50 protein-coding genes and 1 pseudogene (2 of these 51 cut by a window edge) are annotated in these 57,671 nt (G+C 57.9%); 24 read left to right on the forward strand and 27 right to left on the reverse strand.

Annotation, left to right across the window (positions count from 1 at the left end; all coding sequences use genetic code 11):
• Window positions 1-809, reverse strand: the 5' portion of a protein-coding gene (locus tag ACR0B7_RS01385; RefSeq protein ID WP_170481382.1) for a TRAP transporter substrate-binding protein. The gene continues 274 nt to the left of window position 1, outside the view; the window shows 809 of its 1,083 coding nt (coding positions 1-809); the start codon lies at window positions 807-809; the stop codon falls past the left edge of the window.
• Between the two features lie 248 nt (window positions 810-1,057).
• Here ACR0B7_RS01385 and ACR0B7_RS01390 point away from each other — a divergent pair, with 248 nt between their 5' ends.
• Both ACR0B7_RS01390 and ACR0B7_RS01395 read left to right on the forward strand, forming a co-directional pair.
• Entirely contained in the window at window positions 1,058-2,491 is a 1,434-nt protein-coding gene (locus tag ACR0B7_RS01390) for a cache domain-containing protein (protein ID WP_170564907.1), read from the forward strand.
• Entirely contained in the window at window positions 2,488-3,135 is a 648-nt protein-coding gene (locus ACR0B7_RS01395; RefSeq protein ID WP_170481377.1) for a response regulator transcription factor, read from the forward strand. Before ACR0B7_RS01390 ends, ACR0B7_RS01395 begins: the two co-directional genes overlap by 4 nt.
• A 93-nt stretch (window positions 3,136-3,228) precedes the next feature.
• Here ACR0B7_RS01395 and ACR0B7_RS01400 read toward each other — a convergent pair whose 3' ends face one another.
• The gene (locus tag ACR0B7_RS01400) at window positions 3,229-4,074 is read right to left on the reverse strand and encodes a HalD/BesD family halogenase (RefSeq protein WP_170481375.1); all 846 of its coding nucleotides are present in this window, start codon (window positions 4,072-4,074) and stop codon (window positions 3,229-3,231) included.
• Between the two features lie 424 nt (window positions 4,075-4,498).
• Here ACR0B7_RS01400 and ACR0B7_RS01405 point away from each other — a divergent pair, with 424 nt between their 5' ends.
• The 3 genes from ACR0B7_RS01405 to ACR0B7_RS01415 all read left to right on the forward strand — a co-directional run bounded on the left by ACR0B7_RS01405 (window position 4,499) and on the right by ACR0B7_RS01415 (window position 7,914).
• On the forward strand, window positions 4,499-6,250 hold the full coding sequence (locus ACR0B7_RS01405) for an acetolactate synthase 3 large subunit (protein ID WP_170413748.1): 1,752 nt from the start codon (window positions 4,499-4,501) through the stop codon (window positions 6,248-6,250).
• A gap of 67 nt (window positions 6,251-6,317) precedes the next feature.
• Window positions 6,318-6,878: an acetolactate synthase small subunit gene (gene ilvN, locus ACR0B7_RS01410; protein ID WP_170382781.1), complete on the forward strand. Its 561-nt coding sequence runs from the start codon at window positions 6,318-6,320 to the stop codon at window positions 6,876-6,878.
• Window positions 6,879-7,161: 283 nt separating this feature from the next.
• On the forward strand, window positions 7,162-7,914 hold the full coding sequence (locus tag ACR0B7_RS01415) for a helix-turn-helix domain-containing protein (protein WP_170569640.1): 753 nt from the start codon (window positions 7,162-7,164) through the stop codon (window positions 7,912-7,914).
• A 9-nt stretch (window positions 7,915-7,923) separates the two neighbouring features.
• Here ACR0B7_RS01415 and ACR0B7_RS01420 read toward each other — a convergent pair whose 3' ends face one another.
• From ACR0B7_RS01420 to ACR0B7_RS01445, 6 genes are all read right to left on the reverse strand, one after another.
• Window positions 7,924-8,706, reverse strand: coding sequence for a DUF2189 domain-containing protein (locus ACR0B7_RS01420; protein WP_170481371.1), 783 nt, complete (start codon window positions 8,704-8,706; stop codon window positions 7,924-7,926).
• Window positions 8,707-8,732: 26 nt separating this feature from the next.
• Window positions 8,733-10,133 carry an amidase gene (locus ACR0B7_RS01425; RefSeq protein ID WP_170576624.1) on the reverse strand — a complete coding sequence of 467 codons (1,401 nt, stop codon included), beginning with the start codon at window positions 10,131-10,133 and terminating at the stop codon, window positions 8,733-8,735.
• A gap of 186 nt (window positions 10,134-10,319) precedes the next feature.
• Window positions 10,320-11,444: a peptide chain release factor 2 gene (prfB, locus tag ACR0B7_RS01430; protein WP_170413759.1), complete on the reverse strand. Its 1,125-nt coding sequence runs from the start codon at window positions 11,442-11,444 to the stop codon at window positions 10,320-10,322.
• 90 nt (window positions 11,445-11,534) lie between these two features.
• On the reverse strand, window positions 11,535-14,024 hold the full coding sequence (locus ACR0B7_RS01435) for a PBP1A family penicillin-binding protein (protein WP_170382771.1): 2,490 nt from the start codon (window positions 14,022-14,024) through the stop codon (window positions 11,535-11,537).
• Between the two features lie 95 nt (window positions 14,025-14,119).
• On the reverse strand, window positions 14,120-15,340 hold the full coding sequence (locus tag ACR0B7_RS01440) for an N-acetylmuramoyl-L-alanine amidase (protein ID WP_170481365.1): 1,221 nt from the start codon (window positions 15,338-15,340) through the stop codon (window positions 14,120-14,122).
• Between the two features lie 72 nt (window positions 15,341-15,412).
• Window positions 15,413-16,570, reverse strand: a complete 1,158-nt coding sequence (locus ACR0B7_RS01445) for an aminotransferase class I/II-fold pyridoxal phosphate-dependent enzyme (protein ID WP_170576625.1) — start codon at window positions 16,568-16,570, stop codon at window positions 15,413-15,415.
• Here ACR0B7_RS01445 and ACR0B7_RS01450 point away from each other — a divergent pair.
• Complete coding sequence (locus tag ACR0B7_RS01450) at window positions 16,569-17,951, forward strand: M48 family metalloprotease (RefSeq protein WP_170481354.1); 1,383 nt, start codon at window positions 16,569-16,571, stop codon at window positions 17,949-17,951. The genes ACR0B7_RS01445 and ACR0B7_RS01450 overlap by 2 nt on opposite strands.
• Entirely contained in the window at window positions 17,948-18,706 is a 759-nt protein-coding gene (locus ACR0B7_RS01455; protein WP_170576626.1) for a DsbA family protein, read from the forward strand. Before ACR0B7_RS01450 ends, ACR0B7_RS01455 begins: the two co-directional genes overlap by 4 nt.
• Window positions 18,707-18,758: 52 nt before the next feature.
• On the opposite strand, the gene ACR0B7_RS01460 is transcribed toward ACR0B7_RS01455, so the two are convergent.
• The 4 genes from ACR0B7_RS01460 to hemA form a co-directional block, all read right to left on the reverse strand.
• Window positions 18,759-19,325, reverse strand: coding sequence for a hypothetical protein (locus ACR0B7_RS01460; RefSeq protein WP_170481347.1), 567 nt, complete (start codon window positions 19,323-19,325; stop codon window positions 18,759-18,761).
• Window positions 19,326-19,464: 139 nt separating this feature from the next.
• Window positions 19,465-20,586 (reverse strand): flavodoxin-dependent (E)-4-hydroxy-3-methylbut-2-enyl-diphosphate synthase, encoded by a 1,122-nt coding sequence (gene ispG, locus ACR0B7_RS01465; RefSeq protein WP_170481342.1) that lies wholly within the window; start codon window positions 20,584-20,586, stop codon window positions 19,465-19,467.
• Window positions 20,587-20,657: 71 nt separating this feature from the next.
• Window positions 20,658-21,872, reverse strand: a complete 1,215-nt coding sequence (locus tag ACR0B7_RS01470) for a helix-turn-helix domain-containing protein (RefSeq protein WP_170481339.1) — start codon at window positions 21,870-21,872, stop codon at window positions 20,658-20,660.
• Between the two features lie 128 nt (window positions 21,873-22,000).
• Window positions 22,001-23,224, reverse strand: a complete 1,224-nt coding sequence (gene hemA, locus ACR0B7_RS01475) for a 5-aminolevulinate synthase (RefSeq protein ID WP_170481336.1) — start codon at window positions 23,222-23,224, stop codon at window positions 22,001-22,003.
• 333 nt (window positions 23,225-23,557) lie between these two features.
• Here hemA and ACR0B7_RS01480 point away from each other — a divergent pair, with 333 nt between their 5' ends.
• Window positions 23,558-24,943, forward strand: a complete 1,386-nt coding sequence (locus ACR0B7_RS01480; RefSeq protein ID WP_170481332.1) for a M20/M25/M40 family metallo-hydrolase — start codon at window positions 23,558-23,560, stop codon at window positions 24,941-24,943.
• A 141-nt stretch (window positions 24,944-25,084) separates the two neighbouring features.
• On the opposite strand, the gene lpdA is transcribed toward ACR0B7_RS01480, so the two are convergent.
• Window positions 25,085-26,479: a dihydrolipoyl dehydrogenase gene (lpdA, locus tag ACR0B7_RS01485; RefSeq protein WP_170481329.1), complete on the reverse strand. Its 1,395-nt coding sequence runs from the start codon at window positions 26,477-26,479 to the stop codon at window positions 25,085-25,087.
• A 216-nt stretch (window positions 26,480-26,695) separates the two neighbouring features.
• Here lpdA and ACR0B7_RS01490 point away from each other — a divergent pair, with 216 nt between their 5' ends.
• Window positions 26,696-27,130, forward strand: coding sequence for a hypothetical protein (locus ACR0B7_RS01490; RefSeq protein WP_170382746.1), 435 nt, complete (start codon window positions 26,696-26,698; stop codon window positions 27,128-27,130).
• Here ACR0B7_RS01490 and ACR0B7_RS01495 read toward each other — a convergent pair.
• The 4 genes from ACR0B7_RS01495 to ACR0B7_RS01510 all read right to left on the reverse strand — a co-directional run bounded on the left by ACR0B7_RS01495 (window position 27,127) and on the right by ACR0B7_RS01510 (window position 33,674).
• The gene (locus ACR0B7_RS01495) at window positions 27,127-27,702 is read right to left on the reverse strand and encodes a DUF924 family protein (protein WP_170481327.1); all 576 of its coding nucleotides are present in this window, start codon (window positions 27,700-27,702) and stop codon (window positions 27,127-27,129) included. The genes ACR0B7_RS01490 and ACR0B7_RS01495 overlap by 4 nt on opposite strands.
• 110 nt (window positions 27,703-27,812) lie before the next feature.
• Window positions 27,813-29,084 (reverse strand): MFS transporter, encoded by a 1,272-nt coding sequence (locus tag ACR0B7_RS01500; protein WP_170382742.1) that lies wholly within the window; start codon window positions 29,082-29,084, stop codon window positions 27,813-27,815.
• A gap of 112 nt (window positions 29,085-29,196) precedes the next feature.
• Window positions 29,197-30,243 (reverse strand): tRNA preQ1(34) S-adenosylmethionine ribosyltransferase-isomerase QueA, encoded by a 1,047-nt coding sequence (queA, locus tag ACR0B7_RS01505; protein WP_170569647.1) that lies wholly within the window; start codon window positions 30,241-30,243, stop codon window positions 29,197-29,199.
• A 44-nt stretch (window positions 30,244-30,287) separates the two neighbouring features.
• Window positions 30,288-33,674, reverse strand: a complete 3,387-nt coding sequence (locus ACR0B7_RS01510) for a YhdP family protein (RefSeq protein ID WP_480680781.1) — start codon at window positions 33,672-33,674, stop codon at window positions 30,288-30,290.
• A 68-nt stretch (window positions 33,675-33,742) separates the two neighbouring features.
• Between ACR0B7_RS01510 and ACR0B7_RS01515 the strand changes: the two genes are divergently transcribed.
• The 6 genes from ACR0B7_RS01515 (at window position 33,743) to aqpZ (ending at window position 38,806) form a co-directional block, all read left to right on the forward strand.
• Window positions 33,743-34,204, forward strand: coding sequence for a peroxiredoxin (locus tag ACR0B7_RS01515; protein WP_170413802.1), 462 nt, complete (start codon window positions 33,743-33,745; stop codon window positions 34,202-34,204).
• An 84-nt stretch (window positions 34,205-34,288) separates the two neighbouring features.
• Window positions 34,289-35,104 (forward strand): ferritin-like domain-containing protein, encoded by an 816-nt coding sequence (locus ACR0B7_RS01520; protein ID WP_170482046.1) that lies wholly within the window; start codon window positions 34,289-34,291, stop codon window positions 35,102-35,104.
• Window positions 35,105-35,284: 180 nt separating this feature from the next.
• Complete coding sequence (locus ACR0B7_RS01525) at window positions 35,285-36,610, forward strand: DUF5930 domain-containing protein (RefSeq protein WP_170382733.1); 1,326 nt, start codon at window positions 35,285-35,287, stop codon at window positions 36,608-36,610.
• A complete protein-coding gene (locus ACR0B7_RS01530) occupies window positions 36,600-37,100 on the forward strand; it encodes a polymer-forming cytoskeletal protein (RefSeq protein WP_170382731.1) in 501 nt (166 codons plus the stop codon). The genes ACR0B7_RS01525 and ACR0B7_RS01530 overlap by 11 nt, the downstream gene beginning before the upstream one ends.
• Window positions 37,101-37,219: 119 nt before the next feature.
• Window positions 37,220-38,035 (forward strand): M90 family metallopeptidase, encoded by an 816-nt coding sequence (locus tag ACR0B7_RS01535; protein WP_170569653.1) that lies wholly within the window; start codon window positions 37,220-37,222, stop codon window positions 38,033-38,035.
• Between the two features lie 84 nt (window positions 38,036-38,119).
• Window positions 38,120-38,806: an aquaporin Z gene (gene aqpZ, locus ACR0B7_RS01540; RefSeq protein WP_170382727.1), complete on the forward strand. Its 687-nt coding sequence runs from the start codon at window positions 38,120-38,122 to the stop codon at window positions 38,804-38,806.
• A 49-nt stretch (window positions 38,807-38,855) separates the two neighbouring features.
• Here the strand turns inward: aqpZ and ACR0B7_RS01545 are convergent, their stop codons facing one another.
• Together ACR0B7_RS01545 and ACR0B7_RS01550 are read right to left on the reverse strand one after the other, a co-directional pair.
• Window positions 38,856-39,404, reverse strand: a complete 549-nt coding sequence (locus tag ACR0B7_RS01545) for a peptidylprolyl isomerase (protein WP_170481313.1) — start codon at window positions 39,402-39,404, stop codon at window positions 38,856-38,858.
• Window positions 39,397-39,903 carry a peptidylprolyl isomerase gene (locus tag ACR0B7_RS01550; RefSeq protein WP_170481310.1) on the reverse strand — a complete coding sequence of 169 codons (507 nt, stop codon included), beginning with the start codon at window positions 39,901-39,903 and terminating at the stop codon, window positions 39,397-39,399. Before ACR0B7_RS01550 ends, ACR0B7_RS01545 begins: the two co-directional genes overlap by 8 nt.
• 132 nt (window positions 39,904-40,035) lie before the next feature.
• Between ACR0B7_RS01550 and ACR0B7_RS01555 the strand changes: the two genes are divergently transcribed.
• From ACR0B7_RS01555 to ACR0B7_RS01580, 6 genes are all read left to right on the forward strand, one after another.
• Window positions 40,036-41,226: a phosphoglycerate kinase gene (locus ACR0B7_RS01555; protein ID WP_170481307.1), complete on the forward strand. Its 1,191-nt coding sequence runs from the start codon at window positions 40,036-40,038 to the stop codon at window positions 41,224-41,226.
• A 125-nt stretch (window positions 41,227-41,351) separates the two neighbouring features.
• The gene (locus tag ACR0B7_RS01560; RefSeq protein WP_170382720.1) at window positions 41,352-41,651 is read left to right on the forward strand and encodes a septum formation initiator family protein; all 300 of its coding nucleotides are present in this window, start codon (window positions 41,352-41,354) and stop codon (window positions 41,649-41,651) included.
• Window positions 41,652-41,803: 152 nt separating this feature from the next.
• Window positions 41,804-42,799, forward strand: a complete 996-nt coding sequence (pdhA, locus tag ACR0B7_RS01565) for a pyruvate dehydrogenase (acetyl-transferring) E1 component subunit alpha (RefSeq protein WP_170382718.1) — start codon at window positions 41,804-41,806, stop codon at window positions 42,797-42,799.
• Between the two features lie 3 nt (window positions 42,800-42,802).
• Window positions 42,803-43,192: a VOC family protein gene (locus ACR0B7_RS01570; RefSeq protein ID WP_170481304.1), complete on the forward strand. Its 390-nt coding sequence runs from the start codon at window positions 42,803-42,805 to the stop codon at window positions 43,190-43,192.
• Window positions 43,193-43,195: 3 nt separating this feature from the next.
• Window positions 43,196-44,566, forward strand: a complete 1,371-nt coding sequence (locus tag ACR0B7_RS01575; RefSeq protein WP_170481301.1) for a pyruvate dehydrogenase complex E1 component subunit beta — start codon at window positions 43,196-43,198, stop codon at window positions 44,564-44,566.
• Window positions 44,567-44,578: 12 nt separating this feature from the next.
• Entirely contained in the window at window positions 44,579-45,874 is a 1,296-nt protein-coding gene (locus ACR0B7_RS01580; RefSeq protein ID WP_170481298.1) for a pyruvate dehydrogenase complex dihydrolipoamide acetyltransferase, read from the forward strand.
• Between the two features lie 153 nt (window positions 45,875-46,027).
• Here the strand turns inward: ACR0B7_RS01580 and cysE are convergent, their stop codons facing one another.
• Entirely contained in the window at window positions 46,028-46,837 is an 810-nt protein-coding gene (cysE, locus tag ACR0B7_RS01585) for a serine O-acetyltransferase (RefSeq protein WP_170382710.1), read from the reverse strand.
• Window positions 46,838-46,921: 84 nt separating this feature from the next.
• Here cysE and ACR0B7_RS01590 point away from each other — a divergent pair, with 84 nt between their 5' ends.
• Entirely contained in the window at window positions 46,922-47,260 is a 339-nt protein-coding gene (locus tag ACR0B7_RS01590) for a TraR/DksA C4-type zinc finger protein (RefSeq protein ID WP_170481295.1), read from the forward strand.
• Here ACR0B7_RS01590 and ACR0B7_RS01595 read toward each other — a convergent pair.
• Both ACR0B7_RS01595 and ACR0B7_RS01600 read right to left on the reverse strand, forming a co-directional pair.
• Window positions 47,241-47,537: a DUF7742 family protein gene (locus tag ACR0B7_RS01595; protein ID WP_480680787.1), complete on the reverse strand. Its 297-nt coding sequence runs from the start codon at window positions 47,535-47,537 to the stop codon at window positions 47,241-47,243. The two genes, ACR0B7_RS01590 and ACR0B7_RS01595, sit on opposite strands and share 20 nt — an antisense overlap.
• An 8-nt stretch (window positions 47,538-47,545) precedes the next feature.
• Window positions 47,546-49,816 (reverse strand): annotated as a pseudogene (locus ACR0B7_RS01600) (baseplate multidomain protein megatron); the annotation flags it as partial.
• Window positions 49,817-50,616: 800 nt separating this feature from the next.
• On the opposite strand from ACR0B7_RS01600, the gene ACR0B7_RS01605 reads away from it, so the two are divergent.
• A complete protein-coding gene (locus ACR0B7_RS01605; RefSeq protein ID WP_170481292.1) occupies window positions 50,617-50,862 on the forward strand; it encodes a hypothetical protein in 246 nt (81 codons plus the stop codon).
• Window positions 50,863-51,478: 616 nt separating this feature from the next.
• On the opposite strand, the gene ACR0B7_RS01610 is transcribed toward ACR0B7_RS01605, so the two are convergent.
• On the reverse strand, window positions 51,479-51,823 hold the full coding sequence (locus ACR0B7_RS01610) for a hypothetical protein (protein ID WP_170569659.1): 345 nt from the start codon (window positions 51,821-51,823) through the stop codon (window positions 51,479-51,481).
• 534 nt (window positions 51,824-52,357) lie between these two features.
• Between ACR0B7_RS01610 and ACR0B7_RS01615 the strand changes: the two genes are divergently transcribed.
• Window positions 52,358-53,620 (forward strand): DEAD/DEAH box helicase, encoded by a 1,263-nt coding sequence (locus tag ACR0B7_RS01615; protein WP_170481286.1) that lies wholly within the window; start codon window positions 52,358-52,360, stop codon window positions 53,618-53,620.
• Window positions 53,621-53,654: 34 nt separating this feature from the next.
• Here ACR0B7_RS01615 and mltG read toward each other — a convergent pair whose 3' ends face one another.
• From mltG to ACR0B7_RS01635, 4 genes are all read right to left on the reverse strand, one after another.
• Window positions 53,655-54,815, reverse strand: a complete 1,161-nt coding sequence (mltG, locus tag ACR0B7_RS01620) for an endolytic transglycosylase MltG (protein WP_170481283.1) — start codon at window positions 54,813-54,815, stop codon at window positions 53,655-53,657.
• Complete coding sequence (gene fabF, locus ACR0B7_RS01625) at window positions 54,816-56,081, reverse strand: beta-ketoacyl-ACP synthase II (protein WP_170481280.1); 1,266 nt, start codon at window positions 56,079-56,081, stop codon at window positions 54,816-54,818. It abuts the gene before it with no gap.
• A gap of 200 nt (window positions 56,082-56,281) precedes the next feature.
• Window positions 56,282-57,025 carry a 1-(5-phosphoribosyl)-5-[(5-phosphoribosylamino)methylideneamino] imidazole-4-carboxamide isomerase gene (locus tag ACR0B7_RS01630; protein ID WP_170576629.1) on the reverse strand — a complete coding sequence of 248 codons (744 nt, stop codon included), beginning with the start codon at window positions 57,023-57,025 and terminating at the stop codon, window positions 56,282-56,284.
• Window positions 57,026-57,143: 118 nt separating this feature from the next.
• Window positions 57,144-57,671, reverse strand: partial view of a GNAT family N-acetyltransferase gene (locus tag ACR0B7_RS01635; RefSeq protein WP_170382698.1) — the 3' portion only. Its footprint extends 12 nt past the window's final position; the window shows 528 of its 540 coding nt (coding positions 13-540); its start codon lies off the right edge, out of view — the gene reads right to left on this strand; the stop codon is at window positions 57,144-57,146.

Raw genomic sequence — 57,671 nt, forward strand, 5'->3', positions numbered from 1 at the left:
GCGGCAGCGATCTCGATGATCTTCTGCTGTGCCGGTGTCAGTTCCTCGAACACGTCGCGGTTGGTCGCCAGCGACAGACCTGCGCCCGGCTCGTGGAAGCCCGCGGTGTAGTAGGTCTTGGTGATCTCCTGGAAACCGGCCTTTTCGTCGGCCCACGGTCCGATCCACTCGGTCCCGTCGATCGCGCCGGACGACAGTGCTTGATACACTTCCGAACCCGGAATGTTCTGTACGGACGCGCCCAGTTTACCCAGAGCTTTACCGCCCAGACCGGGCATGCGGAACTTCAGGCCATTGAAGTCTTCGGGGCTGTTGATCTCTTTCGAGAACCAGCCGCCCGCCTGCGCACCGGTGTTACCGGCCAGGAACGACTTCAGGCCAAAGATTTGGCCCAGCTCGTCATGCAGCTCCATGCCGCCATCATGGTAATACCAGTTCACCAGTTCCTGCGCGGTCATGCCGAACGGAACAGCGGTGAAGAAGGCATAGCCCGGGTGCTGACCCACAAAGTAGTAGTCCGCCGCGTGGTACATGTCGGCCTGACCCGACGAAACCGCGTCGAAAACCTCGAACGCGCCAACCAGTTCACCGGCAGCCTTGATCTCAACGTTCAGGCTGCCGTCAGACATTGCGGTGATGCTGTCTGCGCAACGCTGCGCGCTGTCGAAAACACCAGCCAGACCACGACCCCACGAGGTCACCATGGTCAGGGTACGCTGACCCTGCGCGTAAGCCGGAGCTGCCAGCGTGGTGGCCGCAGCCGCCGAGCCGCCCAGAGCAGATGTTTTCAGAAATGAACGACGATCCATATGAGTATTCCTCCCCTACATATCCAATACCCCAGCCGATGCCGGGGGCAGTCGTTATCAGTGCGCGTCAGCCTAAAGACCCCGAATTGAATGTGAATACCTACTACTACGTAGGCGGATCGGTTTTTGCCGGGTTCGCGGACGAAAATGCCGAAAAACTCCACAATTTTTGCCGGTGATCACTGCGATTTGCGACCGGCAGCCCAAAAATTTTGCATTTTCCCGCAGGCTTGCGTATCGATTCGACCATGAGGGGATTACGGAACCTGATTTCGCTGACCTATGGCCAGAAGTTGTCGCTTGTCGCGGCGATTCCCTTGGTGGTGGCCGTGGCTGCGATTGCTCTGCTCGTGGCCTACGAGTCCCGCGCAACGGCCGAGCGCGAGATTCAGGCATTGGAACGCAGCCTGGTCGAGGCCAAGAAAGAAGAACTGCGAAACTACGTGACCCAGGCTCGCAACGGGTTCGCATATATCTACGGTCGCGCATCGACTGACGACAAGATCGCGCAGAACCTTGTGACGCAAATCCTGTCGGCGATGATTTACGGCAAGGACGGTTTCTTTTTCGTCTACGACTATGACGGCAACAATCTTGTCAGCCCACGCCAGACCGAGTTCATCAACCGCAACTGGGAAGGTCTGACCGACAGCGACGGCACACCCATCGTGGACGAATTCATCAGTCTCGCCCGTCAGGGGGCTGGCTGGCACAGCTTCATGTGGCAAAAGCCCTCTACCGGAGAAGAAGCCCAAATGATCGCCTATGTCGTCGGCCTGCAGGACTGGCGCTGGGCCGTAGGGACCGGGGTTTTCATCGACGACATCGTTGCCACCGTTGCCAATGCCCGCGCCGAGGTCGAGGCACGCGTTCAGCGCACCTTTATGTATATCGGCGGCATCGTGCTGGCCGCGGTGCTGATCGTCTTTGCCTCGGGCATGTTGCTGAATTTCCGCGAACGCAGACTGGCGGATGCCAAACTGAAAGAACTGACCCAACGCGTGTTTGACGCGCAAGAGGAAGAACGCGGTCGGGTGGCCCGTGAACTGCATGACGGGATCAGCCAGATACTGGTCGGGGTGCGCTATGCCTTGGACAATGCCCGTCGTCGCCTGTCGCGGGGCGATGACGCAGGCGCGCGTGATCCGTTGGAAAAGGGGATCGACCACCTTGGTACTGCCATCACCGAGGTCCGCCGCATCAGCCGTGATCTGCGCCCGGGCGTTTTGGACGATCTGGGGCTTGGCCCGGCGCTCAAGGCGCTAACCGACGACTTCCGCGAACGCACCGGGATCGAGACCGAGTTTTCGACCGTCGTCTTCCGCAACCGTCTGGATCAGGACAGCAAGATCGCGCTGTATCGCATCGCCCAAGAAGCCCTCACCAATATCGAGCGTCACTCTGGGGCAACGCGCGTCACAATTGATTTGCGCGGCCATAAGAAAGGCGCGACAATGCGCATTACCGACAACGGGCGCGGCCTGCGCAGCGACCCCGGACAGGCAAGCGCCGGGATCGGATTGCGGAACATGCAAGAACGCATCGAACAGCTTGACGGCTCCTTGCGTATTCTGTCATCACGCGGCCCACGCAGCGGTACGGTGATCGAGGTCAGCCTGCCCCTGAGCCACCTGTTGCCACCGCAAGAAGACGCAACCCCGAACCGAAAGGCCGGTACATGAGCGACCAAACGATCCGGGTCCTTATTGTAGACGATCACCCGATGGTCGCCGAAGGGATTCAGTCGATCCTCGAAAGCTATGACGAAATTCACGTCGTCGGTACGCTCGGCAGTGGGCAGGAGGCGGTCGAAAAGGCGACGGACCTGGCCCCCGACGTCATCCTGATGGACCTGAACATGCCGGGGCTAGGCGGGTTAAGCGCAACCGAGATCATTCTCGAACGTCTGCCCCAAACTCGCATCCTGATCCTGTCGATGCATGACAGCCCGGAATATATCTCGACCGCGCTGAGCCACGGCGCCAAGGGATATGTCCTCAAGGATGTTCAGACCGAAGAGATCAAACAGGCCATCGACGCCGTGATGCGGGGCGAGCAATACCTGTGCACAGGTGCCAGCGGTTCCTTGCAGCCCAAGGGCGAAAGCACCCGAGAGGCGTTGACAGGGCGCGAACAGACAATCCTGCTGGAGCTCGCGCAAGGTAAGTCGAACAAAGAGGTCGCCCAGACGCTGGATATCTCTGTTCGCACCGTCGAGACGCACCGAAAGAACATCAAACGCAAACTGGGCATTTCATCAACGGCGGGTCTGACGCGCTATGCGCTGGAACACGGCGTCCTGCAAGGCACCAGCCCCGGCTTTTGATCCCGCAGCGCGCAGCGCTGCCACGCCCAACCAGCGGAGGCGCGCCAAAGGCGCGTCGACAATGGGCGGGAGGGTCTTTTTCGGACAAGGACATCAATCCAGCAAGGTGTCCTTTCTCATCCCTTCCCGCGCCAGGTGATGGGGCAGAACACGACCATATAGCTGACGGGTCCGCTCTACCCCGCCGCACATGCCCTCAGCCTCGACAAATGAAAATATGCCTACATAGCGGCTGCGCGCACCCTGCACGGGTGCAACCCTATGCAGCGCATAACGCCCTTTGAAAATCTGAAGATCGCCGGGCTGCAACTCAAGCTGGCGCACCCGCGCTCTGTTTCCGTCCAGAATGGACGCCACAGTCTCAAAATTCTCGTCGTTTGAACTGCGCAGGTTTGGCACGTATTCAAAAGCGCCACCTGCCTCACCGTTTTGGATGGCCAGTGTCACGGTGTAGTTGTTGGTGTCAAAATGCCAGGGAAAACCCTGCCCCTCCTCGACGACGTTGATAATGACATCGGCAAGAGGGTCATCATAGCGAAAGAACCGGTCAGGTGGCTCATCCAACGCTGCGCGGATGAAGGGTAGGAAACCTTCATATTCGTACAGCCGACGCAGCGGACCCGACTTTTCAAAATTATCGGCCGGTACAAAGGCGTTGGACCGGTCATAGAACCGCCGGACAGGATGTTCCGCCGCCAACTGCGGATTGTCCTGCGTAAAGTAGGCATTGGTGCGATTGAAAGAACGATGCGCCTTGGAGGCCGTGGCCTCGGCCTCACTCACCAAAAGCTGCACCCCTTCGGCATGAACAAAGCCCGGCAGAACCGCGCACCCATCCTGATCCAGCTCACGCCTCAGGTCGTTGATCAATTGATCATACGCCCGCGAGCCCGGACAATCGATCGGATACCGTCCCAGATCCACAAGATCATGCAGCATGTCCCGTCTCCTTTGCCTGCAAAGACAAGCTCAGCGTGACTCAGCCCAACTGCCTGATCATGCTTGTTTGGGACATTGCCATGACGCTTTCCGACACTCTTGATTTCGAGATCAACACGCCGACAACAGTGAATTTTCCCGAATCTTCCGATCATGCGTCAATCTGCGCAATAAAATGTCGCAAAATTCACCACTCAAGATACAAAATTGGTACGATTGCCTGTTGACGCCCCCTTTCACCGCCCATAATGTCCCTGCACGCAAAAAAGGAGCCTCTGGCGATGAAATCGCTAGTCGTAATCGTAGGAAACACGCGCATGGGCCGGTAACGGTAAACCATAATTGAACCCATGCGCCTCCGAAAATCTCGGGGGCTTTTTTTTTGGCAAAACGCAAGACACATGTCGCGAACGGAGCAAAGCAGATGACACGTGAGATGACCGGCGCAAAGATGGTGGTTCAGGCCCTCAAGGATCAGGGCGTGGACACGGTATTCGGATACCCCGGCGGCGCCGTGCTACCGATCTATGATGAGATTTTTCTGCAAAACGACATTCGCCACATTCTGGTGCGTCACGAACAGGGTGCCGTGCACGCCGCCGAAGGTTATGCGCGTTCGACCGGCAAGCCCGGCGTTGCGCTGGTGACTTCCGGCCCCGGTGCCACCAACGCGGTAACCGGCCTGACCGACGCATTGCTGGATTCAATCCCGATCGTGGTTCTGACCGGTCAGGTACCAACCTTCATGATCGGCTCGGACGCCTTTCAGGAGGCTGATACCGTCGGCATCACCCGCCCCTGCACCAAACATAACTGGCTGGTGAAAGACACGGATTCGCTGGCTGAGACCATGCATGAGGCGTTCCACGTTGCCACCTCGGGCCGTCCCGGTCCGGTGCTGATCGACATCCCGAAGGACGTGCAGTTTGCATCGGGTGAATATACCAGCCCGAAGCCGTCCACTTCGCACTATCAGCCAACGCTGAAAGGCGATCTGGAAGAAATCACAGAACTGGTCGCCGCGATAGAGACGGCCAAAAAGCCCGTATTCTATACTGGCGGCGGCGTGATCAACTCTGGCACTGCGGCCAGCCAGTTGCTGCGTGAACTGGTGGACGCGACCGGATTTCCGATCACTTCGACCCTGATGGGGCTGGGCGCTTATCCGGCTTCGGGTGAGAACTGGTTGGGGATGCTGGGGATGCATGGTCTTTATGAGGCCAACCTCGCGATGCATGATTGCGACCTGATGATCAATATCGGCGCGCGGTTCGATGACCGGATCACAGGGCGGATTGATGCCTTCTCGCCGAACTCGAAAAAGGCGCATATCGACATTGATCCTTCGTCGATCAACAAGGTGATCCGCGTGGATATCCCGATTGTGGGCGACGTGGCCCATGTGCTTGAGGATATCCTCAAGGTCTGGAAAGCGCGCGGTCGCAAGACCGATGCTGCGGCCGTGTCGCAATGGCAGGCGCAGATCAGTGACTGGCGCAAGGTCAACTGTCTGGCCTACACCAACAGTGAAAAGACAATCAAACCGCAATACGCGCTGCAACGCCTTGAAGAACTGACCAAAAACCACGACCGCTATATCACGACCGAGGTTGGCCAGCATCAGATGTGGGCCGCGCAATACCTTGGATTTGAGGACCCGAACCGCTGGATGACCTCGGGCGGGTTGGGCACGATGGGCTACGGCACCCCGGCTTCGATCGGTGTGCAGATGGCCCACCCCGAGGCGCTGGTAATCAATGTCGCGGGTGAGGCTTCGTGGCTGATGAACATGCAGGAGATGGGCACCGCCGTTCAATACCGCCTGCCCGTCAAACAGTTCATCCTGAACAACGAACGTCTGGGCATGGTGCGTCAGTGGCAAGAGCTGCTGCATGGCGAGCGGTATTCGCATAGCTGGTCCGAAGCCCTGCCCGATTTCGTCAAACTCGCCGAGGCATTCGGGGCCAAGGGCATCCTGTGTTCCGACCCCGCCGATCTGGACGATGCGATCATGGAGATGATCAACTATGACGGCCCGGTGATCTTTGACTGTCTGGTTGAAAAACACGAGAACTGCTTCCCCATGATCCCGTCGGGCAAGGCCCATAACGAGATGCTGCTGGGCGAGGCCGAGACGCAGGGCGTGATCGACTCCAAAGGTTCGGTTCTGGTTTAACAAAATTCGACGAATAATGTCGGGTGCTGTGGTGCCCGGCTATCGCAGGATGATGAAAGGGACGTAAATGTCTGCCCTACATATCAAAAAAGGCTCTACCCGCCATTCGGCCTATAACCTACGGCCCACCTTCTCGGACGTGCAAGAGCGTCACACGATTGCCGTTCTGGTCGAGAACGAGCCCGGCGTTCTAGCCCGTGTGATTGGACTGTTCTCGGGTCGCGGCTACAACATCGAAAGCCTGACCGTGGCCGAGGTGGATCACACCGGCCATCTCAGCCGCATTACCATCGTCACAACCGGCACGCCGCAGGTGATCGAACAGATCAAGGCCCAGTTGGGTCGGATCGTGACTGTGCACGACGTTCATGACCTTACGGTCGAGGGGCCGTCGGTCGAACGGGAATTGGCCATCATCAAGGTCGTCGGCGAAGGCGACAAGCGGGTCGAAGCGCTGCGGTTGGCTGATATTTTCCGTGCAAATGTGGTCGATAGCACGCTGAATTCCTTCATTTTTGAGATCACCGGCGCGCCGGATAAGATTGATGCCTTCGCGGACTTGATGCGTCCGCTGGGCCTGGTCGAAATTGCCAGAACAGGCGTCGCTGCCCTGCTGCGCGGTGACTGACGTGCCAAGCCTCGCCCGCAGTCTGGATCTGTGGGCGAGGCTCTGAGGGTGTTGCCCCTCAATCCAAGTGTTTCAATGGATTTCAGGTTTCTACCTCACATCGGAAACCAACAAAACACCATACAAAATGGCATAAAGCCTATTGCGTTTGCGCTAGGCCACGCTAGCCTTGAAGGGCTCTGAGACGCATTCTTCGGAGGCGTCGGTACAGCTTGGCGCGTGCTTTCGACCGTTGGTCAAATGCTACGCGCTTCAAAAAACACTTGGGGAACATGGGACAGCAATGACCAATGAAACCCGCAGCCCGGCGGAACTGCGCAAGGTGTTCGGCGCAAACCTGCGACGGTTGGCGCAGCAGTACCCTTCTGTTTCGGAACTCTGCCGTCAACTCGGCATAAACCGCACGCAATTCAACAGATATCTCGGCGGCGAGAGCTTTCCCCGGCCAGACATTCTTGATCGCATCTGCAATTTTTTCGATGTCGATGCCCGCATTTTATTGCGCCCTATCGACAAGATTGACTTGCCGCCGCCCCACCCGGCGGCAACTGCGCTGGTGGATTTTCTGGGATCAGGCCCAAACACACTGACCGAAAGCCTGTTTCCTGCGGGGTTCTACTATGTCTCGGAAACCGGACTTGAGGACCCGCACCCATCCAGACACAGATTGCTACACGCGCGCCGGTTGCCTCAATGCACCTTGGTTCGCAGCTATGAACCGCCCGTTGGAACAGAGCCCCTGCCCCCGGCCCAACGTGAAGTCCAGGGAATTGCAGCCTGTGCCGGCCACCAGATTTACATCCTGATGTCTGGCCGAGCGGCCCAGAACAGCCGGATTTACCTTATGACCCGCGGCAGCGAAGACAACGCAGATCGGTGGCGTGGTGTAGCAATTTGCCTTTCCAAAACCACGGCGAGCGCGACAACAATGCGCCGGCTTTCCCTACGGCATTTGGGAACAAACCCAACATCGGCATTTGCCGCCGCCCGGGCCGCCCGTCGCGCGGAACAAATCACGGCCAGAGCGACAGCATGAACGTATGAGCTATGCTTCAGCCGTTGCTTCTGACTGCGTGATCAACCGATACAGATGCCAGCTTGCGTGACCGAGCAAAGGCAGAACGACAAGAAGCCCAAGAAACCAGGGGATCATCGCGACAAAGGTCAGAACCGCAACAAAAACGCCCCAGCCCAGCATGACCGGCATGTTCGCACTGACATAGCTGTAGCTGGCGATCATTGCGGTCACGAAGTCCAGCTCTCGATCAAGGAGCATTGGGATCGAAAGCACTGTAATCATGTAAAGAACTGTCGCGAAAACTGCGCCGACGGCTGTCCCCACGGCCAACATGGTCAGACCGTTCGGCGTCAAGTACACTTCGAGAGAAGTGGACACGTTGGTCATGGTCGAAAGCCCCATGAATAGCGCAAAAATCATGTGGCCCAAAAAGAACCAAAACAAAAACATCACCACGATGATCGCGCAAATGGACGGCAACTGCCGCCGACCCTGTTGAGCGACGACACCGAATATGGCTTTGACGTCCAAAGGCTCGCCCTGCTCAATCCGGTGCGAAACCTCATACAGACCCACAGCCGCGAAAGGACCAAGCAACGGAAATCCGATAGCGGCAAGCACAAGCCAAAAGGATGTCTGCGTCTGGATTGTCACCCAAGCCATGGCCCACCCAGCCACGACGTAGAAACTGGCAAACAGCAAGCCGAACATTGGGGCGCGACGATAGTCCGCCCAAGCAAGACGCATCGCCTCGCGCAGCATTTGCGGGTTCACTGGCCCCATCTTTGGAACGCCAAAAGGCTTCTCCATCGTTTCTCTCTCCTCCCCCTGCACCTTCACAACTTAGGCGGCTTGTTTTGCGGCCACTGTGTCGCGTCGTGATACGCAGCCCCGATCGACAAGATGCGCTCATCTGCCCCCCGAGGCCCAAAGACCTGCAACCCCAACGGCAACCCCTCGGCTCCGAAACCGGCAGGAACCGACAGACAAGGCAACCCGATCAAACTCACAGGCACGACAACCTGCATCCAACGATGATACGTATCCATCTTTTTTCCTGCTATTTCCGTCGGATACGGCACATCAACGTCAAAGGGCCAAACCTGTGCTGCTGGCAACACAAGAGCGTCAAAACGCTCAAACACCTCTGCAGCGCGACGATACCAGTCTGAACGCGCGACACTGGCCCGATGCACCTGCATCGCAGTCAACCCGAGCCCGCGGTCCAGATCCCACAAAGCCGTATCTTTTAACTTCGCGCGATGCTCGGTCAAAGGCGCGAGGCTTGCGGCCACGCTCCACGACCGCAAAGTTGCCCAGCTCTCCCACATCTTCTCAGCCTCAAATGGGGCGGGCACGTGCTCGACACTCGCACCAAGCTGCGTGAAAATCTCCAACGCCGACTGGCAGAGGTCAACGATCCCTTCCTCGTACGGAAATGCGCCACCCCAATCACCCAGCCAACCGATACGCATCCCTGTCATGTCCATTGCGCGTATAGGAGAAACCGCCCGGCTCGGCCCGCTCAAAGGCTGTCGCGCGTCTGGTCCGGAAATGACATCCAGCAATAGCCCAATATCTTCGGGAATTCGCGCCATTGGGCCTAACGTGGATAGCTGATGCAGAAAACCATCTCCGACCGGCTCGGCCGGCACGCGCCCCCAGGTGGGACGAAACCCGTACACATTGTTCCACGCGGCCGGATTGCGCAAACTGCCCATCATGTCCGTCCCATCCGCCAGCGTGACCATACCAGTGGCCAACGCAACAGCGGCCCCACCAGATGAACCACCGCAGGATCGCTCTGTGTCATATGGATTCCGCGTGGCCCCGTAGACCGGGTTAAACGTATGCGACCCCAATCCAAATTCCGGCGTGTTGGTCTTGCCTATCAGGATCGCCCCCGCAGCGCGCATCCTCGCTGCAATCAGATCATCATTTGCCGGTACATGGTCTTTAAACAACGGCGAGCCCTGCGACGACGGTATCCCGGCGACGTTCACAAGATCCTTTACGGCTATTGGCAATCCATGCAGTGCGCCTTTGACCGGCCCCTCGTCCAGTGCACGCGCCTCGGCCAACAGCTCACCTTCGTCGCGCATGGCAACTATAGCGTTCACAGACCCATTGACCGCCGCTATACGGTCCAATGTCGCGCGCATCACATCAACAGCGGAAAGACGCCCCGCAGACATCTCAGCTACCAAAGCTGTCGCGGTTCCCTCTCTCAAGTCCATCCGGGTCTCTTCGGCTTTGCATTACTCTTATGCAATCAGCCTAACGGGGGCGACTTCTCATTTAAACCCATTGTTTAAATGTATCTTTTCTCCGCCACACAGCCGTGCCCGGATCCACTTCATCTGGCCCAAAATATCCCGGGGGAGACGCGCAACGCGCGGCGGGGGCAGAGCCCCCTTCCCAGCTTAGTCGCCTTGCGCCTCGGACCGACTTTTGCCCGCTACATTCAGCGCCAGCGTCGCTGCCATGAACTCATCCAGATCACCATCCAACACACCCTTGGTATCCGAGGTTTCGTGGTTGGTCCGCAGGTCCTTGACCATCTGATAGGGTTGCAGCACGTAAGACCGGATCTGGTTGCCCCAGCCCGCGTCGCCCTTGGCCTCATGCGCCGCGTTGATGTCGGCGTTCCGGCGATCCAGCTCTTGCTGGTACAACCGCGACTTCAACGCCTTCATCGCAATATCGCGGTTCTGATGCTGCGATTTCTCGGAGCTGGTCACCACGATGCCAGTCGGAATGTGCGTGATCCGCACAGCCGAATCCGTCGTGTTCACGTGCTGACCGCCAGCGCCAGAGGACCGATAGGTATCAATACGGATATCCGCCGGATTCACCTCGATTTCGATATTGTCGTCCACCACCGGATAAACCCAGACCGAGCTGAACGAGGTATGCCGCTTGGCCGCCGAGTCATAGGGCGAAATCCGCACCAACCGATGCACGCCGCTTTCCGACTTTAGCCAGCCATAAGCGTTGTGACCGGAAATCTTGTAAGCGGCGGATTTGATCCCCGCTTCTTCTCCGGCCGTCTCGGACTGCAACTCGACCGTGTAACCCTTTTTCTCGGCCCAACGCACATACATCCGCGCCAGCATCGACGCCCAGTCGCAGCTTTCGGTACCACCCGCACCCGAGTTGATCTCGAGGAAGGTATCGTTGCTGTCCGCCTCACCATCCAACAAGGCTTCCAGCTCTTTCTTGGCGGCCTTGGCCTGCAGCGCCTTGATCGCGGACTCGGCGTCTTGGACAACCTCGTTATCCTCTTCCATCTCGCCCAGTTCGATTAGTTCGATATTGTCGCTCAAATCCGTTTTGATCGACTCATAGGTCTCGATCGCATCGACCAGCATCTGACGCTCGCGCATCAGTTTCTGCGCGTTTTCGGGGCTGTCCCACAGGTTGGGGTCCTCAACCCGCGCGTTGAATTCCTCTAACCGGTGCGGCGCAGTTTCATAGTCCATGCGCTGCGCCAGCAGCTCCAGAGACTTTTCGATTTCCGCCACGATATTCTGGGTTTCGGCGCGCATGATTACGTCCCAACTTGCTCAATCAGGTTTGCGTGATATCAACAGGTCCGCGCCACCACAAGACGGCGCGGACCCGAATACTGCGCGTCGTCAATAAAGCCCGCCGCCCTGCAACTCGCCCTGGCTGGCATTTGGGCCAACTGTGACCGTGTTGCCCGTCGAAGTGGTCACCTGACGGCCCGAGCTATGAACCTCCTCAAACAGAGGCAGATCAGAGCCCATCGCAAAGCCGCCATCATAAACGCGGTCGATAAAGCCATCTACGCCATCGCGGAAATACTCGGCCACAACGTATTCGCCGGTTGCATCAGCAGGCAGGCGCGCGCCGCTAAAGCGGTCGATCTTAATGAAATGCCCACCCGGAGGCACTTCAAACGGGCCGCCACCATATTTTGCAACGGCTTTTTCCATGAAGCTCTGGAAGACAGGACCGCACATCGTGCCGCCATATGCCCCCCGCCCCATCGGGCGCGGGCGGTCATATCCAATGTAGCAACCAGCGACGATATTTGATGTGAAGCCAATGAACCATGCGTCCTTGGATTCATTTGTTGTGCCGGTCTTACCAGCCGTCGGCACCGGAAGGTTGACATGGCGCGACGCAGTTCCGCGATCGACAACGCCCTTCATCATCGAGGTCAACTGATACGCTGTAATCGCGTCCATGACCTGACTACGGTTGGTTTCGATGGTGGGGGACTCGTCCGGTTCCAGCCAGCTTGAATTGCAATCCAGACACTGTCGATCATCATGGCGGTAGATCGTCTTGCCGAACCGATCCTGAATCCGGTCAACCAGCGTCGGCTCAACCCGCTCACCGCCATTGGCGAACATCGCGTAGGCCGCGACCATTTTGTAGAGCGTGGTTTCCTCGGACCCCAACGAGTTGGCAAGGAAGGCACCCATCCGATCATAGACGCCAAAGCGCTCGGCATAGCCTGCGACGACAGGCATCGTGACCTCTTGCGCCAGACGAATGGTCATCAGGTTCCGCGACTGTTCAATACCCGTGCGCAGCGGCGTCGGGCCGTAGAACTTGTTTGACGAGTTCTTGGGCCGCCACAAACCTTGCGGCGTGTTCACCTCAATCGGGGCGTCCACAACGATCGTTGCCGGGCTGTATCCACTGTCGAGCGCAGCCGCATAGACGAACGGTTTGAAACTCGACCCCGGCTGGCGTTGAGCTTGCGTCGCGCGGTTGAAGACCGAGTCCTGATACGAGAACCCGCCCTGCATCGCCAGAACACGGCCCGAGTTTACGTCCATCGCGACGAAACCGCCCTGCACTTCGGGCACCTGACGGGCGGACCATTGCCCCTCCTCTCCGGCCATGACCAAAATGACATCGCCGCGCTTGAAATTGTCCTGAAAATTACCCTGCATCCACTGAATGTCCGAGCGAGGGACGGTGCCATCCGCTGGGCCATTTTCAACGCCGACAGTCAGCGACTGGTCTGAGACGTTCAGCACGACGGCAGGATACCATTGCGTTGGCAGAACCACGTCGCGCGGGATTTCCATGATGGCCAGCGCTTCGCGCCACCGCACCTCATCCGTCAGGTTTTCTTCGGGGATCACCTCACCCGTTCCGCGCCATTTGCCGCGTGAGCGGTCGTATTTCTGCAACGCTTCGCGCAGCGCACGCGCCGCTTCAACCTGCATTTCCTCATCGACCGAGGCACGGACGGTAAAGCCACCGGTAAAGAATTCCCCCTCGCCGAAGTCCTCACTCAACTGTCGGCGGATTTCGTCGGTGAAATAGTCACGCGGCGGCAAAGCGGTGCGGAAACTCTCAAAGTCACCATTCTGAACCGAGCGCAAGGGCATGTTGACCTCTGCGTCATAGGTAGCCTGATCGATATACCCGTTCTGGTTCATCTCGCGCAGCACATAGTTGCGACGCGCCATCAGCCGGTCCTTTTCACGCACTGGATGATAATCAGACGGTGCCTTTGGCATGGCAGCCAGTGTTGCGGCCTCATGCGGGGCGAGTTCCTGCAGTGTCTTGTTGAAATAGGTCTGGGCCGCAGCAGTCACGCCGTAAGAGTTCTGCCCCAGAAAAATCTCGTTCATATACAGCTCAAGGATCTGTTCTTTATCCAGCGTATCCTCAAGCCGTGTGGCGAGGATAATCTCCTTGATCTTTCGCTCGGCCCGGCGGTCGCCGGACAGCAAAAAGTTCTTCATTACCTGCTGGGTAATGGTGGACGCGCCGCGGACGTTCTCGCCCTTGGACTTAACCGCCTCGACACCCGCCGCAATGATACCGCGCGGGTCATAGCCCTGATGAGTGTAAAAGTTCTTGTCTTCGGCCGAGATAAACGCCTGTTTCACCAGATCAGGGATTTCCTCGGACGGGGTAAACAGGCGGCGCTCCTGCGCGAATTCGTCGATCAACTGACCCTCACCGGAATAAATCCGGCTGATCGTTGGTGGCTTGTATTGCGCCAGCGATTCATGGCTGGGCAGATCGCGCCCATACATCCAGAAGATCGCGCCAATGACTAGCGCGGTCATGAAAATGCCCAAGGTCACGAGGCTGAAGATCGCCCCGAAAATTGATAGAATGAAACGGATCACGTTACTGCCTTTTGCTCGCGGTGCAGCCTATATAGTGATGCCCCTGCCCGGGGTCAAAACACGATGGCTAATATTAGCCGTTTTGCGCCGCAGGGTCACTGCCCAATAAGCGATCGCCTGACCAGATCGTCCTGATGCCAGCGCCCCAATCCATCCCGAATACCGCGCGCCATATCCAAGCGCCATTCGGGGTTTCGTATGTTTTCCAAATCTCTGGGGCTGGACAGAAAACCCAATTCGATCAAAACAGACGGAATATCAGCCGCCTTTAGAACGGAAAACGAGGCCGTTCGGATCGGGCGGTTGTTCATCGGCCCGCCCTGCTGTGTTAGCCCTTCGGCAAGAGCACGCGCAAGCGCGTCGGTGCGCGGCCTGGTTTCCCTGCGCGCCATGTCCAGCAACACATCCGCCACCTGATCGTCAGAACCGCTCAGATCAATTCCCGATATCAGATCGCCACGATCATGACGTTCCGCCAGTTTGAGGCTGGCCACATCCGAGGCGTCCTCGGACAGTGTATAGACGGCGGCCCCATGCGCCCGCCCCTCGGACAGAATATCGGCATGCAACGAGATAAACACATCAGCACCCGCACGATGAGCCAGCGCTATGCGGCGTTCCAGCGATACGAACTGATCGTCCGAACGGGTCATGACCACATCATATCCGCCTGCACGCAAAAGCAATTCACGCAACTCGCGGGCAAAGGTCAGCATAAGGGTCTTTTCGTCCAGGCCATCAACTTCGGCTCCGGGGTCGATCCCTCCATGCCCCGGATCCAGCATCACGCGCAGCAGGCGGTTTCCGTCCGGGTCGCGCGCTGGCGGAGTGACTGATGGCTCAGGCAAATCCCACCCCGGCTGTCGAGGCGCACCTGCACTGGCTGAAAACGATTCAATATCAGTACCTTGCAGACTTAACGACAATTGCGCGCTGCCCGTTACCGGATCGACGCGCAAATCCGCCGTCTCGATAGCCAGGGGCGCGCCAAGTTCCAACACCATCCGCGACCATCCCGGCACATAGGCACCGTACAGGACACCACTGACACGATCGGTCTGCAAAAAGCTGTCGCGGTCCAAGCCGGTCCAGTCCACCTCTTGAAAGTCCAGAACCATGCGGTAGGGATCGCTCAGCGTGAAAACCCGGTATGGTACGCCCTGACTGAGACCAAGCTGCACCCGAACTCCGGCGCGGCCGTCATCTGTGACGTGGCTGTCATCGGGCAGCACACGTGCAAGCGCACTGAACTCATGCGCGACGGCAGCACCGTTCAGCGCCCAGATCAGCGCAATGGCGAATAGAATCCTGCTCATGGCCTCAAGTTTTCCCGAGATCGTTTGACGCACAGCATAGCCGAACTGCGCCCGCTTGTGAACGCCCTGCGCTTACTCGGCCGACCCTAAGCGTTCCGACATAAAGCGCGTCAGGCGCAGCAATCCTTCTTCTATGTCCGGCGTCGATCTGGCGTAGGAAAACCGCAACGTTGTATGGCCCCGCACAGGATCGAAGTCGAGACCCGGAGTGACCGCGACGCCTGCTTTTTCAAGGATTTCCGCCGCAAAGCTGCGACTGTCGTCCGTCAGGTCAGACACGTCTGCATAGACGTAAAAGGCGCCGTCTGGCGGCGCGATGTTGGTGAACCCTGCCTTGGGCAAACCCTCCAGCATCAACGAACGGTTGGCCCGGTAGACATCGAGATTTGCCTGCAATTCATCTTCGCACTCCATCGCGGCCAAAGCCGCAACCTGACTGGCGTGCGGCGCGCAGATGAACATGTTCTGGGCAATCCTCTCGACAACGCGCACCTGATCTTCGGGCACAACCATCCAACCCACGCGCCAGCCCGTCATCGAAAAATATTTCGAGAACGAATTGATCACATAACACTCATCCGTCAGCTCAAGCGCGGTGACGGCTTTGGCCTCATATTCCAGCCCGTGATAAATTTCGTCACTGATGAACGAAGCGCCTTGCTCGTGCGCGGCCCCAATCAACGCCTGCATCGCCGCGTGATCCAGCATTGTCCCCGTTGGATTGGCCGGAGACGCAACCATAAGCCCCTGCAGATCAAGCCCCGAGAAATCAGACGGCACAGGTTGAAGCCGGTTTTCCGGTGCGGTCGGCAGATCGACTGGCACCAACCCAAGCGCCTTTAGTATCTGCCGATACGACGGATAACCGGGCGCGCCGATGCCGACGCGATCTCCGCTGTCGAAAAGCGCCGTGAACGCCAGCAAGAAACCGCCAGACGACCCCGGAGTAATCACCACACGCTCGGGGTTCAGGTCGACATCGTACCACTCACCATACATCCGTGCGATCCGCTGCCGCAAAGCCGGAAGGCCCAGTGCAACCGTATACCCCAATGGCCCTTCTTTCATGGCTTGCGCCAAGGCATCGGTCGCCCCTTGCGGCGCACCGGTTCCCGGCTGGCCAACCTCCATGTGAATGATGGTGCGCCCGGCCTCTTCAGCGCGGCGCGCGGCCTCCATAACGTCCATCACGATAAAGGGATCGACCCCGGACCGGGTTGAGTTTCTCATGCCCATCTCCCATGTTGCAGCCATGGCTTTTGAACGCGTATCCAGGCTGGCGTCAATCCCGGCCCTGTTGCTGATTGCAGTAACATGGTTCGCAAGCGCCATTCAGTCCGCAGCGCAAAGCCTGATCCGTGACCCGGATATCGAATACGGGCTGCGCGAACTGGCATTCCCCGTCCTGCGCGCCGCTGGGCTGAACACAAATCGCGTCCAGATTCTGGTGGTGAATGACAGCACATTCAACGCCTTCGTCATCGACTATAACGCGATCTACCTGAACTACGGGCTGATCCTGACGGTCGAAAGCCCGGAAATGTTGCAGGCCGTGATCGCGCACGAAGCTGCACATATCGCTAATGGTCATCTGGCGCGGCGAGTGGAGAACCTGAAAGCCGCGCAAAGGAACGCTCAGTTGGGGACCGCTCTTGCTTTGGTCGTGGCCGCTGCTGGCGGTGGCGAGGCTGCTGCAGGCATCGCAGCGGGCACATCCAGTTCAGCGCTACGCAGCTTTCTTGCCCACACTCGCGCCGAAGAATCCTCGGCTGATCGCAGTGCGGCCAGCTATCTCAGATGGGCGGGCATCTCGCCCAGCGGCATGGTCGCGCTGCACCAGAAGTTTGCGGGACAGGAACTGTTAAGCGTCGTGAATCAAGACCCCTACATGCGCTCACACCCCACCAGCCGGGAACGCCTGCGCGCGGCTGAGGCGTTTCTGGACGAATTTGGGGACAAGGCATCGCCCAACCAGAGCGCGGACTACTGGTTCGCACGAGCAAAAGGCAAGCTATCGGCTTTTCTGCGGTCCCCGACCTGGACCATGCGACGATCAAAGGAAGAAAGCGCACAGGACATCCGCCTAATGCGCGAGGCCGCCGCATACCACCAAAACCGCGACCTGCCCAACGCCCGCCGCGCCATAGACCAGGCTTTGAGTATTCGCCCCGACGACCCTTTTTACTATGAGCTCAAAGGGCAGATATTGCTGGAAAACCGTCGTGTGCAAGAAGCAGTTGCAGCATACGGCAAGGCGGTAGAGCTGGCCCCGAACAACCCGCTAATCCTTGCCGGGTACGGCCGTGCGCTATTGGCACAAGGACAGACTAAGAACGCCCTGCAAGTCCTTGAAAAAGCACGCGCAAGGGACTATCGCAATGCACGATTGATGCAAGATTTAGGGGTCGCCTACGCCAAGGTTGGCAATAACGGGATGGCCTCGGCCGTGACCGCCGAAAGATTTGCCTTGCAAGGCCGGCTGGCTGATGCAGGTATTCACGCAAGACGGGCTGTCGGGCAGTTGCCCGAGGGCTCTCCGGGTTGGCAACGTGCACAGGATGTGTTGATTGCCTCTGAACAAGCTAAGAAAAAGAAAAGGAAACGGAAATGATCCTCAGACACGCTGCGCCGGCCCTGCTGGGGCTTTCCTTGATCACCGGCCCTGCTCAGGCATTGGACCTGAACGCAATGAGCGACGCGGAAAAGGAACAGTTCGGCCAACAGGTACGGGAATATCTTCTGGAAAACCCCGAAGTGATTATCGAGGCCATCAACATCCTTGAACAACGCAACGCTCTGGCCGAAGCGCAGGCCGATCAGGAATTGGTCGCAGCCAATGCTGACGAGCTGTTCAACGATGGATATAGCTGGGTCGGAGGCAACCCCGACGGAGACTTAACTCTGGTCGAGTTCATGGATTATCGCTGTGGATATTGCCGCCGGGCCGTCCCCCAGGTGGCAGAGCTGCTGTCAGAAGACGGAAATATCCGCTTGATAATCAAAGAACTTCCCATACTCGGCGACGCCTCGATCATGTCGTCGCGCTTTGCTATCGCAACCAAGCACGTAGCTGGTGACGACGCGTACAAACAGGTTCACGACGCCCTTTTGGAATTCGGAGGTGAACCCACCGAAGTGACCTTGCGCCGTATCTCGGACGGTCTGGGTCTGGACAGCGACGCAATCATTGAAGCGATGAACAGCGAACAGGTCACTAACGAGATCAACCAGACGCGCGAGTTGGCACGCCGCATGAATATTTCCGGCACGCCCTCATTCGTTCTGGGAACAGAGATGCTGCGCGGATTCCTGACGGCTGACCAGATGATCGAGATTGCCAACGTCGTGCGCGCCGAACAGGGCTAATCTGACAGGAGGCGGACAAACCGCCTCCGACCCTTCTTATTGCGTCACGCGCTTAGTACGGAAAGGGCGCGTCGCATTTCAGCCAAACAACCCACCTGTTTGTGCCATCCGACCGAAATTGGGCGGCAGGCACAGACGTGCCTTTGATACCTGCGGGAATGACATCACGCCCCTGCTTTTGGCTTTCTGCGAGGACGGCGCTGATATCCTGCGGGTTCGAGATACGGCGAACGCCGTTGTCGGGTGTAATGGGACCAGAACGGCAATACGTCGACCGCGCGACCTGCTGCGCGAGGCTCATCGCCGCCCGAGAGTCACTTCCGTCCCACAGGGACGCCGCAACCCTTGAGGCCAGCGACGGGTCCGCCAACACCTGCGGCGTGTCCTTGGGCGGCTTTGACTGTCCGCCAGGCCCGAGGGTCACAATGATGCTCGTGACTGTACCACGTTGATTGTACGGCGCGAGATCAGCCGAAAGATAGCGCAACTTGGTGTTTGCGGCGTTTTCCGGGACCGGAACATTCACGTCCCGGGGGTATTTGTCATACTCGCCTGACCCACTGTTGCATGCTGCCAGAATAGCGCAGGAAACTGCGGCCACACTTGAAAGAAACCTCATTTGAAGATGCCTTGAACTGCTCAACCTGAACGATGTTTTTCAGGGTAAGTTTGGCAAAAGAATGACGTTTCCTGCTGGTGGACAGGCTTTTCCCGAGTAAGAAAAGAACGCCCGTCGCGTCCAAAAAACCGAGGAGGCGCTATTCCGCCGCCTCTGCTGCTGCATCCAGTTCTGCGGCCTTCTTCTCGACCTCTTCCACGATGTGGTCGATCATCTGATCGTTGGACATTTTGTGGCTGGCCTTACCCGCAAGATAAACCATGCCGGACCCCGCCCCGCCGCCGGTAAAGCCGACGTCAGTCATCAACGCCTCGCCCGGCCCGTTCACGACGCAGCCGATAATGGACAGGCTCATGGGCGTCTTGATGTGTTCCAACCGCTGCTCCAACGCCTCAACCGTCTTGATCACGTCGAACCCCTGCCGGGCGCAGGACGGGCATGAGATGATGTTCACCCCGCGATGGCGCAGGCCCAGAGATTTCAGGATCTCATAGCCCACCTTCACCTCTTCGACCGGGTCGGCGGACAGGCTGACACGGATTGTATCGCCAATCCCCATCCACAGCAGGTTCCCCAAGCCGATAGCAGACTTGATGGTGCCGCTGACCAGCCCTCCGGCCTCGGTGATGCCCAGATGGATCGGCGCGTCGGTGGCCTCGGCTATGCCCTGATAAGCGGCGGCGGACAGGAACACGTCACTGGCCTTCACGCTGATCTTGAAGTTGTGGAAATCGTTGTCTTCCAAAATGCGGATATGTTCGAGCCCGCTTTCGACCATCGCCTCGGGACACGGCTCACCATATTTCTCAAGCAGGTGCTTTTCCAGAGACCCGGCGTTGACCCCAATGCGGATCGAGCAGTTGTGATCGCGGGCGGCCTTGATGACCTCCTGCACGCGTTTTTCGTCACCGATATTGCCCGGATTGATCCGCAGGCAGGCGGCCCCCGCTTCGGCGGCCTCAATCCCGCGGCGATAGTGGAAATGGATATCGGCAACGATCGGAACCGGGCTTTCGCGCACAATCTCTTTCAGCGCCAGCGACGATGCCTCGTCAGGCACAGAGACACGCACGATATCCGCCCCCGCCTCGGCCGCCGCCTGAACCTGCGCCACGGTCGCCGCAACATCCGTCGTCAGGGTGTTCGTCATCGTTTGCACGGCAATGGGCGCGTCGCCCCCGACCGGAACATTGCCAACCATGATCTGACGGGACTTGCGGCGATAGATGTTTCGCCACGGGCGAACGTGATTGAGGGACATGGGATCGGGTCCAAGGCAGCCTGAGTTGCGTCTTTAAATAGTCCGCCTATCAGGGCACCGCAATGGCAAGATCACTCAGCCGGTTCTTGCGACTCTTGCGCCTGTAATTCAGCAACGAGCTGTTTGAGCGCGCTGTTCTGTTCGGCCTCAAGATCGGCGACGTCGTAACGATCGGCCACGGCATCCTTGGACAGAACTACGCCCTTTGCGACCGTTCCGGGATTACCAACCGGGCCGAAATGTTCACCATTCATCGAAAAATAGACCGAACCGGATGCCCCCGCCCGCAGCAGCGGCGGTTCCTCGGTCAGCGGCACCTCGAAAGTACTGCCCTGCTCGACCGTACCTAGCGTGCCTTCAAAAATGATGCTGCCATCCGCAGCCGTGACGCGCATCCAAGCCGGGTCGACGGCTACGATCTTGAGCGTTGTGTCCAATTCCTCGACCACTTGCGGCAAAGTAGGACGTTCGACAGTGTGCACCTCGGCGACTTCAAACTGAGGCGGCTCTGGTGGCAGGAAAGTCCCGACGGAACGCGGGTCCAGCGTAGAGATCGGTGCATCCCGAGCAACCAGCACAGGGACATCCAGCGCCTGAGGCCGGTACAAACGATCCAGAGCCTCGGCGCTGGGGGTCTGAACAGTAGCAACCTCATCGGACGATCCGTCAGAGCGGGCAACATCCAGCGGATCCAGATCGGACAACACGACCGGGGCTTGCTCGACCGGGCTGACCTGTACTTGCTGAATCTTGTTCAGAACGGCCCATCCGCCGTAACCGATACCGCAGATCAGTGACAACAAAACCAAGGAAGATCCGATCGCCCGAGGCTCAATCTGACTGACCAGAGATTCCCGACCGGGGATATAAGGCGTGTTGGGCGACATGAACGGATCACGGCCCATTGGACCGCGCGCCGGCAAGCCACCTGCAGGTTTACGCACAACCGAAGCCTCAGCGGACATGCCGTGCGCGACCTCGAACCCACTTTCCTTGCAGAACGCCGCGAATGTCTCATCAGGGTTCATGCCAAGGTAGCGAGCGTAAGAACGCACATACCCGGCGATAAAGCCGGGTGTGTCGAATGCCTCTGGGTCTGAGTCTTCTATGGCGGCGATATAGTTGGCCTTGATCCGCAATTCGCGCTGAACATCCAGAAGCGACTTGCCCATAGTCGCACGCTCGCCGCGCATCATGTCGCCAAGCCTGACCTCGTAGTCGTCATACCCTTTCGGTCGGACTTCGATGTCATTTTTGGATTCGCGCTGAGATCTGCGCCCAATCATCCCTGCTGCCCCATTCTGCCTACGCGTGTTTTACGCTAGCAACGAATCATGGCCTAAATGATTCGCCTGCCCGTTTTGTTAGAATAATCTTAACACGCGATAATCACGTTGCACACTTCGGCGTGAGGTTAACCTGCGAGTTCGGCGCGATTTAGCGCACAATGTGACCAAAGTTCGTCCATCGCGTGCACCAAACGGTTCATTTCGTCGGGTCCGTGGACCGGAGACGGCGTAAACCGCAAACGCTCGGTCCCGCGCGGAACCGTCGGGAAATTGATCGGCTGTACATAGATTCCGTGGTCATCCAGCAACCGATCACTCAAAATTTTGGTGTGAACCGGATTGCCGACGATCACGGGCACGATGTGGCTGCCGTGGTCAATCAAAGGCAGTCCCATTCCCTTGAGCCGCAGCTTGAGGATCTTGGCCTGCGTCTGATGCTGTTCGCGCAGTTCTGGCGTGCGCTTCAGATACGAGACCGACGCCGCAGCGCCCGCTGCGATGGCAGGCGGCAGAGAAGTCGTGAAGATGAAGCCCGGCGCATAAGAGCGCACGGCGTCGCACATCTTTTCGCTCGCAGCAATATAGCCGCCCATGACGCCATAGGCCTTGGCCAACGTGCCGTTGATAATGTCGATACGATGCGCCAAACGATCACGCTCGGTCACTCCACCCCCGCGCGGGCCATACATGCCGACAGCGTGAACCTCATCAATGTAGGTCAGCGCCCCGAATTCATCGGCCAAGTCACAGATTTCTTCGATCGGACCAAAATCACCGTCCATCGAGTACACGGATTCAAATGCGATCAGCTTGGGGGCCTTGGGATCGTCCGCTTCAAGCAACTCACGCAGATGGGCGACGTCATTGTGGCGAAAGATGCGCTTGGCACCCCCGTTGCGACGCACACCTTCGATCATCGAGGCGTGGTTCAATGCGTCAGAATAAATAATCAGCCCGGGAAACAGTTTGGGCAGCGTGCTCAGCGTAGCGTCATTGGCAATGTAGGCACTGGTGAACAACAGCGCCGCTTCTTTTCCGTGCAGATCGGCCAGCTCAGCCTCAAGCTGCTTGTGGTAAACAGTTGTCCCCGAGATATTGCGCGTACCGCCCGAGCCTGCTCCGGCGGCATCAACAGCCTCATGCATCGCGTTTAGAACAACCGGATTCTGGCCCATGCCCAAATAGTCGTTGCCACACCATACGGTGATATCCTGCTGCGACCCGTCAGGGCGCGTCCGAACAGCGTGAGGGAAGTGCCCGTTGCGCCGCTCAATATCGATAAATGTCCGGTAGCGTCCTTCGTCATGTAGCCGAGCGATCGCTGAATCGAGCTGAGCAGTATAGTCCACCGGTTTCTCCTTACTTGCCCGACCTCATCATGTTGGCCGAACGTCCTTTCTGGCACCGCATTCGGACGAATCCGAAATTGCACCGATGCACTCATTTTAGCCCAAAACATATATCGAACTAAGAGAATGCTTATTTGATTTGCATCAAATATCTTTTTGGACCCTTCTCGACAAGTAAAGTTACGGCAAACAGACGCGAGGAAACGACGCAGGCTGCGCAGAAAAAGCACTCCTATTCCTTTGGCATTTATCAAGTGATCCTGGAAAAGCGTACTGGACGGCGCCGATGGCGCTGATAGGGTTCCGCCAAATTCATCATGGCAGGAGACCCCCATGTCGCTGGACGCTGTTCTGACCCGTATCGACGCCGATCTTCAAACCTCAATCGACCGCCTGATGGAACTGCTTCGCATTCCTTCGATTTCAACAGACCCTGCCTATGACGCCCAAGTCGGCCAGGCCGCCGACTGGCTGGTCTCGGACCTGCAGTCCATCGGGATTTCAGCGGAAAAGCGGGAAACCACCGGGCACCCCATGGTCGTTGGTCATATCGGTGAGGACAACGACGCACCGCATGTTCTGTTCTACGGTCACTATGACGTGCAGCCCGTCGACCCGCTGAACCTGTGGAATCGCGACCCGTTCGATCCAGCGATTGAAGAGACCGAGACTGGCCCCGTCATCCGGGGGCGTGGCTCATCGGATGACAAAGGCCAATTGATGACCTTTGTCGAAGCCTGCCGCGCCTGGAAAGCCGTTCACGGCACCCTGCCCTGTCGCATCACTTTCTTCTTTGAAGGCGAAGAAGAATCCGGCTCGCCCTCGCTGGTCCCGTTCCTGCGCGAAAACGCAGCCGATCTAAAAGCGGATCTGGCCCTGGTCTGCGACACATCTATGGTGTCGCGCGGCGTCCCCTCAATCGCATCTCAACTGCGCGGGATGCTCAAAGACGAATTCACAATCACCGGACCCCGGATCGACCTGCATTCGGGTCACTATGGCGGTCCCGGCCTGAACCCCCTTCGCGAGCTGTCAAAAATTGTCGCGTCCTTTTACGATGATGAAACCGGTCGCGTGGCCGTTGACGGGTTTTACGAAGGCGTCCACGACGTTCCAGCAAAGCAGCTTCGCCAATGGGAAGGCTGTGGGTTTGATGAGGCCGAATACCTCAACTCGGTGGGATATACGCAGCCGCATGGCGAAAAAGGATATTCTGCGCTGGAACAGCAATGGGCCCGCCCAACACTCGAGGTGAACGGGCTTTGGGGTGGCTACAACGGGGCCGGGTCAAAAACGGTTATCCCGTCGCAGGCGCACTGCAAGATCACCTGCCGTCTGGTCGGTGACATGGATCCGGATGACCTAAGGGACAAAATCCGAAAACATGTTGAGCAACGCCTGTTGACAGATGCAAAGATCGAATGGGATAACGACCTGGAAGGCTCGCCCGCTTCTGTCATGAACCTCGACCGCCCCGAATTCGAAGCCGCCCGGGGCGCCCTGTCCGATGAATGGGGCCGCGAGGCCGTCTTCACAGGGATGGGAGGCTCTATCCCGGTCGTTGGCTATTTCAACACCGAACTCGGGCTGGACTCCATGCTGGTTGGCTTCGCCAACGACGACGACGCAATCCATTCTCCCAATGAGAAATACGACGTCAAAAGTTTCCATAAGGGCATCCGCTCGTGGGCGCGCATTCTGGACGCTCTGACCAAATAAACATTTTTGCGAGGCCCTGCCTCGCGCTCCGGGATATTTGGGGCCAGATGAAGTACGGATCCCCAGCTTCATCTGGCTAAAAATATCCCGGGGGAGTCGCCCGGCACGGGCGGCGGGGGCAGAGCCCCCATACGCCGCACATCACATGTGGATAACCCTGCCGTAAGCGTCCAATACACTTTCATGCATCATTTCCGACAGTGTCGGATGCGGGAAGACCGTGTTCATCAGGTCTTCTTCGGTTGTCTCCAACTGTCGCCCGACAACGTACCCTTGGATCAGTTCCGTCACTTCGGCACCGATCATATGCGCGCCCAAGAGTTCCCCGGTCTTGGCATCAAAAACAGTCTTGATCAGCCCTTCGGGTTCGCCCAGCGCGATCGCCTTGCCGTTGCCGATGAATGGGAAGCGGCCAACTTTTATTTCATAGCCAAGCTCTTTTGCTTTCGCCTCGGAATACCCCACTGATGCAACCTGTGGCTGGCAATACGTACAGCCTGCGATGCTTTCCGGTTTGACCGGGTGCGCGTGCTTGCCCGCGATCAGGTCGGCGACCATGACCCCTTCGTGGCTGGCTTTGTGCGCCAGCCAAGGTGCGCCTGCGATATCCCCAATGGCGTAGAGACCCTCGACCCCGGTCCGGCAATATTCATCCGTCACCACGTGCGCCCGGTCGATCTTGACACCCAGAGCCTCGAGGCCCAGCCCCTCGACATTGCCAACGATCCCGACCGCAGAGATCACGGTGTCGAAGTCATGCTTTTCCACCTTGCCCTTGACTTCGATATGCGCGGTCACCTTGCCCTTGGCGCGGTCCAGTTGCTTGACCATCGCCTTTTCCATGATGGTCATGCCCTGCTTGGTAAATGCTTTCTTGGCAAAGGCGCTGATTTCCGCATCTTCAACGGGCAACACGCGGTCCATCACCTCGACCACTGTCGTGTCGGCCCCCAGCGTGTTGTAGAAGCTGGCGAATTCGATACCGATTGCACCCGACCCGATGACGAGCAGCTTCTTGGGCATGCGTGGCGGCTGCAATGCGTGCTTGTAGGTCCAAACCAGATCGCCATCCGCCTCAAGCCCCGGCAATTCGCGGGCACGCGCGCCAGTGGCCAGAACGATATTCTTGGCCGTCAACTCCTCGGTTCCTTTGTCGGTTTTGACCGAGACCTTGCCCTTGGCGGGGATTGTCGCCTCGCCCATCACCACGGTTACCTTGTTTTTCTTCAGCAGATGGCCAATGCCGCCAGACAACTGCGCAGCAACCCCGCGAGAGCGTTTGACAACGGCGTCTAGGTCATATCCGATCTTGTCCGCCTTCAGGCCGAAATCCTTGGCCCGTTCCATCAGGTGGAAAACCTCTGACGACCGCAGCAGCGCCTTGGTGGGGATGCACCCCCAGTTCAGGCAGATGCCCCCAAGATGTTCACGCTCGACCACAGCGGTCTTCAAACCCAACTGGGCCGCGCGAATTGCGGCCACATACCCGCCGGGACCGGCGCCGATTACGATCAGATCAAAAGATTGTGCAGCCATGGTTTCCTCTCGGCGCAGGACGGTTCAGAAATTAGTTTACCATTAAACTAAATCTCCAAACGCATCAATATAGGCCACCCGCGACAAAAGCGACGCAGGGTCAATTTGCGCTTAGTGCGCAGTTTTCAGCCTATACCGCGTCTGGTTCAATGGCTAGAACATAGAGGCCGGGCTGGACCGGCAACCGTTAAACCCAAGTTATTCAAGAGGCTTACAATGGCCAGAACGCTCAAAGATCTACTGCTAGCACTGCTGAACGCCACTCTTATTCTGGTGGCACTGTGCCTGTTTCTTGGATGGAAGCTGGCCTCGACGGTCGACGGGATCGCGTCGTCATTCGCCCAGAACATACAAATCGTAGCCCCGTTGAAAGACGAAATTCAAGGCGTCCGGGGCGAGCTGGCCGCCCTGCGCAGCGATTTATCCTCGATCCAACTGGGCGATGTCGTCACCAACCGAGTGGAGGTGCAGAAACTTTCGTCGGCACTGGACAAATTGGACGGGCTTGAAGCAAAGCTGCAAACGGCGCAGACCCGTATTTCTGAGATCACCGATGCCCCGGACGAGTTGATCAATACGGCAATTCAGACCTCGGCCGACGCGATCGCCGACCGGATCATTGCGATACGTGGGTGCGAACCCGCGACTTAACTGGCCGCCTGAAGCTCTCTGACCGTAGTTCCGTAACCACCCATATCCACATATGCGGCTTCGGGTTCGGTCATTGGGCGCGAAAGCGCTTCGTTGCGGTACGGGAACCGGCCAAATTGCCGAATAACCTCACGATGCGCACGCGCATGCAAAAGGTTGCTCGAATCCTCGCTGATATTCTGACACATCAGCCGAACGCAGCGTTCCTGATCGCACAGGTTTTCCGAGTGCATCAGGGGAAGGTAGAAGAACTGCCTTGCGGGTTCATCAATTTTCAGATCCCACCCTTTGTCCACAGCACATTTGGCCGCTGACAATGCCGCACGGTCAGACGCAAACGCCTTGGCGCTGTCTCGGAACATGTTGCGTGGGAATTGATCCATCAGGATGATGTACGCCAATGCTCCGCTTGGGTAGGTCAGCCAAAGGGAAAACTTGCCCTCGTTTGCTGCCTCCCAAATGGGAAGGAACTTTTTGCGGATTTCGGCGTCAAGCGCCTCGTCCTGCAAATACCAACCCTTGGGACCGACTTCATCCAACCAAAAACTCAGTACGTCTTCAGGCCCTGCCATTGCCCTAAACTCCGTCTGTTCGCCTCCCCCAGGGACGTAACGTCATTAAAGGCTGTTTTACAGGTCTGTTACAGTAACATATTGCAACACTTGCGACATAAATCCGTGTCCTAGGCAACATCTTGCGTGTCCTGTTCGGCTTCGGCCGCTTCGATGGCCACTTCCTGTGCGACTTCAAACGCAACGGGTGAGGCCGTGGGGTACAGCGGAGACATCGTTCCGGTTTCATCGACCGGAATCGCCGCGCGTTGCGTCATACGGTACATTGCGTACCCTGCGGTCACGACCAACAGCATGGCGATAAACAGGAAAAACCCCTGAGGGCCAAACACGCCGTCGCCCATCAACCAACCGGTGATCAGCGGCCCGGCAATCGCCCCTAGCCCGTTGATAAAGACAAGCCCGCCAGAGGCCGCCGCCATGTCCTCATGCTCAAGAAAGTCATTGGCATGTGCAATCAGCAGGGAATAGAGCGGGTTTGACATCCCGCCGATCACGAAAGCTGAAACCAGCAGGATCGGGAACGTCGTACCGAACAACATGCCGGAAATGGATCCTCCGGCCCCAGCGATGGCCACAAGCATGATCAGAAACCGACGATCCATGCGGTCAGAAAACCAGCCGAGCGGGTACTGCAAGACCACGGCCCCAACGTAGAACGCGGCGATGAAGGTCGAGATTTCGACCAGAGTCAGCCCGGCCCGCGCACCATACACCGAAGCCATGCCGAACTGAGCCGAGAACACGCCGCCCAACAGGAACATGCCGACGCAGCCTAGCGGTGATTTGCCCATCAATTCGCGCAGGGTCATCGGCTTGGTCGTGTCAAACGCGGGTGTAGGTGAAATCGACAACAGGATCGGCCCGAAGGAAACCGAAACCAGAATCGACGCGATCACGAAGGTCTCGTACCCTGCGGGGTCTCCGACCAGCATCAAGCCCTGCGCTGTAATGATCCCGGTCATCTGGACAATCATATACAGGGACAGCGCCTGCCCCCTGTTTTCGTTGCTGGCGGCATTGTTCAGCCAGCTTTCGGCCGTAACGTACACGCCGGAAAAGCAGAACCCGATCACAACACGGCCCAGAATCCACGCCACAGGTTCTGTCAGCATCGGGTACATGATCATCACGGCCGAAATGAAAGAGGCCAGCGCCGCAAATACGCGCACATGTCCCACGCGCCGGATCATCTCGGGCGCCAGACGCGATCCACCGAGAAATCCCACGAAATACGCCGACATCACAAAGGACATCTCAAGGGTCGAGAACCCCTCGATCTCGCCGCGAACACCGAGGATCGTACCTTGCAAGCCGTTGCCGACCATAAGCAGGCCCACGCCAAGAAGAAGCGCCCATGCGCTGGACAGGACCTGAATCATTGGAACCTCCGAGCAATGTCGACCTGAACTACGGATTCGTTTTGTTATGAAAAACGGCTCCGGTCATGCTTGTCTACGACATTACCAAGATACGATCCCGACAAGGCGGCATTCACGGGATCAAAAGCGACGCGTCACCGTAAGAAAAGAAGCGGTATTTCTGTTTAATTGCATGGGCGTAGACATCGCTCATTCGATCCTTCCCCATCAATGCCGAAACCAGCATAAGCAAGGTGGATTTCGGCAGGTGAAAGTTGGTCATCAACGCGTCGGTGACGTGAAACTGGAAACCGGGATAGATGAATATGTCTGTCTCGCCCTCCCACGGCTCGATCTCGCCCGAACGCGCGGCACTTTCGATCAGGCGCAGCGCAGTGGTTCCAACTGGTATGACCCGCCCACCAGCGGCCTTGGTCTTTTGGATTTCGCTGGCGGCCTGCGCGCTGACCCTGCCCCATTCCGCGTGCATTTTATGCGTGGTCACGTCTTCGACTTTCACGGGCAGAAAAGTCCCTGCGCCAACATGCAGCGTGACATGCGTAATCTGCACGCCGCGTTTTTCCAGCGCCTGCATCAGCGCCTCGTCGAAATGCAGCGACGCGGTCGGAGCAGCCACGGCGCCCGAATTGCGGGCCCAGATCGTCTGGTAATCCGTTTTGTCCTGTTCGTCCGCCGGACGCTTGGCCGCAATATAGGGCGGCAAGGGCATCGCACCGGCGCCTTCCAGCGCGGCGTCAAAGTCCTCTCCGGTCAGGTTGAACCGCAGGAATGCTTGCCCGTCTTCCACCCGCTCCAGAGTGGCGCTGAGCTGGTCTGAGAACTTGATCTCTTCGTGCAGCTTGACCTTCTTCAGCGGTTTGATCAGCGCGGCCCAGGTGCCATCTGCTTGCGGGTCCAGCAGAGTTGCCTCGATCGCTGCGGAAACGGGTCCCTGTGCGCTGTCGCGGTGCCGCCGTCCATTTAGACGCGCCGGGATGACGCGCGTGTCGTTAAGAACAAGGCGATCTCCGGGCTGCAACCACTCGGGTAGATCAAACACGTGCGCGTCCGAGATCGCGTCGCCATCGGCCACAAGCAATCGCGCCGACGAACGCGGCGTTGCCGGGCGCGTGGCAATCAGGTCTTCGGGCAGGTGGAAATCAAAGTCGCTGAGTTTCATGCGCGCGCCATACAAGGCCCGACCAGATTCAGCAACAGCACGGCTCAATGATCTTTCGGAGGCGACCCGAAGGTCTGCTTAGGTTCGTCGGGCTTCACCGGCAGGGAATTTGGGCCATCCGTCACCGTCGGCGGTGGAGTACGCATCAGATTGCGCAAAAACAACGGCGCAAGACCCGACAAAGGGTTTACCGCCACTTTGGGCGCTGTCAGAGGACCAGTCAGGTTATAGTTGAAGCCGATCACACCTTCGCCCTTCTTAGTAAAAACGCTTCCGATCGCGTTGACCAGGTAGATCGGCGATATCGCGCCCCGCAAATTCAGCATCCCAGCTACGGTATCTATCGTTCCATCGAAAGACAGGCCCATGGACGGGCCAACCGCACTGCCGCTCAGAACCTTGATTTGGGTCGGAGTGATGCGCATCCGGCTTTCGATAGACGAGAAAAAGATACCCTGCCCCGCCATTTCATCCAGCAACCCAACAAGGCTGATCGCGTTCAGCAGGGCAGCCATTGCCGGTGCATCCGTGATCCGCGTGTTCACGATCTTGAGGTTAACGTCATAGTTCCCGGGCGCGCCGACGGGTTCGAGGCTCATATCGAGCGAGCCGCCGCGTGCCTGAGTGATGACTCCTGCCGATCGTAGCACCTCACCGGCATCCGACGATTTCAGCTCAACCGCGCTGCGCCCGCCGCGCGGGGTGACCTGTCCGCGAACAGACGCACCTCCGTTCACGCCGGCTGTGAACGCCCCGGTAATGCCGCCCGTAGTCTGGAATGATCCACTGAATCCCGTCAACGCCACCGATTCCGTGACCTGTAAACGATCCAACACAACGTCCAGCGCTGGCCCGCGCCCGCCGCCTCCGCCTCCGCTGCTGCCTTCGCCGAACGTAGCGCCGCCCAAATTCATGACCCCGCCCAACACCCTGATATCTGGAACGGACGACCCGCGATTCACCAGCTCGGCTGGGACGGCCAACCAGTTGCCCAGATCGAATGAGCTGAACTGAACCTTGTCAAAGTCACCGCCTTCGCGAAACGAGATCGACGCCTTGGTGCGCAATCCCGCGGCATCCAGTGTCAGTGCATCCACACTTAGTTGGTCGCCCAACGTTGCATCGACGTTGAGTTTTCCGACAGCCCGAGACCCCTTGCGCCAGCCAAGCTCGGGTATGGCAAGGCCAACGCCGACCAAGTCCGACGTCGCCGTCAGCTTTATGGGATCGCCTGCTCCGATACCCACGGATATGTCCGCTGTGCCTTGTCCGGTCAGCATACCCTGCGGCAACCCGGCTTTCAGTTCGGTCATCAGACGGGGTGACAGTTCGATTTCCCCCGTTAGTTCACTGCGCTGCGGCTGGGAACTTCCGATTGGCTGCCGCCATGTCGCCTCTATCGGAACGTCACCGAACAATCCGTATCCGCCGATCTCGACCAACGCTTGATCTCCGGTCAGCTTCAGGCGGTCAGACCGAACAGAGAAGCCGGGCACCAGACGTTCACTTTCCACATCGTCTGCCGTGCCGGAAAAGTGAAATTCTGTGTCTTTGAACTTCAACCCCTTTTTCATGGGCAACGACAGCGTGCCGGCCAAGCTGACCTCTCCCTGAGACAGATCAACCGGCAGCCCGGCTTTCGTGAGCAATTCAAGCGGCTTACGGTCAAGCAGCGAAAGGGCCGCGGTTGTCGATCCATTGGCCACGATGCGCGCGATGGCCGGGGATGGCCCCTTGATCGTTGTGTCCGGAATGATGAATGACGTTCCCGAGGCATCTACGGCTCCGCCGGCATCGGCGATAACCACGCCACTTTCGGCCGAAGCTGTGAACCGGTCGTCAAGCAAACTGACCCGCCCTTGGGCATCCTGGATCGGCGGCAATGTCTTTGCGAACCTGATCTTTGCCTCATTGAACCCAAATCCCAGATATATGTCCGGCTCGTTCCGAGGCCGCAGGCGTAAAGCGAACTCGACATCCGTAAACTGCCCTTCAAAAAGGTTCTCAGACACCCATTTTCTTGGTTTTGGCGCCAATATCTCTGGCCAATAGTTCAGCAAACGGTCGGCCGTCATCGTATCCAGATGCGCGTCCAGAGAAGCCACCCACCCGTCCGGGCGACCAATCAAATTGCCTGAGGCGCGTAACGTATGGTCCGCATCCACAAGGGTCAGTTGCCCCAATTGCAACTCAAACGGAGCCAGTTTCATCTGGAAATCCAGATTTGCACGGGCGGATTCAAGGGATTCAGGGAACAATCCGCCGGGGTAGATATCAATATTGTTCAGGTCCAGTTGCGCCGTCAGGCTTTCGAGAACCCCGTTTTCAATACCGTGCAGAAAGGCTTTGCCATTGGCCTGCACTGCGCCAAGGTCCGAAACAATCGATGCCTCGTTAAAGTCAAGGACCTGCTGGCTGGGATCGTAGGTGAAATACGTCCGGGCCGAGTCAAAACGAATGGGTTGCGTTTCGGGTGTTGGCTGGATGACGCCAGCGCCAAGGTTGAGTGTCGCAAACAAAGGGCCGAGCGCTGCCATTTCGTCCACGCTGCCCCGAAGCGCGCCCGAGATCGGAGCCTTGAGAACCTGAAGCCAAGACAGCGCAAGGCTTTGCCCGGCTATGTCTTCAGCGGGCAAATCGGTGATCGACACGCCAAAACTCGCCTCGGGCGTGCCTAAGACGCTGGTGTAATTTGCCTCGATCGAACTGGCGTAGTCCCGGCCGGTCAAAACCGAAAACCCGGTGGCAAGGCGCATTTCGTCCCCGCTGCGCGTGATCGAAATATGCCCGCCGTCAAAAACCCACGCACGACCCAAGCGCAAATCCTGATAGTCCAGCGTCAGGGATTGCAGCTCGACCGATCTGAGCCCCGACAAGATCGGAGAAAGAAACACATCGTCGGATTCTTCGATCAATTCAGTCAGCGTGGGCGCCTGTTGCACGGGCGAGCTGCCCGAACCAACCGTCAGCGACAGCGCCCCATCTTTGCCGCGCGTAAGGGCAATCTGCGCATCTTGCAGGATTATGCGCCTTGGGCGGATTTGCCCCCGCAAAAGCCCCCGCATCGACAGGCGTGTGCGCAGATCGGACACTTGGGCAATCTGCTGTCCGGCTGCATCACTAATGGTCACATCCGTCAAGCGAAGCCGGGGCCGCCACTGCTCATTCACAAAAAAGGTGGCATCGCCAAAGCGGACTTTCAGCCCGCCAAGCGTTTGATCAAGCCGCTTTTCAGCCTGAACCCGCATCCAGTTCGGGGCGTACAGTTGCTGACCGATCAGAAAGAACCACCCAGCAAAAGCCATCGCAGCAAGGGAAAACGCGAACCACAACGTCCAGCGAACGGCAGTACGGCGACGCGACCGACCGCGCCGGGGCTTGCCCGGCGTGTCTGCACTTTTGTCTTCGTGCTGCACCAATTTTCTATCCACGCCTTTCAACCCGCTCGCGCCGCCCTATGATGACGGGCAGCACTTAAAAACCTTTAACGGAGTTTCCAATGCCCGACGTTACAGACATCGCCCCTGATTTCACGTTGCCCCGCGACGGCGGTGGCGAGGTCACGTTGTCAGACCTGCGCGGCGGTGCCGTCGTTCTTTTCTTCTATCCCCGCGATGATACGCCGGGCTGCACCAAGGAATCCATCGGTTTCTCGGAACAACTTCAAGCCTTTGCCGAGGCGGGCGCTCAGGTTTTCGGCATTTCGCGGGACACCATTGCCAAGCACGACAAGTTTGTGGCCAAGCACAACCTGACCACCCCCCTACTGTCTGACGAGGGATCAACCGTGTGCGAAGACTACGGCGTCTGGGTTGAGAAAAACATGTATGGGCGCAAGTCGATGGGGATCGAACGCTCGACCTTTCTGATCGACGCCGACGGCAAGATCGCTCGCGTCTGGCGCAAGGTCAAAGTCCCCGGCCACGTGGATGAGGTGCTCGAGGCTGCTCGCGCGCTCTGACCCTCTTTCCCACGACCGCCATCCGGTCTAAGACCCGCGCAAACGCAAAAGCGGAGAAACCCGGTGTCGAAAACACTGACCCAGATGGCGACCGAAGTCCTGACCACTGCGGAAGGGCGCGCAAAAACCGCCCTTTCCAAACGTTACGCTGCCGAGTGGTTTGCGTCTCGCAAAGGTGATGCGCCTGAGATTGAGATCGGGACAGCGACCCCTCCGCTTTATCCATCGCGGCCTGATAAGCCCGAGTTGCTTTCGCCCCGCGATGTTCCCAAACGCCGACCGGGGACCGAGGCCGGGCGCATTGCCCTGCTGCACGCCGTTGCGCATATCGAACTGAACGCCGTCGACCTGCACTGGGACATCATTGCCCGGTTCGGCCACGTGCCTATGCCAATCGGTTTCTACGACGATTGGGTGAAATGCGCGGAAGAGGAATCGCGCCATTTCGAGATGGTTTGCGACTGCCTTGAGCAGATGGGCAGCCATTACGGTGCCCTGCCCGCCCATGCGGGAATGTGGCGCGCCGCCGAAGACACTGCCGAGGATCTGATGGGGCGGCTGGCTGTGGTTCCGATGGTGCTGGAGGCCCGCGGGCTGGATGTAACCCCCGGAATGATTGACATCTTTCGCAAGGCCAAGGATGAGAACGCCATCGCCGCTCTCGAGGTGATCTACGCCGAGGAGGTCGGGCACGTGGCCTATGGATCAAAGTGGTTTCATTTCCTGTGCGGGCGCGAGAATGCCGACCCAAAAGATGTGTTCCACGACTTGGTCCGGCGGTATTTCCACGGTGTCCTGAAACCGCCATTCAACGAAGAAAAACGTGCCGAAGCGGGGCTGCCGCCCGACTTTTACTGGCCTTTGACCGAAGACCTGCCTCAGCCCGGACACGACCAATAAACGTGCTCAAGTTGACGTTATCGGCAATTTCTCGCCGAGAATTGGCGGGAATAACCTGCTTTGCAGAGTAAACTGGTTAACAAACTTGCCCAAATCAAGCGCGCCCTCTATGCACTTCGGCCAAGGGACGGCTATCACTCACGACCGCTCCCGATCATGGGGATAAAGAGGTGAAGACGCGTGCGAACACGTCTGGCAATAAAACTACACTCACTACTCGAGCGGCACTTTCCAGAACGCAGGGTTTTTCTGAAATCTGACAACGACACCCGGTTCATCCGGCTGAGTTCCGAGACGCAGGTTGCTGCTGTCGCGGGTGTCGCAGTGATCGTGGGCTGGACCGCTGTAGCCACCGCGATCCTGCTGATGGACAGCATTGGGTCCGGGAATTTCCGCGAGCAGGCGAAACGCGATCAGGCTACGTATCAGGAACGCCTGAATGTTCTGTCGGCCGAGCGTGATGTCCGCGCTCAGGAAGCGCTGATGGCGCAGGACCGGTTCAACGCCGCCCTGGAACAGATTTCCGCCATGCAGTCCGAGCTGCTGGCCTCGGAAAACCGCCGCCGCGAGCTTGAGACCGGGATCGAAGTGATCCAGACCACCCTGCGCGCCACGATGAAACAGCGCGAAGACGCCCGCACCGAACTGGCCAAGCTAAACCTAGATGCGGGTTCGGACGAGGTGCAAATGGCAAGCGCCACCAGCCCGGCGCAAATGAATTTTATGACCGAAGCGCTGGTCAGAACCGCAATGGAACGTGATCAGATCGCAGCCGACGCCAAGGACGCGCTGGATCAACGCGACGATCTTGAGCTGGAAATCCAGCTTATGCAGGAACGTAGCGACGAAATATTCCGTCAACTGGAAGAAGCAATGGTCATCTCTGTCGAACCGCTCGACAAGATGTTCCGCAATGCAGGTATGCCTACTGACCGTATCATTGAAGAAGTACGGCGTGGGTACAGCGGCATGGGTGGCCCCCTAACCCCCATATCCTTCAGCACGCGCGGTGAGGAACTGACCCCCGACGAAATCCGCGCGAACACGCTGCTGCAGCAGATGGATCAGCTGAACCTCTATCGCATCGCCGCCGAGAAAGCTCCGTTTGCAAGCCCGGTAAACTCAGTTGTGCGTTTTACCAGCGGCTTTGGAACGCGCCGTGACCCCAAGACCGGCGGTCGCCGCATGCATAACGGTGCCGATTTTGCGGGTGCGCATGGTACGGATATTCTATCGACCGCCGACGGAGTGGTCACCCATGCTGGCTGGCAGTCCGGGTTCGGGCGGCTGGTAAAAATCAAGCACGCCTTCGGAATTGAGACACTTTACGCCCATAATACCAAGATCAGGGTAAAGGTTGGTCAAAGGGTCTCGCGCGGGGATCATATTGCTGATATGGGTAGCACCGGACGGTCGACCGGCACGCACCTGCACTATGAGGTGCGTGTGAACGGAAAACCTGTTAACCCAATGACTTATATCAAGGCTGCGAGAAATGTTTTCTAAGAGCAAAATCAACGAGCCCGGTTCCAATGCACCTGAAGCGGCAAAACCCGCCGCACCAGCAACACCGGCTGCCCCTGCACCGTCGGAAAACAAGGCGAGCACCGCGCCCAAGCCCAAGCCTCCGGCGTCGGTTCTGTCTTCGGACCTGCACATCACCGGCAACCTGAAAACCTCTGGCGATATTCAGGTTGAAGGAACTGTCGAAGGCGACATCCGTGCGCATCTGCTGACGATCGGTGAGACCGCGACCATCAAGGGCGAAGTCACCGCAGATGACGTAGTGATCAACGGCCGCATTGTGGGCCGTGTGCGTGGTCTGAAAGTACGCCTGACCTCGACCGCACGTGTCGAAGGCGACATCATCCACAAGACCATCGCGATCGAAAGCGGCGCGCATTTTGAAGGTTCGGTACAGCGTCAGGACGACCCGCTGAATCCGGGTCGCAGCGCAAAGTCGGGTTCCAACCCGGCCGCCGAGGTCAAGCAGTAAGCACGCCCCGAACGTTATGAACAAGAAAACGCCGCAGTGAAACCTGCGGCGTTTTTTTGTACGGTCACGGATAACAGTTTCCGGTTCCAAGCCAAGTTTGTCGCGTATAGGCTTGTCGGATGTGGGTTTTCTTCTCTGTTCTGCTTTTGGCCGCCGGGTACTTGGCCTATCGCCATTGGTCCAAAGCAAAAACACGCAGCACGCTGTTGTCCACACCCCTCACCCCCCGTCAAAGCGCCATAGTAGAGGAACAGGTTCCTATAGTACGCCGCTTACCGCCAGAGCTTCGCGGTGCGCTGGATGGCAAGGTAAACCTGTTTCTGGATCAGGTGAGGTTCTACGGGTGCGATGGCTTGGACGTCACCGACGAAATGCGTTTGGCAATCGCGGCGCAGGCGTGCCTCCTGATCGTCAACAGCCCACTATGGTACGATCATCTGACGACAATCCTGATTTACCCGAACGCCTTCAAATCCCGTCAGCGCAGGCAGGACGGGTACGTTGTCAGCGAAAAGGAAATCGTCCGCACCGGCGAAAGCTGGGACCGGGGGCCGGTCATCCTGTCATGGTCCCACAGCAGGCAAGGCGCGCTGGATGACCATGATGGACACAACGTGGTCCTGCACGAGTTCGCGCATCAGATCGACGACCTGTCAGGCGGAACCAACGGCGTTCCGATTCTCAGCCACGGTCAGACCTTTGCCGAATGGGAACGCGCCTTTCTAGCCGCCTACGACGCCCATGTTCGGTCCGTAGAAAAGGGGCGGCACACAGTCATTGACCCATATGGCGCAGTCGGTCACGAAGAATTCTTTGCTGTATCGGTCGAGGTCTTTTTCGAGAGACCCCACGCCCTGCAATCCGAAGCACCCGGTATTTACGAGCAACTGGTAAAACTGTTCCGTCTGGATCCCGCCACCTGGGGGAAAACCTAAACCAGCGGGACGTGATCCCACAAGAATTTCACAAAATAGATTTTTTGAATTACACTGAACCCATTGTTTTTGGGAGGGCTTTTCATGTCATCGAAACTCATCGCCGAATTCTTCGGCACGTTCTGGCTGGTCTTGGGCGGCTGCGGCAGCGCTGTCTTGGCCGCAGGCGTGGCGGATGTAGGCATTGGCTGGCTGGGTGTATCCTTTGCCTTTGGCCTCACCGTACTGACGATGGCTTACGCGGTGGGCCACATATCGGGCGGCCATTTCAACCCGGCTGTCAGCCTTGGCCTGATGATTGGCGGACGGTTTCCGGCCAAAGACCTCATACCTTATTGGATCGCGCAAGTGATCGGTGCAATCGCGGCGGCTGCGGTCCTGTACGTGATTGTCAGTGGCGCGCCCGAATTTACGGGGGTCGGCAGCTTTGCCACCAATGGTTACGGCGAAGCGTCGCCCGAAGGGTATTCGATGCTATCTGCGCTTGTCATCGAGATCGTGCTGACGGCCTTCTTTATCGTTATCATTCTGGGCGCCACGTCTGAAGGTGCTCCGGCCGGGTTTGGCCCGATCGCTATCGGTCTGGGGCTGACGCTGATCCACCTGATCTCGATCCCGGTAACGAACACTTCGGTGAATCCCGCACGCTCGACCGGCGTTGCGTTGTTTGCGGACGGACCCGCCCTTGCGCAGCTTTGGCTGTTCTGGGTCGCACCTTTGATCGGTGGTGCAATCGGCGCAATAATCTGGAAAACAATGGGCGACGACTAAGCCCTGTTCTTGAAAGACCCCGGCGCAAAGGGCACCGGGGTCTCACCTGTTACTCAGTTACAGTAACCTTTTTCATCACGTCCGGCTGACCGATGACCGCTCCGTTGGGGCCGTCACCGCGCTTGATCGCGTCAACAACGTCCATCCCGCCCGTCACTTGGCCAACAACGGTGTACTGACCGTTCAGGTGCGAGTTGGGCGCGAACATGATGAAGAACTGCGAATTGGCGCTGTTAGGATCCGGTGCACGCGCCATGCCCACGACACCCCGGTCAAAATTGTAGTCCGAGAATTCCGCAGGCAGGTCAGGTCTGTCCGAACCGCCAGTCCCGGCACTGCGCATGTCGCTGCCTAGCCGACCGTGTTCGACATCACCAGTCTGAGCCATAAAGTCTTCGATCACACGGTGAAACACCACGCCATCATACTGACCGGCGGCGGCAATCGCAGTGATCTGCTCGACATGCTTGGGCGCAAGATCTTCAAAAAGGTCAACGGTGACGATGCCGTTCGCACCCTCGCCTTCGATCTCGATCTCAAGGCCCGTGGCCAACGCAGGGCTGGCCAGCAAGGTAAATGCGGCGGCCAGCTTATGCATCGGCAGCCACCTTGACGCTGATCATGCGGTCCGGGCTCGCAGGCGGCTCGCCGCGCACGATCGCGTCTACATGCTCCATCCCGTCGATCACACGACCGTAGACGGTATACTGACCGTTCAGGAAATGGTTGTCCTTGAAGTTGATGAAGAACTGCGAGTTGGCCGAGTTCGGGTTTTGCGACCGCGCCGCGCCCAAAGTTCCACGGTCATGAGGCAGCTTGGAGAACTCTGCCGGAACGTCAGGCAGCGACGACCCACCGGTGCCCGCCATACGCAGGTTGAACCCGTCCTCCATGTCGCCGTGCTGCACGTCGCCAGTCTGCGCCATGAAGCCGTCGATCACACGGTGGAAGGCCACGTTGTCATACTCGCCACCACGGGCCAGCTCTTTCATGCGCGCACTGTGCAAGGGCGCCACGTCGGGCAACAGCTCGATGACGACACTACCGCCTTTCAGCTCGATGATGATGGTGTTTTCGGGATCCTTGATCTCGGCCATGTGGCCCTCCTGTCGTTTGTCTTGCGCAAATACCTATGCGCCGGACGCGTGAAAGCCAAGTGACGCATTGACCTGAGGGCAAAATGCAGGAAAAGAACCGCCTAAATCGGTTTTTAAGGCAAGGATAGGACGATGGGCTGGAAAACGCTGGACGATATGGATCTGAACGGCAAGCGCGTGCTGGTGCGCGTGGATATCAACGTGCCGGTCGTTGACGGTGTTGTGACCGACGCCACCCGCATTCAGCGCATCGTGCCCACCGTTCGCGACATCCTTGCGGCAGGCGGCAAGCCGATCCTGCTGGCGCACTTCGGAAGGCCGGGTGGTGAGCGGCGCGAGAACCTGTCGCTGAAACAACTGGTCCCGACGCTCGAAGCTGCTTTCGGCGCGACCGTCCTGTTCGCCGCCGATTGTGTGGGCACCGAGGCTGAACTTGCCGCCGAGCAGTTGCAGCCCGGTCAGGTGCTGCTGCTTGAAAACACCCGTTTCCACGCTGCCGAGACCAAGAATGACACCGACCTGGCCGCTGGTATGGCCAGGCTGGGAGACGTCTATTGCAACGACGCATTCTCGGCTGCGCACCGCGCCCACAGCTCGACCGAGGCCATCGCCCGCCTGCTGCCTGCCTGTGCGGGCCGCCTGATGCAGGCCGAACTGGAGGCGCTGGAGGGTGCTCTGGGCGCGCCCAAACGCCCTGTGACGGCGGTTGTGGGTGGGGCCAAGGTATCGACCAAGCTGGAGCTGTTGGGCAATCTGATCGACAAGGTGGACTATCTGGTGATCGGTGGCGGCATGGCGAATACGTTTCTAGTCGCTCAAGGTCTCAACGTTGGAAAATCGCTGGCTGAAACCGCGATGAAGGACACTGCGGCCGAGATCATGGCCAAGGCGGAAACCTCGGGCTGCACCATCGTCCTGCCCACTGACATCGTCGTAGCCGAAAAGTTCGAGGCAGGTGCCCCCCATCAGGTCCTGCCCGCCGATCAATGCACCAACGACGGCATGATCCTTGACGCAGGCCCAGACAGCGTGGCCGCGATTTCGGATATCTTCGGCCAAAGCCAGACCCTGATCTGGAACGGACCGCTGGGCGCGTTCGAGATCGAGCCGTTTGACACCGCGACCAACGCGGCTGCGCTTAAAGCAGCGGCCCTGACACGGTCCGGGCAATTGGTCTCGGTCGCGGGTGGGGGTGACACGGTCGCCGCGCTGAACGCGTCAGGTGCGGCAAGGGATTTCTCGTATATCTCAACCGCAGGCGGCGCGTTCCTCGAGTGGATGGAAGGCAAGACCCTGCCCGGCGTTGCCGCGCTGGAGCAATAAAACCGCCAGCCAGCGCGTTTTTATCGAATCAGGGGATTCACAACCCGAATCACCTGTGACATAGTGCGATCAGAGGCCCAAAAAGGGTCCGTTATTGAGGCAGACTTCATACGGCGGTAAACAGAGTGTCCCGTTCCAATCGGCCCGGTTTGGGCTCAGTCGCATTCTTTATGGTGGCTTTTGTGCTGGGTGTTTATTTCACCTTCGCCGCCGTGCAGGGCGACTATGGCCTGTTCCGACGGGTCGAGATTGCTGCGGAACGGGACGCTCTGTCGCGCGACCTCGCCAAGCTTGAAGGCGAGATCACGGAAATGGAAAACCTGACCCGCAGGCTCTCGGATACCTATCTGGATCTGGATTTGCTGGATCAACAGGCGCGCTCGGTGCTTGGCATGATCCGGTCGGATGAAATTGTCATTCGCTAATTGCTGTCAAAACGTGCTGGCTTCACGGCGCTAACACGCCGAAATTCGCAGAAGTCGACGCTGCGTCACATTTACCCTCGCCAGATCGCAGCAAATGCTCTATGAAATAGTTTAACGCTAAACTATCTTGCCGAGAGGGGGAGATCGCCGCCATGGCTGCGCGAAAAACCACAAAGAAACCAAATGTTTCTGCGGAAGAGCTTATCACTTACTACCGAGAGATGCTGTTGATCCGCCGATTCGAGGAAAAGGCTGGTCAACTGTACGGCATGGGTCTGATTGGCGGGTTCTGCCACCTCTATATCGGTCAGGAAGCGGTTGTTGTTGGTCTTGAGGCAGCCGCCGAGGACGGCGACAAGCGGATTACTTCGTACCGCGACCACGGCCACATGCTGGCTTGCGGCATGGATCCGGGCGGCGTGATGGCCGAACTGACCGGACGCATCGGCGGCTTGTCCAAGGGCAAGGGCGGCTCGATGCACATGTTCTCGAAAGAGAAGAACTTTTACGGTGGTCACGGCATTGTTGGAGCGCAGGTGCCTTTGGGTGCCGGTTTGGCGTTTGCTGACAAATACAAGGAAAATGGCCGCGTAACCTTCACCTATTTCGGTGACGGCGCAGCCAACCAGGGTCAGGTCTATGAGACGTTCAACATGGCGGCCCTTTGGGATCTGCCTGTCGTGTTCGTGATCGAAAACAATCAGTACGCGATGGGGACTGCTCAGGCGCGCTCGACCTCGACCAAGGACATCTATCACCGCGGTGAAGCCTTCGGCATCCCCGGTGAAATCGTAAATGGCATGGACGTTCTGGCCGTCAAGGAAGCTGGTGAGAAAGCTGTCGCGCATTGCCGCGCCGGTAAAGGTCCGTACATCCTTGAGATCAAGACATACCGGTACCGCGGCCACTCGATGTCCGACCCCGCCAAGTACCGCACCCGCGAAGAGGTTCAGAAGGTTCGTGAGCAAAGCGACCCGATCGAACATGTGCGTGAACTGCTGCTGACCGGCAAATACGCGGCCGAGGACGACCTGAAGGCGATAGACAAGGAAATCAAAGAGATCGTCAACCAGGCGGCTGAATTCTCGAAAGAAAGCCCCGAGCCCTCGGTTGAAGAGCTCTGGACCGATATCTACGCCGAGGCCTGACAGATGCCGCATTTCGAGATTCACGCCAGCAACGTCGAGCAGGCCAAAGCGTTCTATGCCGGCCTATTCGACTGGGCGTTCACACCAATGCCTGGCGGCGAAGAAGTCGGCTATCATCTGATCAATGGCGACCAGATCGGCGACAGCCTAGGGCTGACCGGTGGCCTGATGCTGCGCCAAGGCGGAGCTCCCGCTGCCGGTAGCCCGGTGCGCGGTGGCACCATGACCTTTGAGGTCAGTGATTGCGACGAACGCTACGCGTGGGCATTGGCAAATGGTGGCGCCGAAGCGCTGCCGCCGGCCGATTATCCCGGCATAGGCCGCTGCGCCTATGTGGAAGATGGACAAGGAAACATCGTCGGGATGATCACCCCGGCCCCGGAAGGAAACTGAGACATGGCAACCGAAATTCTCATGCCCGCCCTTTCGCCCACGATGGAAGAGGGCACACTGGCCAAATGGCTGGTCAAGGAAGGCGACACCGTATCTTCGGGCGATATCATGGCCGAGATCGAAACCGACAAAGCGACGATGGAGTTCGAGGCCGTCGATGAAGGCATTGTCGGCAAGATCCTGATCGCGGAAGGAACCGAAGGGGTCAAGGTGAATACGCCTATTGCGATCCTAGTTGAAGAAGGCGAAGACGCCTCGGCCCTGCCCGCGGCCGCGCCAGCAGCCGCAGCGGTAGCCGAAGCCGCACCTGCGGCGGTTGAGGCTCCCGCTCCTGCCGCAGCCCCCGCTGCGCCTGTGGTTGATCTGTCACCGGACTGGCCCGCAGACGCTGAGATGGCCCAGCAGACGGTCCGTGAGGCCCTGCGCGATGCAATGGCCGAGGAAATGCGCGGTGATGAAGATGTGTATCTGATGGGTGAGGAGGTCGCCGAATACCAAGGGGCCTACAAGGTCTCTCAGGGACTATTGGACGAATTCGGCGGCAAGCGCGTGATCGACACCCCGATCACCGAGCACGGCTTTGCCGGTATCGCGGTCGGTTCTGCCTTTGGTGGTTTGAAACCGATTGTCGAGTTCATGACTTTCAATTTCGCGATGCAGGCGATTGACCAGATCATCAACTCCGCCGCCAAGACGCTCTATATGTCCGGTGGTCAGATGGGTTGTCCGATCGTGTTCCGGGGGCCGAACGGTGCCGCCGCTCGCGTGGCTGCGCAGCACTCACAGGACTACGCTGCATGGTATATGCAGATTCCCGGCTTGAAAGTTGTGATGCCCTACTCGGCCGCTGACGCTAAAGGTCTGCTGAAGTCGGCAATCCGCGACCCCAACCCCGTGGTATTTCTGGAAAACGAAATCCTCTACGGCCGCTCTTCCGACGTGCCTCAGGTGGATGACCTGACCATACCGTTGGGCAAGGCGCGCATCTGGCGCGAAGGCACAGACGTGACCATCGTCAGCTTTGGCATCGGGATGCAATACGCACTGGAAGCCGCTGACAAGCTGGCCGAAGACGGCATCAGCGCCGAGGTCATTGACCTGCGCACCATCCGCCCGATGGACACCGGCGCGATCATCAATTCGGTGATGAAAACCAACCGTCTGGTGACCGTCGAGGAAGGCTGGCCGCAAGGCTCGGTCGGCAGCTATATCAGCTCGGTCGTGATGCAGGAAGCGTTCGATTATCTCGACGCGCCAGTCATCAACTGCACTGGCAAGGATGTTCCGATGCCCTACGCCGCGAACCTCGAAAAGCTGGCTCTGATCACCACCGATGAGGTGATCGCCGCCGTCAAACAAGTGACCTACCGGTAAGGAGCGACACAGATGCCCACAGAAATTCTGATGCCCGCCCTTTCGCCGACCATGGAGGAAGGCACCCTTGCCAAATGGCTGGTCAAAGAGGGCGACACCGTGTCGTCTGGTGACCTGCTGGCAGAGATCGAAACCGACAAGGCCACGATGGAGTTCGAGGCCGTTGACGAAGGCACCATCGGCAAAATCCTGATCCCAGAAGGCACAGAAGGGGTTAAGGTCAACACCGCCATTGCGGTTCTGCTGGAAGATGGCGAAAGCGCGGATGATATCGCGGCCACGCCTGCCAAAGCGCCCGAGGCGGCCCCGGCCGCCGCAGGTAACGAGGCTGCCGCGCCAGCGGTATCCGAGGCGCCTGCCCCTGCTCCTGCTGCTCCGGTCAAATCCGATGGTGGTCGTATCTTCGCCTCACCTCTCGCCCGACGCATCGCAGCGCAGAAAGGTCTCGATCTGGCGCAGATCACTGGTTCCGGCCCGCATGGACGTATCGTCAAGGCGGATGTCGAGGGTGCTACCGCTACTGCACCCGCTCCGACACCTGCAGCGGCGGCTCCCGCAGCGGCGGCTGCACCGGCTGGACCTTCAGCAGACGCCGTGGCCAAAATGTACGAGGGCCGCGCGTATGAGGAAATCAAGCTGGACGGGATGCGCAAGACCATTGCCGCGCGCCTGTCCGAGGCCAAGCAGACGATCCCGCATTTCTACCTGCGCCGCGATATCAAGCTGGACGCGCTGCTCAAGTTCCGCAGCCAGTTGAACAAGCAGTTGGAAGACCGGGGCGTAAAGCTCAGCGTCAACGACTTCATCATCAAGGCCGTTGCCAACGCGCTGCAACAGGTTCCCGCCTGCAACGCGGTCTGGGCCGGTGACCGGGTGCTGCAACTGAAACCTTCGGACGTGGCCGTGGCCGTCGCCATCGAGGGCGGTCTGTTTACCCCGGTTCTGCAAGATGCCGACACCAAGTCGCTATCCGCGCTGTCGACCGAGATGAAAGACCTCGCCGGTCGCGCCCGTGAACGCAAGCTGGCCCCGCATGAATATCAGGGCGGCACGTTTGCGATCTCGAATCTGGGCATGTTTGGCATCGACAATTTCGACGCCATCGTGAACCCGCCGCACGCCGGTATTCTGGCCGTAGGCACAGGGGTCAAAAAACCAGTTGTCGGCGATGACGGAGAACTGACAGTTGCGACTGTGATGTCCGTAACGATGTCCGTGGATCACCGTGTGATTGACGGCGCACTAGGCGCGGAACTGCTGCAAGCCATTGTCGAGAACCTCGAGAATCCAATGGTCATGCTGGCCTGACAAACAATGAGACGCCCGGCTTTCTAACCGGGCGTCCGCAACCTGACGCGATGATCGCGCGTGGTGCAGGCAGGTATAGTTTTCTCAAATCGGGAAATGCCTGCGTCCATATTGATCCAAAGTCTTCCGCAGGCTCGCTGCGCAAAGCGATGACTACTGATCCTTACCCAACATATGATCCATCGAGATCGCAGGTTGATCGCAACCCGCCTCTCCGACGATCTTAGCAGGAATACCCGCAACCGTTTTACATGAGGGAACGGCCTGCAACACAACCGATCCGGCTGCAATGCGGCTGCAATGGCCGACCTCGATGTTGCCCAGAACCTTGGCCCCTGCACCGATCAGCACGCCGTCTCCAATCTTGGGGTGACGTTGCTCTTCTTCTTTACCGGTCCCACCAAGTGTCACGGAATGAAGCATCGAGACATTGTCCCCGACGACGGCAGTTTCGCCAATGACGATCGAATGCGCGTGGTCGATCATGATACCCTTGCCAATCTTTGCGGCCGGATGAATGTCGATCCCGAATATCTCGGACGAGCGCATCTGAAAGAAATAAGCCAGGTCATGACGACCCTTCTGCCAAAGCCAATGGGCAACACGATAGGCTTGCATCGCCTGATAGCCCTTAAAGTAAAGGATCGGCTGTAGCAGGCGATGACAGGCAGGGTCGCGTTCGTAAACGGCCATTAAGTCGGCGCGCGCCGCCTCAATCAGAGAAGGATCGTCGGCATAGGCTTCGTCCACGATCTCGCGCAGAACCATCATGGACATTTCATTCGAGCACAGCTTGGCCGAAACTCTGTATGACAAAGCTTTTTCAAGGCTGCGGTGGTGCAGGATACATGCGTGCACCAGCCCACCCATCAGCGGCTCGTCTTCGACGGCCGACTGCGCTTCGGTCGTGATGCGATCCCAAACGGGATCGACAGGTGTTACATAACTGCGCGTTTCCAACATGGCATTTGATCCTTTGCTGCGCCTAGAATGCCATTTAGTCGTAAAAACGCAAAGCGCAAACCCGTGATCAACAGGATAACGAAAATGAATAGATCCATGTTGGCCGATTTCGACACTCGGATTCGCAGCCGATTGGCGGAGCTAGAGCAAAGCTCGGAGGCAGGAAAAAAGGCGCAAGAAGTCGTCCATCTGGATCAGCAAGCAGTTGGTCGCCTCAGCAGAATGGACGCGCTGCAAAACCAAGCAATGGCCAAGGCGCAACAAGCCAACAGAAACCGCGAAATGAACAGGCTCAAGGCCGCGTTAGTCAGAATAGAGGATGGCGAATTCGGTTTCTGCGAAGATTGTGGCGACGAAATTCCGATTGGGCGGCTGAACCTGGACTATGCTGCCAGCAAATGCGTTAGCTGTGCTTCTGGTTAAGGTGAAACTTAACAAGGCAACGGATAACCAACTCGAAACACAGGCAATATTGCAAGTCGTCAAAGCTTGGCTCGTCCGCCAAAGGCCGTGTACGAGCCGCGTACATCAATGATCCGTTGCCGTATAATGGGTGTGTCCGCCCCGTCTGAATGACGTATCTATCAGCTATTTCTGCCTCCTCCATCATTCTGGTACATAGCTGATTTCGGTCAGCCAACGGCGCACGCAACAAGGCGCGCGCCGCGGCGCTGACATCTCCATGGAGAACTGGCCGCATCCCTGCGCCTAGCCTGCGGCAAGCTCGGCGTACAAGCCAGGGCCATACGCAGCCGATAGCTGAGCAACGCGGAAATTGTAGGGGCCGGTGACACCGTCCTCCAACTTCATGGCATCCGTGTATGTCCAGCTAGGTTGGTTGACGATTTGTTCGCGGACCAAAGACCCATCCACCCGGATCTGGATCAGATAGGATTCGGTTTCCTCGCCCAGCGGCACTTCCATTCCGCCCCAGTCATCGCCGTCAATCCGTGTGCGGCGTGTCCATGAAAGTACATCATCCAGACCGGCAGAGCGCAAGCGCAGATGCACGGGAGCATAGGGGCGCAGCCCATTCCCATTGAACGCCTCAACCTGATGAACAAAGGATGGGTCGTCATAGCCCCGGGTCGCCGGACCGATTCTGTAGTGCTTTGCAACTCGGCGCTCTGAACGCGAGAGGGCGGTCTGGGCAACCCTTTGGTCAAGCAATACAAAAACGGACCCCTCGGGCCAAACATCGGGAATTGCCGCATCAGTCCCAAACTGTCCCCGTAGCCGTTTCGACAAAGCGTAGACACCTTCGGATTGCAGGTCTGCATGCGCGAACTGGAACACCTCCCAATTATCCGGCGTCCCATCTCCGATGGCGGCAAAATTGGCTCCGCTCAACAGCGCTTCGCGTGGACGTGATTCCAGCACCCCTCCTATGAGGTTAACAAGTAACGGCACGCCTTCATCCCACAGACCGGCGCTGGCCCGGCGCAGCGGGGTTTGTGTAAACCCGATCACCGCCTGGCCTGAAACGACCTGCTGCAACACGTAGTCCTCATCGGTTGCGGCGGCGTAAACCGCAGCACTTCCCGGCCAAGGATCGGCCGAGATCGCAAGGTACGGAGCATGGGGGACCTCTGACCCCGTCATAAGGGGTAAATCCAGGAACACTGGATATACCGGCACCGGAGCGACAAATGGGCTCTCTGCCACGATATCATCCGGTAGGTCCGAAGGGGTGTAAACGCCCGGTTCGATCCGAACGGCGTCCGCAATTTGCATCTCAGCCTGCTCAAGGCGGTCGATGCGATAGCGCGCACGCTGTTCATCACCTTTCAGGCTAACGACGTCGCCAACACCAACATGCGACATCGAAGGCGGCAAGGCAAAACGAGTAGTTTCGCGCGAAACCCTTGCCTCACTAAGCCATCTTTCGACCGTTTGACGCCCTTCAGCTCGTGTCATTGACAGCGGCATCTCGTTCACCGAAACCGCGTGCGTACGCGCGTCCGGAGGCACCGCTTCTTCGGACACGATTTCATGATCTGCGTCAGACTGAACAAAGCGCAATCGAACTCGACCAGTCATCTCAGCCTCAGCTTCCCGGCGATGTTCGATGATACCTTCAATTTCGCTATTGGTCGCGAGCTCATCTGGGTCAAGCGCGATCGGTTTCCGACCATCGCGCATTTGAAATAGAAGAACGCCGTCACGCTCAATCGCGTCAAACCCGTATCTCAACATCAATGGGTGCAATGCCGACCGTGCATCAGAGACCTGTTCAACCACATATCCGCGCATAATACCGAAAAGTCCTGACGTATCGATGTCAGTCACCCCGGCCGCATGACAAATCTCGGCCACGACCGACGCCAGTGTTCGTGCGCCGGACCGTCCATTCAGCCAATGACCACGCGCGTAGTTCTCGCCATCATCCCACTGGCTGCGCAAGTTCGGAAATGCCGGAAACGGGCGGGCATCCCAGGCCCAGACGTAGGCGTTGGACATGTCCACCATTGGCGCGCCATAGACTTCCGAAACCGGGTTGATGTTTGAGTCGGACCAATAACCAAGTATCGCCTTCAGATACTGATATTGCATGAAGTCGTCGCGCAACCCGTTGGAATATCGCGGCAAACCGGACTCAGACGACTTGGGGTCCAAAAACTTGTTGGGCTGATTGGTGCCCTTGTCTATCGCTGCGCACCCCAACTCTGTGAACCAGATGGGTTTTGAACCCGGCACCCAAGCCGTGCGGTCAGCTTGCCGAACGCCAGCAATGCGTTCGTGGTGGGGTTTCGCCCACCAATTGCGCAAATCCTTGTATCGCCAAATCCAAGGTTCATCGTGCTCGGTATCCTCGATCGGAGAGCGTATTTGAGCCTCGGCCTCTTCCGGGGATGCATAGTACCAGTCATACCCTTCACCGCCCTCAATATTGGCGCGCAAGTAGTCAATCTCATAGATTGCGCGTGCGCCATTGCGGGCATCCAGGTGCTCGTCGCCATCCCTCCAGTCGGACACCGGTCAGATGGTTCACCTGAGCGACAATCCGTGCTTGTTCCTGCCGAAGTTGTTTGCAGTTCTGGTCAGTACACAGCGTCATTGGAACGTAACTTGCCGTTACATTTTCTGCTTTTTGTGCGCAGGCTGACAACGCCAAAGAACCCGCCAACGCGGGGACGGTAATTTTTTTCATGTCCGTAACTCCTTATGCCCGCGATATATTCAAGCCGAGCGATGTCTACTTGTGATTTTCCGCCAAAATTTTTTTAATGCGCTGTTTTAATGCAAGTTTTTCGATTCCGTGACCGTCAATTTGCGTTGTCGGGTCACGGGAAGCCATTTCGGGGCGCTCTCGGGTACTAATATAGCCCGAGACCGTCTCAGACCCGTCGCGACCCCCTCCCGTTGGCTTCTTTGGGTATCAGACGGTGTCGTCCCACTGGTTGGGGAGTTCCGGACGACAAGGCAGCAAGGTCAGCAATGCTGACAAAGCCGTTATTCACCATGAAAGCGAAGTTGTTATGTCGTTTTCAATGCGACGTTCCGGGCAACACGAACGCCCAGTTACTATTTTACGCAGGGGTTAGTCAGTTTCCATCCCTTCCCGAGGACGTAACACTTACCGACTATCCGGATCCAACTACGGCTGGTGGCATCTTATTCAATCTTTTCTTTTGAGGATCTGAGTGCCTGGAAATTTGCATCGCGGTTGCGTTCGTTGTTGATGATTGGAAACAGTTTGTATCATTCATATTTTTTCCAATTTGATCCAAACAAGGACGGTCAGCGTAAATACAATATCGAAACACAAGGGGGCTAAAATGAAAAAGCTTGTCGTACTTTCCACCTCTGCGCTGATCGCGCTCACTGCACCTGTAATGGCTAACGGTAATTCCGGCGCTGCGAAAAATATGGCGGACACTCTTTCCGGTACGCCGGGAATTGGAGCAGCCGCGAAGACGGTCAGCGGTAAGAACGCTATCAACGGTGATACAAGTGATAGCGGCTGGGGCAATGCCGGCAGTCGTGAGGTTTCAAAGCAGCAAGTGTCTCGCGGAAAACAATAATCAATACGACCTTCTGTTCGGGACCAACGCGAACATATGTTATTGTTTTGGAGGGCGTCGGTCTAATGATCGGTGCCCTTTGATTTTTTGTGTCACTTCTCTGTTGGAATAATCCGCTAATCAGTACCGGCATGATGCACGTGTACTTATGCGGTATTGTCGGTCGTCTCACTGGTTAGGTCTACCCCACGAATAAAATTATGCTGATGCCTATCGTCAATTTTATCGTTTATAATTAGTTTTTTAGCGTTGTTAGACAACCACCCGACAACAACAGATTGACCCGGATATCGGGGACATGATTTCTAGGAGAATGGGCTTTGGTCGGCCCTCTCGCTGGAAGTCGTTCGTCCCGGGTTTGGTCGCCCGGGACAACGCATTTTTGGGATAAATGGACGGACGATATATCGCCGTGTTGGAATGTGGGTGCGGTCGCGTCTGGAATGCCAACTCCACTGGTGCGGCTACACGGTCCCCGGCCTAACCTTTCCTCGGTGTTGGTTGGGGGCCAAACCCTTCTCGCCCCACATTCAGCCCACGCGCAAATCGCTCAGAGCAAAGCCCGCTTGAACGAACGGCGTGTCGCGGGAGGGCACACAGCCCCCCCTCTCCGATCTCACTTAGAAATCTGTCCCTCACCATAGCATCGGCGGAGGCGAGCCAGCCTGCACCCGATTTCAAATCGAGCGCGCTCAAGGTCGAGCGCATATCCCCCTTGGGCAATTCCGGCTTGTCTGTGATGTTGTTCGACAAAGCTTGTCTCCACTTTCTGACAACTTCGGATCAGCCCCTCTAACTGACCCAGTTGCTTGCCTGCTCCGGCAAGGTTTGCATCCTCCCCGGCACCAATCTGCCTGCGCAGTTCTTCCGCTGCTTGGCGCAGATCGCGAATGGATCGCTCAAGCGACTGCAACAAGTCAGCCGTCTGGGAAATCCGCTCTTCCGGGGTAATCAAAGTCATGTGTGCCTGTGACCTCATGCGTGAGTTTACTCCGCACGAGAGAAGCAAAAGACGGCCACCGGATTTCCCCGAGGCCGTTACCCACTTCTTCTAGCATGACACAGACTTTACGAGAATAAGTGCTCAAAGTCAATTGGTTACGCAACGCCTGCGCAACAAGAGCCGTCCTGTCGTTCAACAGTTTGTTAAGACCTGCCACGTCTGGATCGCAGCTTTTTATACCCTCCTCATCAGGCACACCGATTGGGAAACTAGCCAATTACTCAGCGACAAACTTGACATTCCGTCCCCAAACACGCATGTGCCCCAAAACACAGCGCTGCCGCGTGAGCATAAATGGTCGTATTCGACCTCACAGCGCCCAACTCTCTCCAGTTCCCCTTCACGCAGGGTTCTTGTTGCGATGGCCGGACGGCACAGGACTCGCCCGTGCGTTCCGAGGCTTCGCGAAACCCTGTAGGCTCGTGCGTTATGCACGTGTCGATTTACTTGTTCGTGACTGGTACACGGTCGCGGATTGAAAAGGATGATTACTTGTTCGACTTTGACATGCTGGGCCTCGCCCCGGCTCTGAATGACGCGCTGAAACGCGCAAACTTTACGCAACCTACTCCGATCCAGAACCAGGCCATTCCGATGGCGCTTCAGGGTCACGATATTATGGGGCTGGCGCAAACCGGCACCGGCAAAACTCTGGCCTTTGGGCTGCCGCTGATTGACCACCTGTTGGCGCAACCGGGTAAACCCGCCCCCAAAACCGCCAAGGCGTTGATCCTTGCGCCGACGCGCGAGCTGGTCAATCAGATCGCCGAAAGCCTGCGGAACCTGACAAAGAAAACAAAAATCCGCGTCGCGACCGTTGTGGGCGGTCAGTCCATCGGCAAGCAGATTTCCTTCCTTGCACGTGGAACCGATATCCTCGTCGCGACACCCGGTCGCCTGATCGACCTCATGGAGCGCGGCGCTGTTGATCTCAGCTCGGTCCGCCATCTGGTGCTGGACGAAGCTGACCAGATGCTGGACATGGGGTTCATTCACGCTCTGCGCCGCATTGCGCCCGAACTTGGCACACCGCGTCAAACCATGCTGTTTTCCGCCACTATGCCCAAGCAGATGGAAGAAATCAGCCAGACCTACCTGACGAACCCGCAGCGCATTCAGGTCTCCCCTCCGGGGAAGGCGGCTGACAAAATCACGCAGTCGGTCCATTTCCTGAGCCGGGCAGAAAAGCCCGCCAAGTTGCGCGAGATCCTGTCCAAGGACGTTGACGCTCTGACATTGGTGTTTGCGCGCACAAAGCATGGCGCAGAGAGGTTGATGAAAGACCTCGTCGCCGATGGCTTTAACGCGGCCTCCATTCACGGCAACAAAACCCAAGGGCAACGCGACCGAGCGATCAAGGCGTTTCGCGCAGGTGAGGTCAACGTTCTTGTCGCAACCGATGTAGCCGCGCGCGGCATCGACATTCCCGGCGTGGCATATGTGATCAACTACGACCTACCCGAGGTGCCCGACAACTATGTGCACCGGATCGGCCGAACCGCCCGCGCAGGTCGCGAGGGTGAAGCTATCGCATTCTGCGCGCCGGATGAGCTGGATCAGCTAAAGCAGATTCAAAAGCTGATGAAGATCGAAATCCCCGTCGCCAGCGGTACAATGCCGGAATTTGCGGAGCCTAAAAAGCCGCGCAAGCGTGGCGGGTTCCGTCGTCGTGGACCAAAACCACAGGCGGCCAATGCTTCGACCAAGCCTGGATCAAACCAACGTCGGCGGCAAAAAAGAAAACCCGCCGCCTAAATCAAAAAAGGTGCCGCAACACGCGGCACCTTTTTTAGTTTCCTGAACTTTGCCGTTCGGCTTCTATCTCGCGCCATTTGGCGACATTCCGGTTATGCTCGTCCAGCGTCTCGGCAAACGCATGCCCGCCTGTACCGTCCGCAACAAAGAACACATAGTTCGTTTCTTCCGGGGCTACAGCGGCCTCCAGACTTGCAAGACCCGGATTAGCGATCGGAGTCGGCGGCAAACCGTCAATAACATATGTGTTCCAAGGTGTTGCACGACGAAGCTCACTCCGACGCAGACCACGCCCCAAGGTCCCTTGACCTTTTGTCACACCATAAATGACGGTCGGGTCTGTCTGCAGCTTCATACCGCGCTCAAGCCGGTTCACGAAAACACTGGCCACCTGCCCGCGCTCATGCGGAACGCCCGTTTCCTTTTCGATGATCGACGCGAGAATTAACATTTCTTCCGGGCTGCTAATCGGCAGATCATCCTGCCGCTTTTCCCAGACTGCGTTAACCCGCAACTGCTGCCTGTCCTGCATCCCCTGCAGAATGGCGTTCCTGTCAGCGCCTCGTACCACGTCGTAACTGTCGGGTGCCAACATCCCCTCGGCAGGAATTTCGGTAACTTCGCCGGTCAGTGCATCAATCTGTTTCAGCCCTTCGACCACCTGCCACGCGGTAACACCTTCGGCCACCGAAACCCGATAGCGCGTATCAGCGTCGTTGCGTTTTTCGGTATAGGCCGCAGGTGCTTCTTCTTCGACCACGTCGAATGACGCAATCTCATCAAAGTCGAGCGTTGCGGGATTCAACTCACGCACCCGCGTCTGGATGCGCGTCACACCAATGCGATATTCAATCTCGGACCCGCAGGTGCTTGCGCCACTGCGCGTGATTTCATCGATGATCTGCTCCATCGACGCGCCTTCGCGCACCAGAAAACTCCCCGCTTTCAACTGCGGGGCTTTGTCCGTGTAATCTGCCGCCATCCGGAAGATCATAGCGCTGCTGATCGCGCCCTGATCCTCCAGTTTTTGGCTGACTTCGGTCATGTTGGACCCGCGCTCAACCTGTAGGCAGATCGCGGTTTCCAATGGGCCTTCGTTTTTGTAACGCGATTGCCCCCACAGGATGAGGCCGCCCGACAAGAACAAGCCGACCACCAGAATGGTCAGCATATTAGACGCCAGTGCGCGCCACATTTAGCTTACCTTTCCGAAGATCACGCTGGCATTCGTGCCACCAAACCCAAACGAGTTGGACAGCGCTACGTCGATCTTACGCTCGCGCTTGGCGTTCGGAGCCAAGTCGATAGACGTTTCAACAGCGGGATTATCCAAATTGATTGTCGGCGGCGCCACCTGATCCCGAATTGCAAGGATAGAAAAGATCGCCTCGATCGCTCCAGCGGCCCCGAGCAGGTGGCCAGTGGCGGATTTGGTAGAAGTCATAGTCGCATTTGCAGCGTGATCACCCAGCAACCGTTCAACCGCGCCCAATTCGATCGTGTCTGCCATCGTCGACGTGCCATGCGCGTTGATATAGTCCAGATCCTTCGGCTCCAGCCCTGCACTGCGCAGCGCGGCTTTCATCGAGCGTTCGGCCCCATCACCATCCTCGCTGGGTGCGGTGATATGGTAGGCGTCGCCGGACATGCCGTATCCCAGTACCTCGGCATAGATTTTGGCTCCACGCGCCTTGGCGTGTTCGTATTCTTCCAGAATGACGATACCGGACCCTTCGCCCATGACAAAACCATCACGATCCACATCGTAAGGACGGCTGGCAGCCTTTGGGTTATCCGCATATTTGGTGGACAGCGCTTTACAGGCGTTGAACCCCGCGATGCCGATCTCGCAAATGCAGCCCTCGCCGCCACCTGCAACCATGACATCCGCGTCTCCTGCACGGATAATCCGGCTTGCGTCGCCGATGGCGTGGGCACCCGTCGAACATGCGGTTACAACCGAGTGGTTCGGCCCTTTAAAGCCGTGGCGGATGGAGACCTGCCCAGACGCCAGGTTAATCAGCGCGCCAGGAATAAAGAAGGGGGACACCCTGCGCGGTCCCTTGTCACGGATCAGGTTCGCTGTTTCCGCAATGGACCCCAGACCACCAATCCCCGAACCGATCAGAACACCGGTGCGCAGGCGCGCGTCTTCATCCTCGGGAAGCCAATCGGCATCCTTACAGGCCATTTCCGCGGCCGCGATTGAGTACAGGATAAAATCCTCAACTTTGCGCTGCTCTTTTGGTGACATCCAATCATCGGGGTTGAACGTTCCGTCTGTTCCGTCCCCGCGGGGGACTTCGCAGGCATATGTCGTGGTGACCCCGCTTGCCTCGGCGTCGAACAGCGTGATCGGTCCCGCGCCGGATTCCCCATCCAACAGCCGCGACCAGGTTTCCTCGACCCCGCTGGCCAACGGAGTGACCAATCCCAGACCGGTTACAACGACTCTGCGCATGAAGTGCCTCTTGCCTGCTTCGTGTTTAAGAAACGCTCATACCCCGGGGCGGGGTGCGGGGGCAAGAGCAACAGCAAAATCTGCGTCCAAGCCCCTTAGCCGCAAAAGGCAAGGAAACGCCGAAAGAAAAACAAATCGGCCCAAAATAGAATCCGCCCCCTCAAAATAGATGAGGAGGCGAAAAAGCGTTCGGACTTGTCTTACTGAAACTCAGCCACAGGCTCGTGGGCCGCGCCTGCGACACTCAGGGCTTCTGACAAATCAATGGTCTTGCGGAACAACGCCCGACCGACCAGAGCACCCGAGATATTCGGAATGTAGGCCAAACGTGAAATGTCATCCGCTGTGCGCACAACGCCGCTTGCGATGATAGGCGTACGAGACTTTTCGGCCAGACCCGAGATCAAGCCCAGCTGCGCCTCGACATCCTCCATATCGCTGTCGATATCGGTCACGAGAATGGCGGCGAAAGGCGTGTCGGCAAATGCCTCAATAAATGCCTCGGGGGTAAAGGCGCTTTGACTGCGCCAGCCCTCTGTCATGACCTGACCTTGCCAGACATCCACGGCCAAAACGATCTGGTCCGGGTGCAGCTTGGCTAGTTCTTTAACCAGGTTGGGGTCCCACGCGGCCAAGGTGCCGATCACGATCCGTCCCGCACCTTTGTCGATCCAGTACTCAACTTGCTCGCGGGTGCGCATACCACCCGCCAACTGCACGGGAATCTCTGCCGAACGGATAATCTCCTCGACCAGTTCCGAGTTCGTGTCACGCCCTTCGATTGCATCAAAATCCGTCAGGTGCATCCACTCAGCCCCGGCGGAGGCCCAGCCATGCGCCGTTTCTGCGGGATTCACATGCCAAATCATGGCCTCATCCAAACGGCCCTTGTCCAGTGTGACACACCGGCCGTTCTGCAGTTCCATCGTGGGGTAAATCCTCATGAGCTTGCTCCTCCGCCCAATCATTCTGGAAATCGAGGATACCATACACAGAGAATCCAAACCGGTTTTTACCAGTTTCGGCAAACTACATACATTTTGCGGCATCGCCCTATACGCTTTAGTGGCGCGTCGGCGGACCGTTTCGGCGCAAAAGATGAACGGGTGAACCCTGAAAACTACACTCTCGCATCAAGATGTAACCCAGCTTTTCTGCCAGGCTCTGAGACGACGAATTTGCGGAATTCACCAATGCAACCAATGGCCCCGGCATGATCCGGTCAAACCAATCATGCGCAGCCTGAGCTGCCTCCAGCCCCAATCCCTGCCCTTGCGCTTCGGGGGCCAGAACCCATCCGGCTTCGGGAAAACTGTCGAAATCTTCACCCAGTGAACGATTCCCGTAGAAGAACCCCGCCTGCCCAATCATCCGACGATTCGATTGCTGAATGATAGCCCACTGACCAAATCCGGCCATTTGCCAGTGACCCGCATTTCTTAGAAACGAATCCCACGCTTCACCGCGTGATCGGGGTGTGCCGCCGATATGCCGCACAACACAAGGATTCCGCCATATCTCGGCGAACCGGTTAAAATCTTCGGGCCGCATGCCGCAGAGCGTCAGGCGTGCCGTGTTGATCATCGGGGT

The organism is Ruegeria sp. BB6, from assembly GCF_056539385.1.

What these genes read in the sequence shown, in the direction of transcription:
- ACR0B7_RS01390 (WP_170564907.1), top strand. Translation starts at nt 1,058, where the DNA reads ATGAGGGGATTACGGAACCTGATTTCGCTGACCTATGGCCAGAAGTTG.
- ACR0B7_RS01395 (WP_170481377.1), top strand. Translation starts at nt 2,488, where the DNA reads ATGAGCGACCAAACGATCCGGGTCCTTATTGTAGACGATCACCCGATG.
- ACR0B7_RS01400 (WP_170481375.1), bottom strand. Translation starts at nt 4,074, where the DNA reads ATGCTGCATGATCTTGTGGATCTGGGACGGTATCCGATCGATTGTCCG.
- ACR0B7_RS01405 (WP_170413748.1), top strand. Translation starts at nt 4,499, where the DNA reads ATGACACGTGAGATGACCGGCGCAAAGATGGTGGTTCAGGCCCTCAAG.
- ilvN (WP_170382781.1), top strand. Translation starts at nt 6,318, where the DNA reads ATGTCTGCCCTACATATCAAAAAAGGCTCTACCCGCCATTCGGCCTAT.
- ACR0B7_RS01415 (WP_170569640.1), top strand. Translation starts at nt 7,162, where the DNA reads ATGACCAATGAAACCCGCAGCCCGGCGGAACTGCGCAAGGTGTTCGGC.
- ACR0B7_RS01420 (WP_170481371.1), bottom strand. Translation starts at nt 8,706, where the DNA reads ATGGAGAAGCCTTTTGGCGTTCCAAAGATGGGGCCAGTGAACCCGCAA.
- ACR0B7_RS01425 (WP_170576624.1), bottom strand. Translation starts at nt 10,133, where the DNA reads ATGGACTTGAGAGAGGGAACCGCGACAGCTTTGGTAGCTGAGATGTCT.
- prfB (WP_170413759.1), bottom strand. Translation starts at nt 11,444, where the DNA reads ATGCGCGCCGAAACCCAGAATATCGTGGCGGAAATCGAAAAGTCTCTG.
- ACR0B7_RS01440 (WP_170481365.1), bottom strand. Translation starts at nt 15,340, where the DNA reads ATGAGCAGGATTCTATTCGCCATTGCGCTGATCTGGGCGCTGAACGGT.
- ACR0B7_RS01450 (WP_170481354.1), top strand. Translation starts at nt 16,569, where the DNA reads ATGCCCATCTCCCATGTTGCAGCCATGGCTTTTGAACGCGTATCCAGG.
- ACR0B7_RS01445 (WP_170576625.1), bottom strand. Translation starts at nt 16,570, where the DNA reads ATGAGAAACTCAACCCGGTCCGGGGTCGATCCCTTTATCGTGATGGAC.
- ACR0B7_RS01455 (WP_170576626.1), top strand. Translation starts at nt 17,948, where the DNA reads ATGATCCTCAGACACGCTGCGCCGGCCCTGCTGGGGCTTTCCTTGATC.
- ACR0B7_RS01460 (WP_170481347.1), bottom strand. Translation starts at nt 19,325, where the DNA reads ATGAGGTTTCTTTCAAGTGTGGCCGCAGTTTCCTGCGCTATTCTGGCA.
- ispG (WP_170481342.1), bottom strand. Translation starts at nt 20,586, where the DNA reads ATGTCCCTCAATCACGTTCGCCCGTGGCGAAACATCTATCGCCGCAAG.
- ACR0B7_RS01470 (WP_170481339.1), bottom strand. Translation starts at nt 21,872, where the DNA reads ATGATTGGGCGCAGATCTCAGCGCGAATCCAAAAATGACATCGAAGTC.
- ACR0B7_RS01480 (WP_170481332.1), top strand. Translation starts at nt 23,558, where the DNA reads ATGTCGCTGGACGCTGTTCTGACCCGTATCGACGCCGATCTTCAAACC.
- lpdA (WP_170481329.1), bottom strand. Translation starts at nt 26,479, where the DNA reads ATGGCTGCACAATCTTTTGATCTGATCGTAATCGGCGCCGGTCCCGGC.
- ACR0B7_RS01490 (WP_170382746.1), top strand. Translation starts at nt 26,696, where the DNA reads ATGGCCAGAACGCTCAAAGATCTACTGCTAGCACTGCTGAACGCCACT.
- ACR0B7_RS01495 (WP_170481327.1), bottom strand. Translation starts at nt 27,702, where the DNA reads ATGGCAGGGCCTGAAGACGTACTGAGTTTTTGGTTGGATGAAGTCGGT.
- ACR0B7_RS01500 (WP_170382742.1), bottom strand. Translation starts at nt 29,084, where the DNA reads ATGATTCAGGTCCTGTCCAGCGCATGGGCGCTTCTTCTTGGCGTGGGC.
- queA (WP_170569647.1), bottom strand. Translation starts at nt 30,243, where the DNA reads ATGAAACTCAGCGACTTTGATTTCCACCTGCCCGAAGACCTGATTGCC.
- ACR0B7_RS01515 (WP_170413802.1), top strand. Translation starts at nt 33,743, where the DNA reads ATGCCCGACGTTACAGACATCGCCCCTGATTTCACGTTGCCCCGCGAC.
- ACR0B7_RS01520 (WP_170482046.1), top strand. Translation starts at nt 34,289, where the DNA reads ATGGCGACCGAAGTCCTGACCACTGCGGAAGGGCGCGCAAAAACCGCC.
- ACR0B7_RS01530 (WP_170382731.1), top strand. Translation starts at nt 36,600, where the DNA reads ATGTTTTCTAAGAGCAAAATCAACGAGCCCGGTTCCAATGCACCTGAA.
- ACR0B7_RS01535 (WP_170569653.1), top strand. Translation starts at nt 37,220, where the DNA reads ATGTGGGTTTTCTTCTCTGTTCTGCTTTTGGCCGCCGGGTACTTGGCC.
- aqpZ (WP_170382727.1), top strand. Translation starts at nt 38,120, where the DNA reads ATGTCATCGAAACTCATCGCCGAATTCTTCGGCACGTTCTGGCTGGTC.
- ACR0B7_RS01545 (WP_170481313.1), bottom strand. Translation starts at nt 39,404, where the DNA reads ATGCATAAGCTGGCCGCCGCATTTACCTTGCTGGCCAGCCCTGCGTTG.
- ACR0B7_RS01550 (WP_170481310.1), bottom strand. Translation starts at nt 39,903, where the DNA reads ATGGCCGAGATCAAGGATCCCGAAAACACCATCATCATCGAGCTGAAA.
- ACR0B7_RS01555 (WP_170481307.1), top strand. Translation starts at nt 40,036, where the DNA reads ATGGGCTGGAAAACGCTGGACGATATGGATCTGAACGGCAAGCGCGTG.
- pdhA (WP_170382718.1), top strand. Translation starts at nt 41,804, where the DNA reads ATGGCTGCGCGAAAAACCACAAAGAAACCAAATGTTTCTGCGGAAGAG.
- ACR0B7_RS01570 (WP_170481304.1), top strand. Translation starts at nt 42,803, where the DNA reads ATGCCGCATTTCGAGATTCACGCCAGCAACGTCGAGCAGGCCAAAGCG.
- ACR0B7_RS01575 (WP_170481301.1), top strand. Translation starts at nt 43,196, where the DNA reads ATGGCAACCGAAATTCTCATGCCCGCCCTTTCGCCCACGATGGAAGAG.
- ACR0B7_RS01580 (WP_170481298.1), top strand. Translation starts at nt 44,579, where the DNA reads ATGCCCACAGAAATTCTGATGCCCGCCCTTTCGCCGACCATGGAGGAA.
- cysE (WP_170382710.1), bottom strand. Translation starts at nt 46,837, where the DNA reads ATGTTGGAAACGCGCAGTTATGTAACACCTGTCGATCCCGTTTGGGAT.
- ACR0B7_RS01590 (WP_170481295.1), top strand. Translation starts at nt 46,922, where the DNA reads ATGAATAGATCCATGTTGGCCGATTTCGACACTCGGATTCGCAGCCGA.
- ACR0B7_RS01595 (WP_480680787.1), bottom strand. Translation starts at nt 47,537, where the DNA reads ATGCGGCCAGTTCTCCATGGAGATGTCAGCGCCGCGGCGCGCGCCTTG.
- ACR0B7_RS01605 (WP_170481292.1), top strand. Translation starts at nt 50,617, where the DNA reads ATGAAAAAGCTTGTCGTACTTTCCACCTCTGCGCTGATCGCGCTCACT.
- ACR0B7_RS01610 (WP_170569659.1), bottom strand. Translation starts at nt 51,823, where the DNA reads ATGACTTTGATTACCCCGGAAGAGCGGATTTCCCAGACGGCTGACTTG.
- mltG (WP_170481283.1), bottom strand. Translation starts at nt 54,815, where the DNA reads ATGTGGCGCGCACTGGCGTCTAATATGCTGACCATTCTGGTGGTCGGC.
- fabF (WP_170481280.1), bottom strand. Translation starts at nt 56,081, where the DNA reads ATGCGCAGAGTCGTTGTAACCGGTCTGGGATTGGTCACTCCGTTGGCC.
- ACR0B7_RS01630 (WP_170576629.1), bottom strand. Translation starts at nt 57,025, where the DNA reads ATGAGGATTTACCCCACGATGGAACTGCAGAACGGCCGGTGTGTCACA.